The organism is Spirosoma humi (assembly GCF_054776575.1).
The window spans coordinates 345,766-403,436 of the sequence record NZ_BAAHBR010000002.1 but is presented as its reverse complement, the minus strand read 5'-3'; the positions used below and the strand labels follow the sequence as shown (position 1 = coordinate 403,436).

Annotated in this window: 42 protein-coding genes and 2 tRNA genes (2 of these 44 only partly in view); 15 read left to right on the top strand and 29 right to left on the bottom strand. The window is 50.6% G+C overall.

Annotation, left to right across the window (positions count from 1 at the left end):
- The 3 genes in view from ACYU8Y_RS03490 to ACYU8Y_RS03480 are tightly spaced (at most 3 nt apart) and all read right to left on the bottom strand, a layout consistent with a single transcriptional unit that may run on beyond the window.
- Nucleotides 1-54 carry the 5' end (the start) of a LytR/AlgR family response regulator transcription factor gene (locus ACYU8Y_RS03490; protein WP_460934243.1) on the bottom strand. Its footprint begins 639 nt before the window's first position, so only the first 54 of its 693 coding nucleotides appear in the window; its start codon is at nucleotides 52-54; the stop codon falls past the left edge of the window.
- A complete protein-coding gene (locus ACYU8Y_RS03485; RefSeq protein ID WP_460934241.1) occupies nucleotides 51-2,912 on the bottom strand; it encodes a PAS domain S-box protein in 2,862 nt (953 codons plus the stop codon). The genes ACYU8Y_RS03490 and ACYU8Y_RS03485 overlap by 4 nt, the downstream gene beginning before the upstream one ends.
- A 3-nt stretch (nucleotides 2,913-2,915) precedes the next feature.
- Entirely contained in the window at nucleotides 2,916-3,455 is a 540-nt protein-coding gene (locus tag ACYU8Y_RS03480; protein WP_460934239.1) for a heme NO-binding domain-containing protein, read from the bottom strand.
- A gap of 257 nt (nucleotides 3,456-3,712) precedes the next feature.
- Here ACYU8Y_RS03480 and ACYU8Y_RS03475 point away from each other — a divergent pair, with 257 nt between their 5' ends.
- Entirely contained in the window at nucleotides 3,713-4,261 is a 549-nt protein-coding gene (locus tag ACYU8Y_RS03475) for an RNA polymerase sigma factor (RefSeq protein WP_460934238.1), read from the top strand.
- Here the strand turns inward: ACYU8Y_RS03475 and ACYU8Y_RS03470 are convergent.
- The 5 genes from ACYU8Y_RS03470 to ACYU8Y_RS03450 all read right to left on the bottom strand — a co-directional run bounded on the left by ACYU8Y_RS03470 (nucleotide 4,258) and on the right by ACYU8Y_RS03450 (nucleotide 15,441).
- On the bottom strand, nucleotides 4,258-6,999 hold the full coding sequence (locus ACYU8Y_RS03470) for a YncE family protein (RefSeq protein WP_460934236.1): 2,742 nt from the start codon (nucleotides 6,997-6,999) through the stop codon (nucleotides 4,258-4,260). The two genes, ACYU8Y_RS03475 and ACYU8Y_RS03470, sit on opposite strands and share 4 nt — an antisense overlap.
- A gap of 398 nt (nucleotides 7,000-7,397) precedes the next feature.
- A complete protein-coding gene (locus ACYU8Y_RS03465; RefSeq protein ID WP_460934234.1) occupies nucleotides 7,398-10,826 on the bottom strand; it encodes a HEAT repeat domain-containing protein in 3,429 nt (1,142 codons plus the stop codon).
- 188 nt (nucleotides 10,827-11,014) lie between these two features.
- Nucleotides 11,015-12,883 (bottom strand): malto-oligosyltrehalose trehalohydrolase, encoded by a 1,869-nt coding sequence (gene treZ / locus ACYU8Y_RS03460; protein WP_460934232.1) that lies wholly within the window; start codon nucleotides 12,881-12,883, stop codon nucleotides 11,015-11,017.
- Between the two features lie 102 nt (nucleotides 12,884-12,985).
- Nucleotides 12,986-14,959, bottom strand: coding sequence for a sensor histidine kinase (locus tag ACYU8Y_RS03455; RefSeq protein ID WP_460934230.1), 1,974 nt, complete (start codon nucleotides 14,957-14,959; stop codon nucleotides 12,986-12,988).
- 185 nt (nucleotides 14,960-15,144) lie between these two features.
- Nucleotides 15,145-15,441 carry an SCP2 sterol-binding domain-containing protein gene (locus ACYU8Y_RS03450; protein ID WP_460934228.1) on the bottom strand — a complete coding sequence of 99 codons (297 nt, stop codon included), beginning with the start codon at nucleotides 15,439-15,441 and terminating at the stop codon, nucleotides 15,145-15,147.
- Nucleotides 15,442-15,566: 125 nt separating this feature from the next.
- On the opposite strand from ACYU8Y_RS03450, the gene ACYU8Y_RS03445 reads away from it, so the two are divergent.
- Nucleotides 15,567-16,019, top strand: a complete 453-nt coding sequence (locus ACYU8Y_RS03445) for a hypothetical protein (protein ID WP_460934226.1) — start codon at nucleotides 15,567-15,569, stop codon at nucleotides 16,017-16,019.
- 213 nt (nucleotides 16,020-16,232) lie between these two features.
- Nucleotides 16,233-16,688, top strand: a complete 456-nt coding sequence (locus tag ACYU8Y_RS03440) for a DUF2147 domain-containing protein (protein WP_460934224.1) — start codon at nucleotides 16,233-16,235, stop codon at nucleotides 16,686-16,688.
- Nucleotides 16,689-16,691: 3 nt separating this feature from the next.
- Here the strand turns inward: ACYU8Y_RS03440 and ACYU8Y_RS03435 are convergent, their stop codons facing one another.
- On the bottom strand, nucleotides 16,692-17,933 hold the full coding sequence (locus ACYU8Y_RS03435; RefSeq protein WP_460934222.1) for an alkaline phosphatase family protein: 1,242 nt from the start codon (nucleotides 17,931-17,933) through the stop codon (nucleotides 16,692-16,694).
- A gap of 385 nt (nucleotides 17,934-18,318) precedes the next feature.
- Between ACYU8Y_RS03435 and ACYU8Y_RS03430 the strand changes: the two genes are divergently transcribed.
- A complete protein-coding gene (locus ACYU8Y_RS03430; protein ID WP_460934220.1) occupies nucleotides 18,319-18,600 on the top strand; it encodes a hypothetical protein in 282 nt (93 codons plus the stop codon).
- A gap of 183 nt (nucleotides 18,601-18,783) precedes the next feature.
- Nucleotides 18,784-19,524, top strand: a complete 741-nt coding sequence (locus ACYU8Y_RS03425; protein ID WP_460934276.1) for an NADPH-dependent F420 reductase — start codon at nucleotides 18,784-18,786, stop codon at nucleotides 19,522-19,524.
- A 357-nt stretch (nucleotides 19,525-19,881) separates the two neighbouring features.
- Here ACYU8Y_RS03425 and ACYU8Y_RS03420 read toward each other — a convergent pair whose 3' ends face one another.
- The 7 genes from ACYU8Y_RS03420 to ACYU8Y_RS03390 all read right to left on the bottom strand — a co-directional run bounded on the left by ACYU8Y_RS03420 (nucleotide 19,882) and on the right by ACYU8Y_RS03390 (nucleotide 29,506).
- Nucleotides 19,882-20,667 (bottom strand): SDR family NAD(P)-dependent oxidoreductase, encoded by a 786-nt coding sequence (locus tag ACYU8Y_RS03420; protein ID WP_460934218.1) that lies wholly within the window; start codon nucleotides 20,665-20,667, stop codon nucleotides 19,882-19,884.
- Between the two features lie 16 nt (nucleotides 20,668-20,683).
- Complete coding sequence (locus ACYU8Y_RS03415; protein ID WP_460934216.1) at nucleotides 20,684-22,828, bottom strand: alpha-glucuronidase family glycosyl hydrolase; 2,145 nt, start codon at nucleotides 22,826-22,828, stop codon at nucleotides 20,684-20,686.
- Between the two features lie 27 nt (nucleotides 22,829-22,855).
- On the bottom strand, nucleotides 22,856-24,085 hold the full coding sequence (gene uxuA, locus ACYU8Y_RS03410; protein WP_460934214.1) for a mannonate dehydratase: 1,230 nt from the start codon (nucleotides 24,083-24,085) through the stop codon (nucleotides 22,856-22,858).
- Nucleotides 24,086-24,158: 73 nt separating this feature from the next.
- Nucleotides 24,159-25,595 carry an alpha/beta hydrolase family protein gene (locus ACYU8Y_RS03405; protein WP_460934212.1) on the bottom strand — a complete coding sequence of 479 codons (1,437 nt, stop codon included), beginning with the start codon at nucleotides 25,593-25,595 and terminating at the stop codon, nucleotides 24,159-24,161.
- 141 nt (nucleotides 25,596-25,736) lie between these two features.
- Complete coding sequence (locus ACYU8Y_RS03400) at nucleotides 25,737-27,065, bottom strand: MFS transporter (protein WP_460934210.1); 1,329 nt, start codon at nucleotides 27,063-27,065, stop codon at nucleotides 25,737-25,739.
- A 152-nt stretch (nucleotides 27,066-27,217) separates the two neighbouring features.
- Nucleotides 27,218-28,498, bottom strand: a complete 1,281-nt coding sequence (locus ACYU8Y_RS03395) for a mandelate racemase/muconate lactonizing enzyme family protein (protein WP_460934208.1) — start codon at nucleotides 28,496-28,498, stop codon at nucleotides 27,218-27,220.
- 63 nt (nucleotides 28,499-28,561) lie between these two features.
- A complete protein-coding gene (locus ACYU8Y_RS03390; RefSeq protein WP_460934206.1) occupies nucleotides 28,562-29,506 on the bottom strand; it encodes an RraA family protein in 945 nt (314 codons plus the stop codon).
- 200 nt (nucleotides 29,507-29,706) lie between these two features.
- Between ACYU8Y_RS03390 and ACYU8Y_RS03385 the strand changes: the two genes are divergently transcribed.
- The 5 genes from ACYU8Y_RS03385 to ACYU8Y_RS03365 all read left to right on the top strand — a co-directional run bounded on the left by ACYU8Y_RS03385 (nucleotide 29,707) and on the right by ACYU8Y_RS03365 (nucleotide 36,221).
- On the top strand, nucleotides 29,707-32,235 hold the full coding sequence (locus ACYU8Y_RS03385) for a glutaminase family protein (RefSeq protein ID WP_460934204.1): 2,529 nt from the start codon (nucleotides 29,707-29,709) through the stop codon (nucleotides 32,233-32,235).
- A gap of 152 nt (nucleotides 32,236-32,387) precedes the next feature.
- Entirely contained in the window at nucleotides 32,388-32,786 is a 399-nt protein-coding gene (locus ACYU8Y_RS03380) for a BlaI/MecI/CopY family transcriptional regulator (RefSeq protein ID WP_460934202.1), read from the top strand.
- Nucleotides 32,783-33,226: a hypothetical protein gene (locus ACYU8Y_RS03375; RefSeq protein WP_460934200.1), complete on the top strand. Its 444-nt coding sequence runs from the start codon at nucleotides 32,783-32,785 to the stop codon at nucleotides 33,224-33,226. The genes ACYU8Y_RS03380 and ACYU8Y_RS03375 overlap by 4 nt, the downstream gene beginning before the upstream one ends.
- Nucleotides 33,223-34,611: a M56 family metallopeptidase gene (locus ACYU8Y_RS03370; RefSeq protein ID WP_460934198.1), complete on the top strand. Its 1,389-nt coding sequence runs from the start codon at nucleotides 33,223-33,225 to the stop codon at nucleotides 34,609-34,611. Before ACYU8Y_RS03375 ends, ACYU8Y_RS03370 begins: the two co-directional genes overlap by 4 nt.
- Before the next feature lie 137 nt (nucleotides 34,612-34,748).
- Complete coding sequence (locus ACYU8Y_RS03365; protein ID WP_460934196.1) at nucleotides 34,749-36,221, top strand: DASH family cryptochrome; 1,473 nt, start codon at nucleotides 34,749-34,751, stop codon at nucleotides 36,219-36,221.
- Between the two features lie 131 nt (nucleotides 36,222-36,352).
- Here ACYU8Y_RS03365 and ACYU8Y_RS03360 read toward each other — a convergent pair whose 3' ends face one another.
- The 3 genes from ACYU8Y_RS03360 to ACYU8Y_RS03350 all read right to left on the bottom strand — a co-directional run bounded on the left by ACYU8Y_RS03360 (nucleotide 36,353) and on the right by ACYU8Y_RS03350 (nucleotide 39,713).
- Nucleotides 36,353-38,557, bottom strand: a complete 2,205-nt coding sequence (locus ACYU8Y_RS03360; RefSeq protein WP_460934194.1) for a S9 family peptidase — start codon at nucleotides 38,555-38,557, stop codon at nucleotides 36,353-36,355.
- An 83-nt stretch (nucleotides 38,558-38,640) separates the two neighbouring features.
- Complete coding sequence (locus ACYU8Y_RS03355; RefSeq protein WP_460934192.1) at nucleotides 38,641-39,225, bottom strand: YcxB family protein; 585 nt, start codon at nucleotides 39,223-39,225, stop codon at nucleotides 38,641-38,643.
- Between the two features lie 89 nt (nucleotides 39,226-39,314).
- A complete protein-coding gene (locus ACYU8Y_RS03350) occupies nucleotides 39,315-39,713 on the bottom strand; it encodes a DUF4783 domain-containing protein (protein ID WP_460934190.1) in 399 nt (132 codons plus the stop codon).
- Nucleotides 39,714-39,849: 136 nt separating this feature from the next.
- Between ACYU8Y_RS03350 and ACYU8Y_RS03345 the strand changes: the two genes are divergently transcribed.
- Nucleotides 39,850-40,362, top strand: a complete 513-nt coding sequence (locus ACYU8Y_RS03345; RefSeq protein WP_460934188.1) for a phosphoribosyltransferase family protein — start codon at nucleotides 39,850-39,852, stop codon at nucleotides 40,360-40,362.
- Nucleotides 40,363-40,458: 96 nt separating this feature from the next.
- Here the strand turns inward: ACYU8Y_RS03345 and ACYU8Y_RS03340 are convergent, their stop codons facing one another.
- The 7 genes from ACYU8Y_RS03340 to ACYU8Y_RS03310 all read right to left on the bottom strand — a co-directional run bounded on the left by ACYU8Y_RS03340 (nucleotide 40,459) and on the right by ACYU8Y_RS03310 (nucleotide 50,268).
- Nucleotides 40,459-40,635, bottom strand: coding sequence for a hypothetical protein (locus ACYU8Y_RS03340; protein WP_460934186.1), 177 nt, complete (start codon nucleotides 40,633-40,635; stop codon nucleotides 40,459-40,461).
- A 92-nt stretch (nucleotides 40,636-40,727) separates the two neighbouring features.
- Nucleotides 40,728-43,745, bottom strand: a complete 3,018-nt coding sequence (locus ACYU8Y_RS03335; protein WP_460934184.1) for a DEAD/DEAH box helicase — start codon at nucleotides 43,743-43,745, stop codon at nucleotides 40,728-40,730.
- Between the two features lie 474 nt (nucleotides 43,746-44,219).
- Nucleotides 44,220-46,175 (bottom strand): nuclease-related domain-containing protein, encoded by a 1,956-nt coding sequence (locus ACYU8Y_RS03330; protein WP_460934182.1) that lies wholly within the window; start codon nucleotides 46,173-46,175, stop codon nucleotides 44,220-44,222.
- A gap of 743 nt (nucleotides 46,176-46,918) precedes the next feature.
- Nucleotides 46,919-47,006, bottom strand: a tRNA-Leu gene (locus tag ACYU8Y_RS03325).
- 67 nt (nucleotides 47,007-47,073) lie between these two features.
- Nucleotides 47,074-47,146 (bottom strand) — tRNA-Gly (locus ACYU8Y_RS03320).
- 145 nt (nucleotides 47,147-47,291) lie between these two features.
- Entirely contained in the window at nucleotides 47,292-48,998 is a 1,707-nt protein-coding gene (locus tag ACYU8Y_RS03315; RefSeq protein ID WP_460934180.1) for a hypothetical protein, read from the bottom strand.
- Nucleotides 48,999-49,017: 19 nt separating this feature from the next.
- Nucleotides 49,018-50,268 carry a hypothetical protein gene (locus ACYU8Y_RS03310; RefSeq protein ID WP_460934178.1) on the bottom strand — a complete coding sequence of 417 codons (1,251 nt, stop codon included), beginning with the start codon at nucleotides 50,266-50,268 and terminating at the stop codon, nucleotides 49,018-49,020.
- A 274-nt stretch (nucleotides 50,269-50,542) separates the two neighbouring features.
- Here ACYU8Y_RS03310 and ACYU8Y_RS03305 point away from each other — a divergent pair, with 274 nt between their 5' ends.
- Both ACYU8Y_RS03305 and nfi read left to right on the top strand, forming a co-directional pair.
- Nucleotides 50,543-51,169: a hypothetical protein gene (locus ACYU8Y_RS03305; protein WP_460934176.1), complete on the top strand. Its 627-nt coding sequence runs from the start codon at nucleotides 50,543-50,545 to the stop codon at nucleotides 51,167-51,169.
- Between the two features lie 102 nt (nucleotides 51,170-51,271).
- Nucleotides 51,272-51,967 (top strand): deoxyribonuclease V, encoded by a 696-nt coding sequence (gene nfi / locus ACYU8Y_RS03300; protein ID WP_460934174.1) that lies wholly within the window; start codon nucleotides 51,272-51,274, stop codon nucleotides 51,965-51,967.
- Nucleotides 51,968-52,009: 42 nt separating this feature from the next.
- Here nfi and cydB read toward each other — a convergent pair whose 3' ends face one another.
- Complete coding sequence (cydB, locus tag ACYU8Y_RS03295; protein ID WP_460934172.1) at nucleotides 52,010-53,044, bottom strand: cytochrome d ubiquinol oxidase subunit II; 1,035 nt, start codon at nucleotides 53,042-53,044, stop codon at nucleotides 52,010-52,012.
- A gap of 96 nt (nucleotides 53,045-53,140) precedes the next feature.
- On the bottom strand, nucleotides 53,141-54,526 hold the full coding sequence (locus ACYU8Y_RS03290) for a cytochrome ubiquinol oxidase subunit I (protein WP_460934170.1): 1,386 nt from the start codon (nucleotides 54,524-54,526) through the stop codon (nucleotides 53,141-53,143).
- 269 nt (nucleotides 54,527-54,795) lie between these two features.
- Between ACYU8Y_RS03290 and ACYU8Y_RS03285 the strand changes: the two genes are divergently transcribed.
- Together ACYU8Y_RS03285 and ACYU8Y_RS03280 are read left to right on the top strand one after the other, a co-directional pair.
- Nucleotides 54,796-56,838, top strand: coding sequence for a hypothetical protein (locus ACYU8Y_RS03285; protein ID WP_460934169.1), 2,043 nt, complete (start codon nucleotides 54,796-54,798; stop codon nucleotides 56,836-56,838).
- 46 nt (nucleotides 56,839-56,884) lie between these two features.
- Nucleotides 56,885-57,229 (top strand): winged helix-turn-helix domain-containing protein, encoded by a 345-nt coding sequence (locus ACYU8Y_RS03280; protein WP_460934167.1) that lies wholly within the window; start codon nucleotides 56,885-56,887, stop codon nucleotides 57,227-57,229.
- Between the two features lie 31 nt (nucleotides 57,230-57,260).
- Here ACYU8Y_RS03280 and ACYU8Y_RS03275 read toward each other — a convergent pair whose 3' ends face one another.
- Nucleotides 57,261-57,671, bottom strand: the 3' portion of a protein-coding gene (locus ACYU8Y_RS03275) for a hypothetical protein (protein ID WP_460934165.1). The gene runs 99 nt beyond the window's last position; only the last 411 of its 510 coding nucleotides appear in the window; the start codon falls outside the window, past its right edge; it ends in the stop codon at nucleotides 57,261-57,263.

Here is a 57,671-nt window from a genome sequence, read left to right as displayed (position 1 = left end):
CAGCGATTTGCGAGACATGAGTTCATCTTCAACAATTATACAATTCAGACTCATACCTGCGAAAGCTTTTGTAATTCCGTTTGCAAAATGGGCAGCACCTTGTCCATCTCAATCATAAAATCATGGCAATATTCCTCGATCAAATCCATATCAGCATCCTGCCGGGCGCTGTTCTCTAACTGGCGCATCTTCTCTTCAAGATCCGACAGGCCGACCATGGCCAGCGTTGGCTTTAATTTGTGGGCAGCACTGGCCAGATTTGACAAATCTTTTGTTTCACAGATACTTGGCAACTTGCGTATATCCGGCACAATATCCGTCAGAAACATAGAAAACATTTCCGACGCGTAAGCCGCGTCGCCACCATACAATTCCGACAGTCGCTGGCGGTCGAGGGCCTCATCGAATAAGATACACCCCTCGTTGCTGATTTGCTCGACAGGTGCGAATCGTTGCAGGACAGACAATAGCTGGTTCGGCTCGAATGGCTTGGTCAGAAAATCGTCCATACCAGCCTCCATCGCTACGCTTTTGTGATCGAGCATAGCCGAAGCGGTGAGCGCAATAATGGCCGTGTGCTGGTTGGGATTCTGGGTACTCCGAATCGCGACCGTCGCTTCGTATCCATTCATGATGGGCATCTGGATATCCATCAGAATGATGTCGAATCGTTGACTTTTCGCCTGTTCAACACCCTGTTTGCCGTCCGATGCCATGGTGTAGGGTATGTCCCACTTGTTGAGCAGACTGCCGATGTACGTTTGGTTCATCAGGTTATCCTCCACAATCAGCACGTTACAGGTTTTCAGTTCCTCAACCAGGGTCAGTTGCCTATCGACGTTATGTTGTTCAGCAGGCACCAGCGATTTGACGTAGGGCACGACAAACGTGAACGAACTACCGACATCAACCTGACTGGTCACCGAAATAGTACCCCCCTGAATTTCAACCAATTCTTTCGTAATGGCGAGACCAAGACCGGTACCTTTGTGCTTGAAACCATTCGGGTTTACCTGCTTGAATTTCTGGAAGACCATATCCAGCTTTTCGGCCGGTATGCCAACGCCCGTGTCGGTTACGGTAAACTCAACCCACTGTCGATCCTGTTCTTCTTTACTGATGCGGGCAGTGATCTGAATCTTGCCCTGTTCCGTAAATTTCTCTGCATTTCCGACCAGGTTCATCAGGATCTGGTTCAGCATCACATCATCACCAATGAACTCATCGGTAATTCGGGCATCCAGCAACACATCCACCGAAATGGGGCGATTCTGGAGCTTCATCTGAAACACTTTCTGCGTACTCCGAAGCAAGCCTGCCAAATCGAACGGCCGGGCGTGAATCTCAATCCGACCGGCTTCAATTTTTGTCATATCCAGCAAATCCGAGATGAGGCTATGCAGGAAATCGGCCGATGTTTTCAGGATGTCGATGTATTCGCGCTGCTGCATTGTCGGCTGTGTATCGAAGAGCAGGTGCGACATGCCGATAATCGCGTTGAGTGGCGTGCGAATTTCATGGCTCATGTTCGCAAAAAACTGCTTTTCGGCCTGTTGGGCTTCTTCGGCAAAGCGTTTGGCTCGGGCCAGCTCGTGTTCCAGCTGCTTGCGTTCGGTCATATCGTAATGTATACCCATCGAACCGACAATTACCCCATTCTCATCGAGAATAGGAACACCACTCACCAGTACCCAGATACGGCTGCCGCCTTTCTTGATCAACTGCAATTCGTAGGAGCCCGCGTTGCCTTTTTTGCGTTCTTCCTGTTGCCGTTCAACAACGGATACGAATTCAGCGGGCACCAACAGCTCCGTGGCATTTTTACCGACCATCTCTTCTTCGGTGTAGCCCAGCATTTTACAACAGCGCTCATAAGACCGAACAATAATCTGGTCATTGTCGACTTCAAAAAGGCCCAGTTCCATGTTGTTCATGATGCCCCGGTACTTTTCTTCGCTCCGGCGGATGCGTTCCCGCGCCTGGTACTTTTCCGTTACATCGGTATATTTCCAGAGATGACCCATGTACTGGTTGTCATCCAGGAAGATTGGGATATAATCAAGTTCCAGAATATGGCCGTTGGCCATGCTTATTTCTTCGCCAACGCGGGCCTCCCGGGTTTCCAGTAGTTCATTCATCCGCTCCACAAAGGCATCCGGATGAACGAACAGCGGTTTTACCTGCTGACGCGCCAATGTACAGTTATAGCCGACCAGCTCACTGGCCGATAGCGGAATTTCGAACAGGTCGCAGAACAGCTGATTGGCCAGAAGAACCCGCCCTTTCTCATCCTCAACCATCACGCCCGACTGTAGGTTGGTGATGAGTGTTTCCAGCCGTGTCTGGGTAGTTTCCAGTTCAATTTCGGCCAGCTTACGATCCGATACATCGCGGGCCACGGCCACCAGTTCCAGTGCCTGACCGTCTTGTTCGATGAGCCTGACGGTTTGCCCGATCCAAACCACCCGCCCATCTTTAGCCACCACCGGAAACTCATTATAGGTGCTATCCTGCCGCTCGGTCATCATGGTCCGGTAAAACTCGATGAGTTTCATCCGATACCCAACCTGCACGAAATCCGTAAAGTGGCTTCCCAAAAATTCCGCTTCAGTATACCCTAACAGCTTTTCGACAACGGGACTCACAAAGGTGAAATAACCGGTGGGCGAAATTTTATAAATAATATCCTGAACGGACTCGATAAGCTGACGATAGCGCTGTTCGCTCTCCCGGAGTTCGGCTAGTTTATTACGAATCTGCTGCTCCAGATTTTCATTTAAATGCAACAACTGTTCGTTGGCGTTGTAAAGCGCCAGCGCCTTCTTCTCCAGAATAGCCTCTGCCTGCAACCGGGCTGTTTTTTCGCGGACCAGTCGCCGTTTGAGTAGATCAATGTCCTCCATCTCCATCATACGTTACTCTTTCACGATGTCAAATAGAACCTGACTTCCGTCTTCTACAAGAATGGTTTTGGTGATCGTTGCCGTTTCGCCAAACGTTGCCAGACAGCCTTCGATGAGCCCATGAGCGAAATCAGCCAGTCTCCGTTCCGATGTGTAATGCATACGAAGGTGGTTCTCGCTGGGCTGGTCAATGGCAAAATGAGGAAGTTCGGCGTCAGGATACAACTTTCGAACTTCTACATGGATATACTGCTGAACCGAACTAAGTAAACTAAAGGCCGAATCGGCCCGATCGACGAAGGGCCGGTAACTTCGGGTGAAGGCGGTAAACATATACTGCCCGTAGGCCCGCAGTAATTCTGAAACAGGTATTTTGGTTTGCTTACTCAAATTCGTCACCAGCACCACCATTTCGGCATGATCGTATGTGCCGATTGCGGTATAAATTCCACCAGATGAAAGACTACTATCCTGAAGCAAGTGATCCACCAGCTCGTACCCAAACTTCTCCTCGATCATCTCCAGCAACTCAGTAAAAACAATCCCCTTCATCTAAGTATAAATAGCTAAGTATAAACCTACACAGGAAATTTTTTTGGTAAGTGATTTTATAGTGCAATATAGTAACAATTTGATACAGTATCATGTATAAATTTAACTAACGATGACCAAAACTAGAGGATTCTTACCAAAAACCTGGCAAAATAGGCAGTTCATCGAAATCTCATCTCATGTATTATGATTTAAGGACAAGTTTGCAGTATTCAAAGTCAGTACTCCACCTTACCGAACTACTACCTATTCCTACTATGAACCCTAGTCTGAGTGATGAGGAGATGATCCGGCAGCACCTGAATGCAACGTTTAGCGGTTGTTTCGAAAACCTTTATAACCGGAATGTGGGCAAGGTTTATCAGCAGTGTTTTTCCATGACAAAAGATCCGGCAAAGGCGCAGGACTTCACCCACGACATTTTTATTCGAATTTTCGCTCATCTAGACCAATTTCAGGGAAGGTCCAGCTTTTCAACCTGGTTATACAGTATTTCTTATAACTATTGCCTCGATCAGCTTAAGCGTGCCAACCGGCTGGCCATAACCTACCTAAGTGACGATATGGATTACCCTTGTACAAGTACCGAGGAAGCGGAGAAGGTTGATTACGCCCTGTATCAGTTGGCACAGGTTATGAAGCGCATCCCTCCGCAGGAGGCTACCGTATTAAGGCTCAAGTACCAGGATGGCCTACCGCTTAGTCAGATTGGCCTTCAGCTGAATCTGAAAGAAAGTGCGGTAAAGATGAGGCTCAAACGTTCACGAACCAAGGTCAAGCAATTATACCGGACGATAACGGGTTAATCGTCATCATCGTCGTCCTCCTCGGAACCAGCCAACCAGGCGGGGTATCGTTTTTTGCCTTTGGCGGTAAACCATAAAATTCGATTCAGCAGGTCATCATGTCCGCGATCGATCTGGTGAAATCCATACCGGACGGACTGGTTGGTAAACCGCAACGATGCTCCTTTCAATCCGGTTGGCGATGGATTCATGTCGGTTAACGCAACTCGGTTGGGTAGCGCCTTGTAGGCAAAGGACAGATCAGGCTTTTCGCTGAAACAGTCGAACATAGGCAGGGCCGTCGCATCGATAACGTTCATAGGCGGCAGGCCCAGAATCTGCTCCATCGTTCGAACAACCGATGTCTGGTTGTAATTCGTATGAACCGTTTTCTTTAAACGCGAATAAGGACTAACAATATAACCCGTTGTCCGATAAGCCGATACATGGTCCCAACCCGCCTGCGAGTCATCTTCCGTAATGAAAATGACAGTCGAAGCAGCAAACCGGCTGTGAGTCACAGCGTCTACAATTCGACCAACGGCCAGATCGTTATCGGCTACCATAGCCCGTGGTATTGGGAAACCGGGGCTCATACCTGATGTATGGTCGTTGGGCAGCGACATAACCATCAGGTTCGGCAAGTCGGCGCTGGGGTCGGCCGCTGTTCTGTTCAGCTCGTTTATAAAGGCATCGGCGCGCATCTGATCGCTGATCGTTTCGTCATCGCACCCCGGAAAATCCATAGCCAGGATGGGTCTCACCCGCGAAATGGTTGTGGTGTTGGTAAACGAAAACGGTTTGCTCTCCTGCCGCAGCTGAAACAGTTTGCTCCAGTCGTACGCTTTTTTATCGTAGGCGCAGGAACAGGCTTCACCGTAGATACGTACGGTTTTGCCGTGATCGAGCACGTTGTTCCAGATCAGTCCTTTTTTGTCGTACACCATTGCATCGTACAGCACGTGCGGGTAGCTCCGAAACCAGGCCCGTACGCTTTTCTCAGTGTAATCGGTAACCATGGCCGCGCTGGCCCAGTGGTGCCCTTCTGCCGACGATTTGCCGGAAACATAGTAGTTGTCCATCAGCAGGTAATCTTTCGTAAGCTGGTGCTGATTGGGCGTAATGCTATCGCCAAATATGCACAGTTCGGGCAGGCCATCGCCCTGCGGCAAATCGCCCAGTACCTGATCGTAGGTCCGGTTTTCTTTGATAATGTACAGTACATGGGTAAATACCGACGGCTCTCCAATACGCTCAGGTACGGGCCTGGGAGGCATATTGGGGCGGGGAGCCTGCTCCGTCAAGGCCAGCCGAAATTGCAGACTGAGCTTTTTTACCTTTTCGGTATACGCGTCCAGCTGCTGTTGATCAGGAACCGGAATAAACGATATAGACGCCAGTTGCTTGTGCGAGTTATAAGCTTTCAGATTTCCTCCCGCAGGATTTTTCCCCTGTCCGCCCTGATCGACCGGGTTGGCAATACGCGCGCCAATGGCTTCCAGATTGGTCACGTACAACTCATTATTATGCAGCACCAGCCCCGCCGGATAAGCCTGGGTTGGGATATACCCTTTAACTATATTGTTTCCCTTACCTGCACTGGACGCTTTATTACCTAGCCCAACTACACAAAGGGCATTATCCAGTCCATTGGACACATACAGCGTGGTCCCGTCTGGACTGATCGCCAGCCCGTTGGGTGTACTCCCAATATAGCCGTTTCCCCGATTGTATAAACCCACGAAAACGGAGTCAATGACTTGTTGAGTCGGTACGTCGATAATCGACACATGATCGCTGTTGCCATTGGCAACATACAGAAACTTCTTATCGGGGCTGCTGACAATGGCGTTCGGGTGCAGCCCGACCGACAGTTCCCGCTCTACGTTCCCCTGCCTTACATCGATTACCGATACGGTACCACGGGCCATGGCACCCGTTTTTGGATCAACGTAAGCACTTCCCCAGGGAACACCGGCCGTTTCGAACCCATTGGTTGAATCGGGAACCGGCCCGGCCCAGTTGGTCACGTAGGCTTTTGTCCCAAGAATGGTCAGGCCGAAAGGGGCTACACCGGTGGGTGCCGTCCAGATTACTTTTTGGTCTTTCACCCGGAGTTTGACCAACTGGTTATTGCCGTTAAGAACGGTGTATAACATCAACTCACCCGCTTCTTCCTGAAGGACCACTTCATTGGGTAGTGCAATGGTGGCGGGCGCGATGGCCGCAAACGGAATGGCCCGAACCAGACGAGCACGCGAGCCGTTCCAAACGACTTGCATCACGTGTGAATTGGGTTTTCCCCGGCCACCGGCACCCCAGAAAATATAGGTTGAATCGTGATGAACGACGGCTTTAATTCCCGAAAAAGAACTCATGCTCCCTTTAAGATCGGAGCCTTTAGTATAGTCCCAGCGCGAAATGAGTTTACGCTGTTTTACATCAAAAAAAGCAATGCCGAAACGATCTTCCACCACCAGTGTCTTCTTGTCGGGCAGCAACACAGCATCCAGGCTATGGTTTTCAACGCTGGCATCGCCAAAACTAACGGACTGCCCTGCCCCGTCGATAATGCGGTTATAGGGCATCAGGAAGGGCGATGTATCGCCCAGAGGGCCGTCGTCAGTTGGTGTTTTATAAGCCGAGGAAGGCTTACCCAACTTCCCGCTGATGGGGCCGAAATGATGGCACCCAGCCAGTAAAAACAAGCTGACCAGCGTAGAAAGTCCAGAACTCACGAACGCAACGTTGATTTTCATAAGCGCAAAAAAAGCGGTTTGGCACGGTATCGAAAACCGATAATGACGACCAAGCTAAGGCCTATTTCACGTAAAAAAAAGGATTTCACGTACGCTTAACATGGAATTACGAATCAGTTATTTCGTTTTTGCGAAGCTGTATCTTTCCAGATTCGTGAGGAAACGAACCTGTATCGTTGGGGTGAAGTCCGTTTTAAGAAACGGACTCGACAGGTTTCTCAAAACCTACCACGCCAATTTAGTTAAGGCGGTTTTAAGAAACCGCTCATGTCAGTTTTAAGAGACTGAAACCACGTAACAGGTCACACGCGTGTCAGCGAATCGTCTGTTATAAAAAAAGCCCGCAGTTATAAACAACCGTTTATGACTGCGGGCAATAGATGTCACGGATCTCTCTCCTAATTCGTCTCTTTCAGAGTCGACAAAAAGCTAACGACATCCCGAATTTCCCGCTTCGTGAGCAGGTACTTCATTTCGGGCATGCTCGACGGGGAATTCACGCGTTTGGCAATCTGATCTTTCCGAACCGCCGTATCGGGCTGGTCGCCTACTTTGACCATCACCTCGGTATTGGTTTCGCCCTGTAGGATACCGCTGACGGTTTTCCCATTCTTGAGCGTCAAATTAACCGTTCCAAATCCGGGAGCCAGCCGAGCGCTGGGGTTGATGAGGGCTTCGAGCAACTGCTCGCGGGTGAGCCGACTGGCAACCCCGTTCAAACGAGGACCGGCATTACCACCCAGATCGTCGTACGAATGGCACCGAATACACTGTGCCGTTTGGTGACGGAAGAAAATCCGGCGACCTAAATCAGGCTCTCCACCCAGCAGACTACCCTTGTAGGAGGCCGCCAGCGCATCGGGCGACAACTTGGCTGTAATGGCTTTGTACCGGGCCGTTAACTGGGGCGAATGACTACTCTCGATCGCTTCTTCCAGCTCCAGCTGAAGTTCGGGCGAGAGCGTACCTGCCGACAGCTTGGCCAGCAACGGATCGAATACCTTTTGCGAATTGGCAACGGGCAGTTTACCGAGCGTTAGCAGAGCCGCCTGTTTCTCTTCCGTTGTGCGGTTGTTGATCACTTCCGAGAGCAGCGTCACCATGCGATCTTTCGGCATACTCGATTTGGCCACTAAGTCCAGTCCGGCCACCCGCACGCTCTTTTCGTTATCGGCCAGCGCCGTTTCAATGGCTTTGCTCAGTTGCTTGTCATTCAGCGAGGCCAGTGCCCGTAAGGCAGCTACCCGCACTACGGGTTCTTTATCGCCCGTTAACCGGCTGAATAACGGTTCCGAAGCTTCCGTTAGGTTCAACTTTGTAATCGCCTTGATGGCACTTAGCCGCAGGGCTAGTTCCTGATGTGTCAATAGTTTGGTGTAGAGGTCAGCCGTTTTGGTTTTAACCAAGGCCGGATCGCGTTCGATAACGCCCCGATAACGGCCATCGACACGGTCCAGAACCGATGGCTTGGCCCAGGTGCTGAGCGCTTCCAAGGCTTCGGCACGCATGGCTAAGGGAGCCCCTTCTTTCTGCGCATAGTCGATCAGGGTTTGCATCGCTTCGGGCGTACCTACCCGCAGATTCGCATTAATGGCCCGACGAATCAATGGTTCGTTGGTGAAACTCGTGTTCTGAATCACTTTCCCAAGGGCGGGCAGGGCCGCCGGAATGGATAAATCATCGTTGATACCCCGAGCGGCTTCGGTCACGACAAATTCGTCTTTATCGGCCAGGAAGCTGGCAATACCGGGGTCGTTCATCCGACGAAGGGCAACGACAGCCGCAATCCGAACAGCTTTTGATGGACTGCTCGACAACGCCACGACCGGAGCCGGTTTGCCGATACGGGCCAGCGCCAGACTACCCGCATGACGGATGTACGCATCTTCGTCATTATTGGCCTCCAATAGTTGAATGATGGGCTGGATAGCAGGTTCGTAGGCGATCCGTCCAAGAGCCTCGGCGGCAAAGAAGCGCGCACGGCTGTTGGCGTCTTTTAGGAGTGGAATCAGGGCGTCACCGGCTTCCTTGTACCGAATATCACCCAGCCACTTCGCTGCCTGCGCCCGAATTTCAGCGTCCTTGTCCTGCAACAAAGGCAACAACAGCCTGGCGTATTGTTTATCCTGACGAGCCAACTGACTGATTCCCCAGATACCATGAACGCGGGCCAGCTGGTTATCGGTTTGTTTTGTAGAAGCGGTCAGCATATCGGCTCCTTTCGCCCCCCGTTTGACCAGTTCGAACTGGGCTTTCTGCCGAACGCGCATATCCGGATTCTTCAGCAATTCAGCTAAGTCAGCTTCGGAACGGGAAGCGAATTTCTCGGCCAGCAACGCTTTGGTTCGCTGCCGATCAGCGGAGCCAGCCCCGGCTTTATCGTCCAGTTTCCAGATACGGCCATAATCTTTGGCATCCCAGCCATTGATCCAGTCGGCTACGTACAAGGCACCGTCGGGACCAAAATCAATCCCCGTAGCCAGCACATTCCCCAGCACTTTTTTCTGTTCGCCCAATTCGAACGAGGCCCCTTTGGGCTTTAGCTTAAAAGCGTGAATACCTGACTTGGCCGGATTCCCGACAAATTCAGCCACAAAAAACATGTTTTTGTAGGCCGGACTCAAGGCTGTACCGGGGTTATAACGCATCCCTGCCGGGCCACTCACGAAGTTGGTAATGGTTGGCGTGATGTAAGCCGCCTGCCCCTCGAAGCGCGGTTTATACATTTGCTCGTCCATCCAGACTTTGTACGTATTGTTGTTCGGATCGCGGTATTTGCCGTACTGCCAGTTACTGCGCCAGCCCGTGTCCGACCCGTTGACAATATACACCAACCGCTCTTTTTCGCCCGGATGATCGCCGTCGTTGTCCTCGCTTATGAGGTTGCCGTATTCGTCAAACACAAACTCGTGAGTATTCCGAACACCGTGGGCGAATACCTCAAAGTCGCTGCCGTCGGGATTCGACCGCACAATGACGCCACTGTTCGGATGTTCCCATTTCTTACCATCGGGTCCTTTGCCATTGAAGCCAATGTCGCCGATCTGCCAGTATATTTTGCCATCCGGCCCCATTTCAATCCCCGACATGCCGTGCCCACCGAAACCGACGTGCACACCGTATCCGTGTGAAATGGATGTTTTTGTTTCGGCAATTCCATCGCCGTCTTTGTCACGCATGCGCCACAGGTCAGGCGCAACGGCTACGTATAGATCGTCGCCATTGATCATCACGCCCCCGGCTACGTCGGTCACTTCATCATGAAAGTCGTTCACAACCAACTGCGTCTGATCAGCAACGCCATCGCCGTTGGTGTCTTCGATCCGGTACACGTTTTCCTTCTCAACAGTCATGTCGCGCCAATCGTGGGAGCCATCGCCGTTAAGGTCTTTGAGCCATTCATTTTTCTTACTATTCTCCGGCGATAGCACACGGTGAAAAAACGCCCGTTTGTCTTCGATACTTTGCAGCCGGTTCGATTCGATCTCCCAATCCTGGTGGCTGCGAATATCGAACTCGGTGTTTTTCTGTCGGTTCGTTCGGGTATAATAGATCCGTCCGTTTTCGTCAGTGTCGATGGCGATGGGATCGGCAACCAACGAGTCTACCCCCCATAAGCGAAGCGTAAGTCCTTCGGCTAGTTCGGGGGTTACCGTCGCTTCGATAGCCTTCGCGAGTGCGGCCGCTTTTTCGGGAGCCATCCGCTTGATGCGCCGGTCGATGGGGTCTTTTTCGTTCTGGTAGCCGAGCAGCCCCAGCATCGGGGCCAGCGCGCACAGCCAGATTACTTTTTTGTTTACCACTAAAAATGCCTTGCCTTTTTTCATTCTAAACAGCTGTTAACAGGTCGATCTAAGGAACGCCGATGCGTCAGGTTTGGTGTAGGCCGTATTTCACACCCATTCTAACGAACCCAAAATTGACGTTTCACCTTAGAAGTTCAAAGACGTTTTTCGGCTTACACTACTTTAGTTCAGGAATATGTTTTCACGAGTACGTATAGCTGATTTTTCGTTTAACGGCTGGCACTGGTGTAAATGAGAATGGCTTCGGGCTGGACAACGACCGATGCCTGTCCGTCCAGCAGTAACGGGGCCGCCACGGAGCCACGCCAGGCGGGTTCGGCGGAGTCGAGTAATTTATGCCACGGGCCATCGCTGGCTGGCAGCGTGAGCGGCTGGGGGCTCTGAGAGAAGTTCATCAAACAGACGACGGTTTCCTCAATAGCAAACGAACCGGCCTGTACTTCTTTTTTATGCTGCCGAAACAAGGTGAGCGTCTGCTTAAGATCGTCCACAACCACGGCTACCGACTCCCGGTCTGGGTGGCGCAGAGAGGACGTTTTTCGCAAACGCAGCAGCGTTTGGTAATACCGAAAAAGTGTTCGGTGCGGCTCCTGCGTGAGCCGGGCCCATTGAAGTCTGGAGCGGTCAAAGGTGCGCTCGTCCTGCGGATCGGGAGCCTCAAAATCCGACTGAAAATCAGCAAATTCTTTCTTTCGCCCCTGCCGGACGGCCTCCACCAGCGCAGGTTCTGAATGGCTCACAAAATACAGAAACGGATTCAACTCGCCCCACTCCTCGCCCATGAATAGCATAGGCAGGTAAGGGCTACTCATAACGGCACCAGCCATTAGTTTCTGCATCTCAAAACTAACCAGTTGGCTGGGTCGTTCGCCCAGCATCCGGTTGCCGATCTGGTCATGGTTCTGCGAGAAGACCACAAACTGCCGCCCGGCATGACCCGCCGTCGATTTCCCTACGATTCGGGCGCGCCGGGGCATGTAGGTGCCGTCGTACACATAAGCGTCCCGGTACGATTTTGCCAGGTCCTGCAGTCCATTGTAATCCGCATAATAGCCATTGCGTTCCCCGCCCGCCGTGACGCGCAGGGCATGATGGAATTCATCGTTCCACTGGGCATCCATGCCGTAGCCATCCGTGGCCAGCGGGTCGATGAACCGGGTTTCATTTTGATCTGATTCGATGATCAGGTAATGCTGCCGCCCGGTTTTCGCCATCAGCGCATCGACGTATTGTTTTATTTCGCGCAGGATGTGCGTTTCGCTCTCATCACAAATGGCATGAACGGCATCCAGCCGTAACGCATCGATGTGAAAATCCCGAAACCACATCAACACGTTTTCGATGAAAAACCGGCGGACACTATCGCTGTAATCATCATCGAAGTTGAGGCCATTCCCCCAGGGCGTTTGATGTTTGGCGGTAAAATAAGGGCCAAAGTCGCCCAGGTAATTGCCTTCCGGCCCGATGTGATTATACACGACATCGAGCACAACGGCAAGCCCCCGGCGGTGGCAGGCATCGACCAGTTTCTGCAGCCCCTCGACTCCACCGTACGAATGTTGAACGGCAAAAGGAAATACCCCGTCATACCCCCAGTTCCGATTGCCAGGAAACTGCGCAACGGGCATAATTTCGATGGCATTGATACCCAGTTCCACCAGGTAATCCAGCCGATTCTCGATCCCGGCGAACGTACCTTCGGGTGAGAATGTGCCCGTATGAAGTTCATAGAGCAAATAATCTTCCAGCGGCAAATTAGGCCAGTCGGCATCTGTCCAGTGGAACGCAGCCGTATCCACCGCCTGCGAAGGGCCATGTACGCCCCCAGGCTGCGCCATCGACGCCGGGTCGGGCCGTTCGAGGGTATCGTTCAGGATAAACGTGTATGTATCGCCGGGCTGTAGCTGGGCCGTAGTCAGCTGCCAGTAGGCACCATCCTTCAGCAGTGGAAGCGTCAGTTGGCGATCACCGTGATGGAGAGCGACACTCTGGGCGAAAGGAGCCCAGACCCGCGCCGTTGCGCCATCCTGCGTAAAGGTAACGCCAAGCAGTCGGCGGCTTAGTAGTGCCTGATTCATAGGATATGATCAATGGTTGAGTAAGTGGTTAGTCAAACAACACGCTGCAGCAGCCATGTGTTAGCAGGAAAATGGTTTTTAACGGCTTTGCAGCACTTGTTTTTACACCGCCACTTCGACGGTCGTGCCCTCTTCGATGAATACCCGGAATGTTCCGCCCAACTCCTGAGCTCGCGTTTCCATGTTGCGCAGGCCGTAGTGATGGCTGGCCACCGCGCCATTTGTCCAGCTGAACCCCTGCCCGTTATCGTGTATGCGCAGGTTGATGTGTCCATCAGCCTCGACGGACAATTTCACAATGGCCTCTGTGGCTCTGGCGTGCTTCACAACGTTGTTGAGGGCTTCCTGTACAATGCGAAACAGGTTCAGCACCTGCGATGAACTCAGCTTATAGGCCTGCGAACCCGACACCTGAACATCGACGTGAAGCCCGTTGGTTTCGTGCACATAGCGGTTGATATATTGGTTGAGCCGCTCGGCAAATTCTTCGACCGTAAAGCTTTCCTGATGAATGGCCCAGATCGTTTCGCGCAGCAGTTTTACCGCTTCGCGGGTATGCGTAACAATGGTCCTGAGTTGGCCAGACAACCGCTGTCCATCGGTTATGGGCGTCTTTTCGGCCTGATCACTAATATGGGTCAGGTTTGTCACCACGAAGGCCAGGTGGGCGCCTACGTTGTCGTGCAAATCGCGGGCAATGCGCTCCTTCTCGACCAGCAGGTTATTTTTCAGACCCAATGTCTGCACTTCAGATTCGTACACACGCTGCTGCTGCACCGTACGCTCTTTGATGAGTTTCTCGGTCTGGTCGCGATCCAGTTTATATCGGTACGCCAACCCGACCATGAGTACCAGCACTTCAAACAAAGCGGCTGGCGCATAGTAGGCAAAACAGGAGACGGGATAGAAGGTGGGCAACAAGCCAAAATTGGCAAAGACCAGCCCAAGGTTAAGTGTGTAGAAAGGTAAAATCGCGATCAGATAAAGCCAGGCCTCCTGCACATGATACCGACGGACGATGCTGATCGTGATGTACGCCACAATAACCGGCAGCGGTAGCCAGTAAAGAGCCGAAAACAGACGGACCATAATCAGCTCCATCGTGGGCGACAACGGGGTAAACCATTCGGCGGTCAGGGCAACCAGACAGAGAACACCGCACCAGAGCACGACCTTACCAACTTTGTGCCAGCGGTACGAAGGCGTATTCCGCAGATTTAAAAACTGCCGCACAAACGTTAGCTGCGAATAGAACAGGATGAGGGGAAACAGAAAGTAAACGTTCTGGCGGGGCATCCAGAACTGAACATCGAAACCAAACTGATTTAAAAAGCCGTCATTGATGACAAAGAAACCCACCAGGCCCAGCAAACAGAAAATATACCTCGAATAGATTTGATCGAACGTGGTCAGAAAGAAAATGAGGCTCATCATGGCCACGAACGTGAGGGTGAACAGCACCCCGCCCCAAAACAGATAACTCTGCTGAACGACCGTTTCATAGTCGGCGGCCCGAACCAGCTCGATCGGAAGTACCTGCGCCCCCCGGTGTTTGACGACTCGTAAATAAGCCGTTACGACCTGCCCGGCAGGAACCGTGAACGGAAACCAGAAATGGCGATTGTGTAGCATTCGCTGGGTAGCCCGTGTTTTCCAGCCAATAGTCGGTGACGTCAATAAAATGTTATTCCGGGCATCGACGATAAACAGCTGAAGCTCATCGAAGCACCAGAAGTCAATTTCGGCAAGCCATTTCTGTGGCGTATTCACCGGGTTGTTCAGCCGGAACCGGAGCCATAACGGGCTGGCGGCTTTCGTACCTGTAATGACGCCGAAGTTAGGTACGGGCGATGTTACGGGGAGAAAAGCGGCCGTATTGGCCAGTTGAATCACATCGGTGATTGTCCGTGTATGCGATGAGTCGCGCAGGAAAGCCAGCGCCCCCTTCAATACCGGTTGATCACCCCCGGCGGGTAGAACCACAATGGGCTGACTGCCTACGGGTTGTGCCGATACCCGTGGCCCTATCTGGCAACAAAGCAAAAACGACAGGACGAGTAGGCGCAGACGTATCATCAGTAGGCGAGGTAACCACTAATGTATAACGGCACTAATTAATAAACAAGTCATTACGTATAAGCCGTTGTCGAACTTAAACCGGCAGGCTCTTCCGTTTTTCTGCCATGAATGGGTAACATACGCGTGAGCGGGCAAACCGGTAGCACACGGCGTTTCCGATCAGCCCATTCACGCGCTTATCGTTAACCCATTATCTGGCCCATTTTCATGGCAATACCCATATCCCCTTTAATTTTTAGTTTTCCCGTCATAACGGCCATCATCGGATTCAGGTCGCCGGTACCCATTTTAACGAGGTTGTCGATGCTTACCTGCAAATCGCAATCAGCGGGCTTATCGTCGTTAGACACAACAGCGGGCGATTGATTGGCATCGATGTAGATCGGCCCCTGATCGGTCACTAGCTTGATCGTAGCATTAATAGAATCGGCATGCGTAACTTTGGTACGAATTTGCTCGGTTAGTTCTTGCAGAGTCATCTGATTTGGATTTCGTTGGTATAAACGTCTTATGAAAAGAAACTCAGCCGCGAAAATAAGGTTTCCAGGTAACGCGGACATTCTGCCCGCTTAAATTTCACGGCAGACGGTGGTCTGCGTTCTCTATGCGTTCTCAATTCTTAACTCTCCTCTGCATCCTTACGTTTCTCAGTTGCGCCTGGGGCCTGCTCGATGCCCTTGTCTCCTTCGTACAAACAGACGCCGTTTCTGAAACGGTTTACGTTGAGCAGAAACGCACAGACCCGAAGCAGGACAAACAGCAAAAACAATACTTCGAAGACCGTTCGTCGGACGATGTTCCTCTGCCGGGCAACCCCGAGCAAATTAAATTGCTGGCAGTAGCGCAGTTCATCTATTCACTGCTCACTCTCATTGGTGCCTTTCTGATGTTTCGATTACGCCGGATTGGCTTCTGGGTTTATGTGGCCGGAATAGCCGTTGGTTTGGTTTTGCCCGTTGCACTGGCTGGTTTTGGGGCGTTAAACACCTCATTTGGTGTGTTTTTCAGTATACTCTTTGCGGGGCTATACTGGGTTTCACTCAAGGAAATGAGTTAAGTGACCAGCAATGTACTCAAGTAATGACTTTTTTTTTCAGACAAGATTTTACTAAACCGCCTAAAGCGACTCTAACGACCAGACAGGTAATCGACGCATCTTCCGAACGAATGCGTTATTAGATATATCCTGTTTATTGTAAAACGAGTCGCATTGAAGGCCCTGAATAGACAAACACCCCGGCGATTCCGTTTATATACCAAAACACGTACTATGAATGCTTTTCGCTTAACGACACTACTCCTGCTCACCGGCTTTTGCTTATCCTCTTTCGCAGCCAGAGCCGACGATCCTGATGCGATCGTTGGTCGATGGCTTAGTTCGAAAAAGAGAAATCAGGTTCAGATTTACAAGCAGGGAAACCGGTATTTTGGCAAGCTGGTTTGGATGCTTGAACCAATCGATCCCGGCACGAACAAGCCAAAACTGGATAAAGAGAACGCCAACGAAAAGTTGCGTAGCCGCCCACTCATGCAGTTGGAGCTCGTAACGAATCTGGTTTATAAAGGCAACAACACCTGGGGTGATGGGGAAATTTATAACCCGGAAGATGGTAAAACGTACAGTTGCGAAGTGTTTCTCAAAGATGCAAATTCGATCGATTTGCGGGGCTACGTCATGGGAATTAGTTTTTTAGGCAAATCCAAAACCTGGACACGCGTGAAATAGCGGCTATTCGACAATCCAGCGCGAGAGGTGATTATACCGTGCTTCCAGGACAATTTTAAAAAAACCTTTCGGCAACGCCGATACATCAATCGTGGCGGTTTGCGCATTGACGGGCACTTCGGTCAGGAGCAGGTAATCGTCCCGTTTGCCCTCTTCAAAGTGATTTGTGGTAGACACCCAAACTTTAACGGTCCCCTCCGGCTCAACGGCTTTCCAGTTCAGGCTAATTTTACCTACTTCTTTTTTAACCGACGGCTCCGTAATCGATAATTTTCCCGTGAGCGGAATGCCATCCAGTTCAAACGCCTGTTCTTTGGGAATGGACAGTTGCAGGTGGCGGGCCATGGTTGGCATAATGTCTACAATACCTGGCGTATTTTTTTTGAACTGGCTGTTCAGGTCTTTTGCATTGGTCACAATCCAGGTAGCCCGCTCCCGGTCCGACTGTCCTCCGTGGTTCTTGCCCGTGTCGGCGCTTCGCCCGTGATCGGTGGTGATGAATAGTTGCCAGTCCTCACCGGTTGTTTTCTGCCGGTATTGAATGGAGGACCAGAGCCGCCCAATCTGATCATCCATAATCTTGACGGCTTTGTAAAATTGTTCGCTATCGCCGTATTTATGCCCCATGTCATCCGTATACTCCAGATAAACCCACGACAAATCCGGGCTTTCCCTCTGGATATACTGACTAGCTTCATCCACCACTTTCTCATCAATCTGATGAATGTATTCCGATTGCTTATCGTGGCGATAAAGCAGGGTATCCCGCTCTAATCCGTCAAATGAATAATCGATGCGCAGATGGCCCGTTTGTGGCAGATCTTCGCCAACGAGCTTAGTTCGGTTGTCGAGCCAGGTCGAGAAGACAGCCGTGCGTTTCTGTGGATACTGGCTCTCAAAAAAGCGGAAGATCGTCCAGTACTGATAATTGGGCGCTTTTATGCTGTTGTCCCAAACGTTGTGTTTGTTTACCCAGGTACCTGTGAGCAGACTGTTGTAGCCAACCGCCGAGATAGTTGGGGTCTGGGAGTACGTATTTTTCTGTCCACCAACATACGCTCTGGCGTAGCCGCCTACCTTGGCAATAGCATCCAGATTAGGCGTTGGCTGCTTCTCGATGACATCGGCAGGAATACCGTCAACAATTACAAATAAGGCTTTTCTAGGTTTGCTCTGCCCCCAACTATAAAAAGTTAAAAGCAGGCAGCAGCCAATGAACAACAGTATGGTCGATATGCGCTTCATATATCTTGTCGAAACGCTCAAAGTACGGATACGCCAGCCTATATGTAAAATGCTGATCTAAAATTTCACAACTTCATAATACGCTTTTTCGGTTTTACATTGGCTTGAGCAGGCGTATGAGGGACCCTCCAAAGTACGCCCGCTCGGAATAGGCCAGGTATTGTTAAAATCACCCCTCTAACACCTTTGTCCCCGGTGAGTCTGGCTGATAACCTTGCCCTAGTTTCCCCTACGCATTGGTTTTCCAACCCAATGCTTAGGTTTTTTATTTATACCAAATTCGCCACATAAGGAGCGATTAAAAGAACCTTTTTAGGCATTTTTTAAACGTTTTTACCCCTCTTTTTCGTTATATAGGTACAAAATATCCTTAAATAATAATACCATGATCATCGAGGCCCACAATCCCATTCCAGTCCTTACCCAAGGGGAAATTCAACAATATGTGGCTACGCATGAGTTTAACGAAATTGGTGAGCGGGAGTGGTTTCGGCTCATCCCTTACGGCGAGGATCTGTTTCGAACACCTAAGTACGATTTCGTATCCGGCACCCAACTGACCACGGGCGATGTGTTATGGATAGCGGTCGGGCTTAATAAAGGTTATCAGGCAAGACCCTATTCTGCTGACCCTACCTCAACTCCTGGCCTGGGCGCAATGCACTAACAAGTAACAGGTAGTCAGTGGATACTATATAAACAGGCCCGGTAAACTACCGGGCCTGTTGAGTAATAAATGCTCATGACCTAACTAATTAGCCTTACCTGTACCTGGCGATGACGAGCCAAAAACAATTTGCTGGCTAGTGGGTCTTAACAAGCAGAGCCAGGCGAATCAGCAGCTCATAATCTGTTAAGTATACCAACTATGAAAATAGGAATCATCGGGGCAGGCTTCATCGGCAGTGCCCTTGCCGGGCGGCTCACCAGCCTCGGCCATGCAGTGGTTATTGCTAATTCACGTGGCCCTGAAACCCTGAGTGAGGTGGCCAAAAAAACCGGCGCTACCCCTGGCACGGCCTACGAAGCGGCCCACTACGGTGAAATCATTGTGGTGACTATTCCGCTGAAAAACATTCCTGACCTGCCTAAAGACTTATTCGAAGGCGTGCCCGCTGACGTGACGGTCATTGACACCAGCAACTATTACCCCCTACTGCGCGATGGTCAAATACCCGAGTTGGAGAGCGGTGACCTGACCGAAAGCGAATGGGTGCAGCAGCACTTGGGCCGACCCGTGGTGAAGGTGTTCAACAATATCTTAGCTGCGGTCCTGGAAAAATCGGGGCAGCCCGTCGGCACACCCGGCCGCATTGGGCTACCCGTGGCTGGCGATGAAGCTGCCGCCAAGCAAAAAGTAATGGCCCTGGTCGAAGAACTGGGCTTTGATGCCGTAGATGGCGGTAGCCTGCACGAGTCATGGCGGCAGCAGCCCGGCACGCCGTGCTACTTGGCCGACATGCCCGCTGCTGAGTTAAGGCAGCAGTTGGCGAGCCTGGGCACGGAGCGTACGGAAACCCAACAGGCGCAGTTCCTGGCCAACCATGCTGAGCAGGAAAAGCAAATGATGGCCCAAGGCATTAAGCTGTAGCAGCCTATGCCCTGGCTTGTTTTAAGGCTGTTCGGTTAATTTAAAGCGGGCCACCGTGGCGCAGCTATTGGATAGCTGGTAGCAGCAACCGGCATCCACATTGGTAATTGTAATCAACAACGGGGTAAAAAAGACCTAAAAACGAGTTGTTCCTCTTTTTCAGGTCTTTTTTACCCCGTTGTTTTTAGATTTGCCTACGTTAAGAATTTCCTTTTTAAATACGCGTGGCATACTTCGGGATACTGTTCCTGACCAGTTCCCAAATTCGCAGGCACACGGCCCCGTCGCGCATCAGCCGATTAACCATCCGGACAGGTGGTCCCTGCGGACACGAACTACGGTAATGTTTCTGTACGCTTAAAACCCAATCGAGTTGCCACCATCAACGGGCAACGAAACACCCGTGATGTACTTGGCGGCATCGGAAGCCATGAATACAGCGGCCCAGCCAATGTCGTCGGGTTGACCAAATTTTCCCATGGGAGTCCGGCGCATGGCGCGGGCAAACCGGTCCGGATCGCCCCCCATAGCGGTTTTGCTCATGGCCGTTTCGATGAAGCCCGGCGCGATAGCATTGACCCGAACACCATTACCCGAAAACTCCGATGCCAGCACCTTCACCATGCCTTCGACCCCGGCTTTCGACGCGGCATAAGCCGCCACCCGGTCGATACCATAATAGGCGGCCATTGAGGAAATCATAATGATCGACCCTCGCTGACGCGCCATCATGCGCCGGGCGCAGGCCCGTGTCAAACTAAACACTGAGTTCAGGTTTGTGTGCACGATGCGATCAAAATCTTCATCCGTAACGTCCAGAGCCGGTTTTTTCATGTTGATACCGGCATTATTGACCAGAATGTCAATCGGCCCATGCGCGGCTTCAATCTGTTCGACTAGACCATCCAGTAGGGAGCGTTCGGTTACGTCATTGACCACATAATGCGCCTGATTACCCAGCGTGTCGGTGGCTTCCTGAAGGGGTTGCTCCCGTCGCCCCGTTAGAACAACCGTAGCCCCCGCCTGCACCATGCAGCGGGCAATATCGAAACCGATACCGCTGCCTCCGCCGGTAATAAGGGCCAGCTTGCCCGCGAGCGAAAAAACGGTCTGATTAGGTGTTAATTGCTGTTCTTCCTGCATGACTTGTATTCGGCCTCTAGCGTAATTTATAAATTTCAGATAATCGTTTTACATCGTCCAGCGTCCGGTCGGGTTTCTGAAACGGGGCCGGAATTGGTCTTCTCGAGTACGTCTGTAAGTACAGGACCCAGGAGTCCCGCCACCAGATCGCTTCCCTATGCTGGGTAGTCAGGCGACCCGTTACATCCGCAAATAGTTGCGGGTCGACCGCCGGTTTCACTTGGGCCCATTGCTTTTGCATCCAGCTTACCGAATCGGCACCGGTATAAAACTGAGTACAAAGTTCATCCCAGAGCGTTCGCCCGGTGGTCAGCTTTTTCGTCCAGGGTACATGATGAAACCACAGCAGGTAGGGTAGCGGACAGGCGTCTGGATCTTGCCAGATTTTTTGTACGTCCGGGCGATACTGAGCCAGGGCATTACTCCCCGTTGCCGTCCGGTCAAAGCCTAATCCGATGGAGTCGGCACGATGGTAATAGATGGCAGTCCAGTCAGGGCGAGGGCTTTTTTCCTGCCAGGGCTCGGGGGCAAAGTGAACGCCCGCCCACGGCCGCGAGAGGCCCAGCGGGGTATTGTAACTGACGTAAATGTCCCGTGACCGCATCATCAGATTCGTAATTGTCTTTACGGCCTTCGGCTCACTTGTCAGCGTCATCTTCACCCATTCGTCCGCAATTCCCTCCGACGACAGGGTATGATCCCAGGCCAGCCGCCCGTAGGCATACCAGTTTGCCTGCGCCATCGGATTTCCGGTCCAGTTCCGGTCAGATCCCGTGTTGGCCACACCCGCAATGGCCGTCATGGCGTACTGGTGTAAGCTGCCGTCGATCACGTTTGCCACGGTTGAAGCCGTTCCTTTATCCTTTATATGAGTATCTGAATCCAGACATTCCTTGAAGAGTGGTGCTTCATAGACCCAGTGAGTGGCGAAACCGAGGTATTCCTGCGTTATTTGAAACTCCATCGCCAGGGGCGTTCTGGGCATGTTGCCAAACAAGGGTGAGAACGGCTCGCGGGGCTGAAAATCAATCGGTCCGTTTTTCACCTGCACGATCACCTTTTTGTCGAACGTTCCGTCCAAAGGCGTAAACTCTTCGTAAGCAGCCTTGAAGCGGTCAGCATTAGGACCGTCCGGCGTTCCGCGGTCCGGCGTTCCGGTCGCCTTATACACGAAAGCCCGCCATAATACGATCCCGTCGTACGGTTTGAGGGCCTCAGCCAGCATATTGGCTCCTTCGGCATGGGTACGGTTGTAATCCTGCGGACCCGGTTCGCCTTCCGAGTTGGCTTTAACCAGAAAGCCGCCAAAATCGGGGATGGCGTTGTAAATTTCCTTGGTTTTATCGGCCCACCATTTCCGGACCTCCGGGTCGAGCGGGTCAGCGGTTTTCAGACCGCCGATGGTTTTGGGAGCGGGAAAATAGATGGATAAATAAATCCGGATGCCGTAGGGCCGAAACTCTTTAGCCAGAGCCGCTACTTTTTTGATGTACTCTTCCGTTAAAAAACGAGCGCTGGCATTGACGTTATTGACCACGGTTCCGTTGATACCCAGCGAGGCATTGGCACGGGCATAATCGCGGTAACGGGGGTCAACCGTTTCGGGCAATTCGTACCATTTCCAGAGCGACTCTCCCGCATACCCGCGTTCGATGGTGCCGTTGGTGTTGTCCCAATGATTGAGCAACCGATACTGGATGCTGGGATTGCTGGTTACGGAGAGATTGATAATGGATTGCCCCGTTTGCATTTGTCGCAGCAAGGCAAAAACGCCGTACAGCACACCCGCATCAGTCTTCCCGGAAATCGTCAGATTACCCGCCTTCCGGCTGGTTAGCTGGTAGCCATCGTTCAGTAATTTTTGAGCAGTAGCCGTCGGCGTCGCTGTGACACTTAAGACAATTCCTCCCGTTCGGTTGCCTGGACTGGTTATGATAGGAACGGATCGCCCCAACAAGCCCTGCAAGCCTGCCTGAAGCTCCTGCGCGGCCGACGTTAACACCGGGCTCTTACCCGTCAACCCGATGAACTGTGCCGAACGGGTATAGGCTTCCCGTTTAGGTGCGTCTTTAATCAGGTCATATTTGAGCCACAATCGGTAGCCATCGTCGGCAAACGAAAACGTACTGATGAGCAACAGGCAACAGACTAATCGTTTCATATTTTCGGAAATTTATGCGGTCGGCTCCTAAACATGCTGTGTCCCTAAGCTTCGTTCAATGCCCATTTCCAGGCCGCGCAATTCGGCCAGTCCCCGCAGTCGGCCAATGGCTGAATAGCCTGGGTAGGTTTTATTGTGCAAATCGTCGAGCATCTGGTGGCCATGATCGGGGCGCATCGGAATGGCTGTTTCGCCAACGCCCTGCTGCGCCCGCCGTTTCTGTTCCAGTATAATCGCTTTCACCACCGCATACATATCGACATCCCCCGCCAGATGATCCGCTTCATGGAAATTACTGGGCCGGGCCAACGTTTCGGTCGTCTCGCGCCTGGTTGTCCGCAGGTGAATGAAGTGAATCCGTTCGCCAAACCGCCGGATCATACCCGGCAAATCATTATCGGGCCGAATGCCTAACGAGCCCGTACAGAACGTAAGGCCATTGGCGGTTACGTCGCAGGCGTTTATTAGCTGAGCCAGGTCGGTTTCGGTGCTCACGACGCGGGGCAACCCCAGCAACGGATACGGGGGGTCGTCGGGATGAATGCACAGATTGACGCCAACTTCCTGCGCCACTGGAGCTACCTGCTGAATAAAATAATAGAGATTCTGGCGCAGTTCGGCATCGCCGATGGACGCGTACTCGTTCAACAGACCCTGGAACGTATCGAGGGTAAACGCTTCTTCGGAACCGGGTAAGCCCAGCAAAACAATGTTTGCTAAATCGGCAATCTGCTCGGGCGTCATTTGCCTGAACTTTTGATGAGCCGATTCACGAATGTCGGGCTCGTAGTCGATCTCGGCACCGGGTCGTTTTAGAATGCACAGGTCGAAGATGGCGAAATCTTCCCAAACAAACCGGAGCGCCCGCGAGCCGTCGGGCATCTCGTAACTCAGGTTCGTGCGCGACCAGTCCAGCACCGGCATGAAGTTATAACAAACGGTTTTGATGCCACAAGCCGCCAGGTTTCGGATCGACTGTTTGTAGGTTTCGATATAGTCCGCTCGGGACGGTCTCCCTTTCTTGATATCCTCGTGAACCGGCAAACTCTCCACCACGGCCCACTGCAAGGGAGAATACCGCTGATTATCAGCTTCAACGAGTTCGTTTCGCTCGATTATTGCGTCAACCGTCCACAACTGGCCCACCGGAATCTGGTGCAATGCCGTAACGACGCCTGCGCAACCCGCCTGCCGAATATCCATCAACGAAACCGGATCATTCGGCCCGAACCAGCGCATAGTTTGTAACATTCCCATTGTTATACGCTATTGCTTACTTTAGGTTGTATGAATGAGATGTCGGCTCCTACCCCAACAAAAACTAGTACGATTATTTCAGTTTAAACTCCCGTTTTGCAAATTCCAGAAAGACAGGCCAGTCGAGTATGTCGACATGGCCTCCTTCATGATTGCGAAAAGCCAGATCACCGTCGATAAGGGCGACATCGGGGGCGGGCATCGCGGTTGCCCCAACGCCCTTTTTGCCCAGTAACGCGTAAACCGGACTGGCCCCAACACAAGCCAGAAACTCTCCTTTCGAATCGGACCAGCTGTCTTTTGTACCACCCGTAATGAACAACGGTCGGGGTGCAATCAGCGCCATCAGGTCGTGGGCATCAACGGGCATCGCGGCCCAGTTGCCGCCATACTTCAGAAAATTCCCGGCCATCCAATGGTATTCACCGGAGCCCGCTACGTTGTCGATCGTCTCCCCATAATTGCGTTTTTCCAGCGAAGCGCCCATCGACCCGGAGCAACTGGAGAAAACGATGGCCCAGCGCGTATCCAGCGCACCGGCCAGCAGGGCCGTTTTCCCCCAACGCGAATGACCCTGAATGCCAATTTGTCTGGCGTTGATGCCGTTGTCTTTCTCAAAATGATCGAGCACCCGGCTAAGTCCCCAGCTCCAGGCCGCCAGCACACCCCAGTCGTCAGGTTTTCGGTCTTTTCCTCCGTTCATGAGGCCAATAATGCCCTCGTGCAAACCGGCTCCACTGTCCAGCTGAATGGCACCCGTATTTACGAGCGCAACGGCCCAGCCTGCATCGATCAGCTTTTCGATACTGAGCAACGGCTGCGGAAACGAACCCCACACAATGACCATCATCGGAATTTTCCCTTTAGCCTGAACAGGTCGGTAGTAGGTGACGGGAATACTGGGCGTTGCCGCCGGATACCGGGCGTTGTCAATACGGCCAAGCAGCAGTTTCCGAAGCGCCTTACCCGCCAAAACCGTACTATCGGTTCCCGTTGAACCAAACGTCACGTTGGGTGTGCTGGCGGGCGTTTTGCCGTAAATTTCCGTCAGATAATCCGTCAGTATTTCGGGTCGGCGCTGCTTCCACCAGCTAGCCGCGCTCGTCACAGGTTTGCCGTTTTTCAATACCAGCGGGTCGGGAAGTGTATAGGTATTAGCTATCGCTTCGTCGTAATTCGACCAGATGCCCCAACCCGACCGAACGTGCGTGTTACCTGCTTCATCGAACCAGTTGTTCGAGCCCTCTTTCGGTTTGAGATGCGTTGGCCGCCTGGGGTCTTCAGCGGGAGATGGGAGAGCGGGCAGTTTCAACTGGAGCTTGTCCATCATTTTCTGCCAGTCTTCCTGGCTGGCCGCCCGCATCTTATTCATATAGGCCGTCCGCTCCTCCGGCGTCATTTTCTGAAAATCAGGCGATTGAGCAAGGAGGCTACTCATTGTCAGGCCAATGATCACACAGGCATAAATCAGTGGTTGGCAGAACGAGTTGGCTGATGGACGATTTTTCATTTTTTGGTCATGTATCAGCAGGAATGGAGGCACGCATCTTACCACCCCCAACCGAAGCGTCGGCCCGGCCCCTCCTGTTTTAGGAGGGGGTTGGGGGTGGTACGTTTCTGGCTAACGGCACGAACATCTTCGTTCCCACCACTATGCACGAGTTTTCACCCGGCTGAAAACAAAGATATAGAGCATTGTCCAGGCAGCCAGATACGCCAGACCAGCAATGTAGAAAATGATGTAGTACCCTTCCGATAGGCTTCCCAATGCTTTATAATGATCCAGAATACGACCCACAATCAGGGGAAAGACGGCTCCGCCCAAGGTTCCGGCCATGGTACCCAGACCAACGACCCGGCTAATTACCTGCTTAGGAAACTGATCGGCGGCCACGGTAAAAATATTAGCCGACCACGCCTGGTGAGCGGCCACGGCCAGCGACAAAATAGCGATAACCGGCCACATACTGTTCATCTGGCTAATGAGCATCACGGGCATCACGCAAACGGCAAACAGGGCCATTGACCACTGCCGCGCCCGTGTTGGATGCCAGCCTTTGCGGATCAACATCGACGACAGCCAGCCGCCCCCCACACTACCAATCGTAGCGGCCAGATAAATGACGATCAGTGGAGCGCCCAGCTTCTTGAGGTCGAGGTGATAAATATTGGCCAAATAGGAGGGCAACCAGAACAGAAAAAACCACCAGATCGGATCGGTCAGCAGCTTGCCGCTCATGAACCCCCAGATCGCTTTGTTGGCAAAAATCGGGTATTTGACGGCAGCACCATCAATCGTATTGACCGTGGCCGCATCGCCGGCGGTGGCAAATTCGGCCGCCGTTTCCTGCGTGATGTGGGCCAGTTCAGCCGGATTAACGTGCTTATGTTTGCCCGGTACATCGTACAATAACCACCAGACCACGATCCAGATAAAACCAAGCGCACCCGTTACAATGAAGGCCATTTGCCAGCCTGCCATGAGTGCCAGCGCAGGAACGACAGCCGGTGCCGCTACCGCGCCGATATTGGCCCCGGCATTGAAAATACCAACGGCCAGCGCCCGTTCTTTCTTGGGAAACCATTCGGCCACCGTTTTAATTGACGCCGGGAAGTTTCCAGCCTCGCCGAAGCCCAGAAATGCCCGCGCAATCATGAATCCAAACGTGCTACCGGCCAGCGCGTGGCCCATAGCTGCCAGACTCCAGACCAGAATGGCCCCAACGTACCCAAGTTTGGTACCGATCCGGTCAATGATATAGCCCGCGAGCAACGTGCTGGCGCCGTAGAAAAAAGTAAAGACCGTTACAATATTGCCGTAGTCGGATTCTGTCCAGCTAAACTCTTTTTCCAGAATTGGCTTCAACAGGCTGATCACCTGCCGGTCGAGGTAGTTGATCGTTGTCGCAAAAAAGAGTAAGGCAACAATTACCCAACGATAATTACTTTTCTTCATCTGTTCGGTCGTTGCAGAACTCATGAAGTTGACTGGAGCGGGAGTGGATTTAGGCGTCAAGGCAACGATTGAAATTAGGATGAGTAATTGAATTTGTCAGGCAGACCTCCTTAAAACATGACTTCCTGCTTTAGCTACTGCTTAACCTAAGTTATTAAGCGAAATAGAAGCCGCCTTTACACAAAAAACGGTACGTCTTTGGGTGCATATTTTTTCATGCCTTCTTCGTTTATTTCGACACCAATTCCCGGCTTATTCGACAACGGAATAAATCCCTTTTCCACCATCGGGCCATCGAACGTAACGATTTCTTTGAACATGGGCTCCTCGTGAAAATAGATCTGCCACTCCAGTATCAGGAAGTTAGGCACCGATGCACACACGTGGCTTGAGGCCATAGCGCCCAGATACGACGCAACCATGTGCGGAGCAAACGGTACGTAATACAGGTTGGCCAGGTTGGCAATCCGCTGCGCTTCGCCCAGTCCGCCAGCCTTCTGCAAATCAGGCATAATGATGTCTACAGCGCCAATTTCGAGCAACTTCCGGAAACCATGACCCAGGTAATGGTTCTCACCCGCGCAAATGGGTGTGTTCGAAGCCTCGCGAATTTGCTTGTAGGCTTCCGGGTTTTCGGCCGGAATAGGTTCCTCCAGAAACAGCAGGTTCAGCGGCTCCATCATTTTGGCTACACGTCGGCCCGTTGGCAGGTCGTACTTCCCGTGCATATCGACGCAGATATCGATTTTAGGACCAACAGCTTTCCGGACACCGGCAATCTGGTTGTACATCCGCTCCAGTTCACCGGGGCTGGCCGTCCAGTTGTAGGCATCGTATTTATTGGGGTCATTGCGTTCGTCGATGTCATACTTCACGGCGGTGAACCCCATATCGACCGCTTTTTTGGCGCTCTTTCCAAAAGCCTCTCCACTCGTATCCGTTTCCCGGTAAGCACCGGTGTCGCAGTAAACCCGAATTTTATCCCGGAACTTACCACCCAGCAATTGATAAACGGGTAGCCCAAGCGCTTTGCCGGTCAAGTCCCAGAGTGCCGTTTCGATGGCCGACAGAACGGATATATACATACCCGCCTGAGCGCCTTCGAAAAAACCCGCTTTCCGCACATCTTCAAATAATCGATTGACGTTGAGTGGACTTTTGCCTTTGATGCGCTCGCCCATCATTTTCACCAGGTGATAGGTCCCGGGGGTTGCATCGACGCCCTCACCACAGCCCCAGATACCCTGATTGGTATGAATTTTAACAAACAGGCTATGCCCGTTCCGGATGTATCCGCACTTGATGTCGGTAATTTTCAGATCGGATGGCGCGGAGGAAAGCGGGGCGTTGTGAACGGCGGTTTCCAGCCCCTCCCCGAAGGTTGAGAACGTGGTTGCGGCCAAGGCACTGGCAATAGCGCCTTTGGTTAAGAAAGAACGGCGTGATGTACGGGTCATATTTTTCGAAGGGTTTGGGTTGAATTGGCCCAAACAACGGGAAGCTGTCCGGGATACGTATCCTTACCAGGTACGGGTTTTGAGGTATTCCTGAATCTGTTCTTTCGGTACGGGGAGTTCACTGACATGGGCGTTGAGCCACTGCGAAAAATCTTTCTCAATCGCATCCGACCAGCGCGAATCGATCTGACCGGGTGTGTATTTCTGTTCGCGCAGGCGCAAATGCCCGAACATATCCCGCAACCGGATTATCTCGGATGTTTTCACCACCTTCTCCGCCAAGTGGGGTGGAATAAACGCAACACCGCCATCACGGCCCAGCACAACGTCGCCGGGCATAACCATCACTTTGCCAATGCGCGTTGGGCGATTAATGCCGACCAGAGTGGTATTCAGGTTCCCCTCCGGGTTGTGGTGCGAGGGATGATAACTTCGGAAGTAAGATGTAAATCCCCCAATTTCTTTCAGGCCAGCCACATCCCGAACAGCCCCTTCGTAAACAATACCGTTGCCTGTTTTGGCATAAATCGAGTTGCCCAGATTGTCGCCAATGGTTGGCCCATCTTCGTGCATACCATACTGATCGACGACGTAGACATCGCCCTTCACCAGCATGTCAATTGGCCAGGCGTTCTGCGACTTCACGCGGCCATCTTTGGTATGTCCTTTTTCGTCCGTCACCCGATGCACATCTGGACGGCCAGGCATAAACGTTGCGGTCAGGGCACGCCCCACAAGCACACTATCGGGATTGATCGTCTGCCAGTCACCCGTGAACTGATACCGGTAATTTTCCCCTTTCATCACCGACCAGGCTTCCTCCTGCGTAACCAGTCGCATACGTTTCAGAATCGCATCGGGCACTTTAGGCCGGCCATCCGGGAAGCGTTCGCCTTTCCAGTCGGGGGTTAAAAAGATGAGTTCGTCGCGGGAGATTTGCTGGGCGAACGACATAGTTGCCTGACCGATCAGCGCCAGCAACGCCAGACAAAAGCGTACACGTTTCATAATAAACTTAGTAGTTATGACGATTTGAGGAATATGTATAAAATAAGTAACACATAGCCATATTCTACCTGCGCAAGCAAGCCTATTCCTGAAGAAGCCAGTTTCTATCGGGCAATTGGACGGCTGGATAAGTAAAGGTTGAGCGAGTTATGGTTTATATTTCGACGATTATTTTATTAGCTCGCTAACCCATGGTTTCAATGCAGAAAAACACGACTCTTTTCGCGTCGATTACTTTACTCACGTTTCTTATTTCCGGACAGCTGCATGCTCAGGACCTTCGCCCACCCGCCTATCCACTCATCACGCATGACCCCTACTTCAGCGTCTGGAGTACGACCGATAAACTAACCGATTCCCCCACCCGCCACTGGACCGGAAAACCTCAATCGCTGGAGGGTATTGTTCGGGTAGATGGTCAGGCGTACCAGTTTCTGGGTGCCGTCCCAACAAACTACGAAGCGATTGCCTCGACGGGCGAAACCCAGGCGTATCCAGCCAAATACACGTTTAAAAAACCCGATGCGGGCTGGGAAAAAGTAGACTATACGGCCACTGGCTGGACATCGGGTACGGGGCCTTTCGGAGATACACCAGAGGCTAAAACCAGGTGGACCAATAACGGCTCATCGAACGCATCGACGGATATCTATTACCGACGGGAATTCAACTACGATGGGAATGCCGATCTCTCCAAACTCGTCATGTCCATCAATCATGATGACGATGTCGTCGTTTACCTCAACGGCATCAAGATTCTGGATAAACCTGATTACCTCAACGAATATGTTTACCTGCCGCTATCGGCCGCTGGTCAGAAAGCCATTCGCAAAGGCAAGAATGTACTGGCCGTCCATTGCGTGAGTCCACGGGGGGGATCATTCATCGATGTGGGGATTTTGAACCCGATCAAGACCTCGGGGGTTACAGTCGCCACCCAAACGGGCGTGACCGTGTCGGCAACACAAACGAATTACACGTTTTCGGCCGGGCCGGTGAACCTGGCCGTAACGTTTATGTCGCCCCTGTTGCTGGACGAACTGGACATAGCGGCCCGCCCAATCACGTATGTCACCTGCGAAGTTCGTTCGCAGGACCGCAAGTCACATTTGGTGCAGGTATTTCTGAGCGAATCCGGTACCCTGGCAACCAACACCATCGGGCAGGAAGTAGTCATGAAGGCCGGCCAGGCACCCGGCCTTATTTACCAAACAGTGGGCACCGAAGCACAGCCTGTACTGGCCAAAAAAGGCGACAATGTACGCATCGACTGGGGGTATGCTTACCTGGCCGTTCCTCAGGAAAGCGGTAACCAAACCGGAAACGGGATGGCTCCTGGGCTGAAACAGGCCTTTTTGAAAACGGGGCAACTCCCCACCGACAACAAAGCATCTGTACCGGGAAACAAGCCACGGGCAGCCGCCGACGTAGCGCTGGCTACCGTACTCGACTTCGGTAACGTATCCAGGCCCGCCGAAAAGCACCTGATGCTGGCCTACGACGACTTGTATTCTGTCCAGTATTTTAAGCAGAATCTACGTCCCTGGTGGCGACGGGACGAGAAAACGACGATGCCCGCCCTACTGCAAACAGCCGAAAAAGACTACAGCCGACTTAAGGAGAAGTGCGCCAAATTTGACGACAGATTACGGTCCGATGCGAAGAAAGCGGGTGGCAAAGAATATGCTGATTTATGTGTGCTGGCATACCGACAGGCCATTGCCGCTCATAAAATTGTTGTGGGCCCGAAAGGGGAAACGTTGTTTCTATCGAAAGAGAACTTCTCCAATGGTTCCATTGGTACCGTGGATATCACCTATCCGTCGGCCCCGCTCTTTTTGTTGTACAACACAACACTGCTGAAAGGCATGATGGAGCCGATTTTCCAGTACTCGGAGAGCGGCCGGTGGAAAAAGCCTTTTGCGGCCCATGACGTAGGCACGTATCCGCTCGCCAACGGACAAACCTACGGCGAAGATATGCCCGTTGAGGAATCTGGCAACATGCTGCTGCTGGCAGGTGCCATTAGCCGAGCCGACCGCAACGCGGAATATGCCAAACAACATTGGAAGACACTGACGACCTGGGTCGAATACCTCAAAAAAGATGGTTTCGATCCATCCAACCAATTATGCACCGACGATTTCGCGGGGCATATTGCCCGAAACGCTAACCTCTCCGTCAAGGCGATTCTCGGTATTGCGGCTTATGGCCAGATGGCGGCTCAGTTGGGGGATAAAACAACGGCCGAGAGTTACCTGAAAACGGCGCGCGAGATGGCCGCAAAATGGCAGCAACTCGCCCTCGACAAAACAGTTGGTCAGAAAGAGCATTACGACCTGACCTTCGAAAATCAGGGCGATACCTGGAGCCAGAAATACAACCTGGTCTGGGATAAACTCCTGGGGCTGGATGTATTCCCGAAAGAAGTGACGGCTACTGAAATTAACTATTATCTTACCAAGCAGAAACCATACGGGCTTCCATTAGATAGCCGTAAAACGTATACCAAGTCGGACTGGATCATCTGGACGGCTACGCTGGCCAAATCTGACCGCGATTTCGAAGCTTTCGTAAAACCGGTTTGGCGGTACGTTAATGAAACGCCATCCCGCGTTCCCCTCTCCGACTGGCACGAAACGACGAATGCCAAGCAGGTTGGCTTCCAGGCCCGTTCGGTGATAGGCGGTTACTTTATCAAGATGCTGGAGGGAAAGCTGACTAAGTAGCAGTCTACCCGATTTTACGCATAAAAAAATAGCCCCATTCTGCTGAGAATGGGGCTATTTTTCCTTCAGCAAACAAATAACTAATATATTAGTTGTAAAACTAAATACTTAGTCATACCTTTCCATTGTCATAACTACTGCCACTAAAAATCATGCTAATTCGTGACCTTACCAAAGCTGAAGAAGAGATTATGCGCGTGCTTTGGCAGCTCAAAAAAGGCTTCGTGAAAGATGTACTGGCCGATTTGCCCGAGTCTGATCGGAGCGACGGACTGTCTCCCGCCAAGCCCGCCTATAATACCGTTTCGACCATCATCCGCATTCTGGAAAAGAAGGGATTGGTGGGGTATACGGCCTACGGAAAAACGCACGAATATTACCCGCTCATCTCGGAGGAGGAGTACCGCCGGTTTCAGACGGACCAGTTAATGGCCAACTACTTCGACAACTCACTCAAGAAGCTTGTGTCGTTTTTCGTACAGGACAAGAATATCAGCCTGAATGAAGCCGACGAGATTATCAAACTCCTAAATAAAAAGGCGGACCAATGAGCGCCCTTGACTATTTACTGAAAGCGAACCTATACGGTTTGCTGCTTGTCAGTTGCTACTGGATCTACTCCTTAAAAATGGAACCTATGGTCGTGCCGAAGGGGGTGTATGCTCAGTCAGATTCCACTAAGAAGCAACCGGTGAAGCTACGGGCAAAACCGGTTCAACCCGTGAAGCAAACGAGTGAAACGCGCTACTCGGCACCGGGTCATTACACCGTTACGGTACCAAGGGACAATACGCCCGGCGGAAAAGCCGATTTGATTCTGGTCAATGGCACAAAGCAAGTTGATCGGATTGGCGATGTCGATTCAAACACAATTGAGTCGATCGAACTGCTTAAAGATACCAAATCGATTGCCAGGTATAAACTTCTTTACGGCGAAAAAGCAGCCAAAGGCATCGTCATCATTCACCTCAAAGGAACGAATACGTTATGAACGCACTCCCCTATTTCCTGACGGCCAGTCTGTATCTGGCGCTTTTCTACGGTTGCTACCATCTGCTTCTTCGACGAAACACGTTTTTCGGACTGAACCGCGCTTATTTACTGGTATCGGTGATGCTGTCCCTCCTGCTTCCGTTGGTCGAATTACCGGGTGGAACAGGAAATTCACTGCCCGTCGGGGCCATTACCCTGCCGACATTTGTGGTTGGCAGTGCTTATCCTTCCTCAAGCGACGGTTTGACCACAGCACAGTGGATCTGGCTTTTTTACGGTCTCGGCGTCGTCGGTATGCTCATCCGGCTTGGGATGCATTTGCGCGCGGTGTTTGCCCTGATTAATCGGGGAATCATAGAAAAAAGGCTGGACTACACACTTGTACGATTGCCCGATGGCCTGCTGAGCCAGACGCCATCTTTCTCCTTCGGACGCTATCTAGTGCTCAATCATACCGATGCGCTTGCCCAACCGGAGGTATTGATGCGCCATGAGAAAGCTCACATTTGCCAGCGCCACACCGCCGACATACTTTTTGTGGAAGTGGTGCAGGCTGTGTTTTGGTTCAACCCGACCCTTTGGCTCTACAAACATGCCTTGCAGGAGGTTCATGAATTTCTGGCCGACCGCTCGGTTCTTCAAACACCCCAGCCTGATTATCCGCGCCAGTTGGTAGCCTACGCTCTCAGCATTCCGTCCGCTGCCTTAACTACCCCTTTTGTTTCTAAATCAACCCTTAAACAACGTATCGTTATGTTACAAAAACCGCAAACGCACCGCCGGGCTTTACTCAGCTATGCCCTCGTGTTGCCACTGGCTGCCATGCTGACTATGTGTACCCAATCGGAGCAGGACCAGGCTGCACCCACCACGGTCGAAGCCTCCGCCCGCAAACCTGTGGAGGGCGAAGTGTTTACAGTTGTTGAACAGTCGCCGGAGTTTCCGGGCGGAATGCAGGGTCTTAAAACCTATATGGAAAAGAACCTGAAATACCCTGAAGCCGCCGAAAAAGCGAATGTTCATGGACGGGTATTTGTTAGTTTCATTGTGACAAAAACCGGCGAAATTACCGATGTACAACTCCTGAAAGGTATAGGCTACGGTGCCGATGCCGAAGCGGTGCGGGTAGTACAGAATATGCCTAAATGGACACCGGCCCGGCAGAACGGCCAGCTTGTTAATGTGAAGTATCATCTGCCAATCAATTTCCAGGCGGATGAGGCATCGCCAGCCCCGAGCGAATCAGCATTTAAAGGGATATCGGTATTCAGGGTTGATGGAAAGCCCGTTACCGAAAAAGAATTTAAGGCTATTTCACCGGACAAAATTGCCCGAATGGATGTAGACACGCCCAACAAAACCGTTTCCATTACCACCAAATAATCTCTATTGACCCAGGTAGTTTTATTAGTACGTGCCCTGAAGCTTACTACTAAGCTTCAGGGCACGTACTTTTTGCCCCCAAATGAACCAGAACACTTAGTCATTCATTACTACTAGACAATTGTTCCCTGGCACTAATGAATCGCATCCTGTACTGGTTCCGTAACGACCTTCGTCTGCACGACAATGAGGGATTTGTTCGCGCCCTCGAAGACGCCGATCAGGTACTGCCCGTATTCGTGTTTGACCCACGCTGGTTTACACAATTCGCCCAACTTGGCTTTCCTAAAACAGCGGTTTTCAGGGCGAATTTCCTGATTGAAAGCGTTGCTGATCTTCGGCAGTCGCTTCAGGACAAAGGCGCCAACTTGATCATCCGAATGGGAAACCCTGCCGATGTTCTGGCCGAACTTGCCAGTGAGATCGGCGCATCGGCGGTCTACACGAGCAAGGAGGTTACGCAGGAAGAAACTGACGCAGAGTCGAAATTGAGTAACAAACTCAAACCCCTCAATATCGACATTAAATTCTTCTGGATGAGCACGCTTCACCATGTCCGGGACTTACCGTTTACGATCTCGCGGCTACCCGACGTGTTCACGCAGTATCGGCATCAGATCGAGAAAAGCACTAGGGTTCGTCCAGTGATTCAACCGCCGGAAGTTGTATCATTCGTCCCCGATGTGCCGCCGGGCGATATCCCGACACTGACAACCTTTGGTTTTGATCGCGCCACCCAGCAACAGGTCGAACAACCGGATGCACGCCGGGCAATAGCATTCAAGGGGGGCGAGCAGGTTGCGCTTGACCGGCTAAACCACTACCTATGGCAAACCGATCTGATTATTACGTACAAAGAAACCCGCAATAGGCTCCTCGGCGATGACTATTCGAGTAAGTTTTCGGCCTGGCTGGCCAACGGATGCCTGTCGCCCCGAATGATTTATGCCGAAGTAACGCGGTATGAAAACGAGCGGGTTAAGAATGAGTCGACGTACTGGCTGATTTTCGAGTTGATGTGGCGGGATTTTTTTCGCTTCATCGCTCTCCGGTTCGGCACCCGCATCTTCAAACGGAGTGGCATTAAACATGATCTCAACCGAAAATTCATCCAGGATGAAACGCTCTTTCAGCGCTGGGCAGAAGGCCGGACTGGTATCCCGTTTATCGACGCCAACATGCGCGAGTTGAATGCCACCGGCTTTATGAGTAACCGGGGCCGACAGAATGTAGCCAGCTTTCTGGTTAGCGACCTCGGCATTGACTGGACCTGGGGAGCGGCTTATTTTGAAAGTAAACTCATTGACTACGACCCATGCAGTAACTGGGGCAACTGGAACTATGTAGCCGGTGTGGGCAACGACCCACGCCAGTTCAGCAACGGGCAACCACGTTATTTCAACATCTATAGTCAGGCGACACGGTACGACGAGCAGGGTAGCTACGTCAAGCACTGGCTCCCGGAATTGGCTCAGGTACCCGCCGATCAGGTACATCTCGTTTCGAACCTGAGTGCTGCTCAGCAGGAAGCATACGGCGTGGTGCTGGGTATCGATTACCCGTTTCCGGTTGTGGATCCGACCAAGTGGGTAACTAAGCCCTCACCATAGCCGTCCGATTAGGCTGATTCCCATCTCCATGACTCGTGAGGACAAGAACTATGGAGATGGCTTCATTAAACGAGGTTTTGAGAAACCTCGCCTGCCAGTTTTAATAAACTGACAGCACGGACATATGCCTTTTATAAATTCTTCTCAATAAAATTGGTCATCATCTGGTAAAGATGCAGGCGCGTGTTGCCGCCATAAATACCGTGATTGCGGTTTGGGTAATAAAATGACTGAAACTGTTTGCCCGCGGTAATGAGCGCATCCTGGAAGGCAATAGAATTTTGAAAATGCACATTATCGTCACCGGTGCCGTGAATGAGCAGATACGGCCCGCGTAGTTTGGCCGCGTGCGTAACGGGTGAATTATCGTCATAGCCCGATGCGTTTTCCTGCGGCCGTTTGAGGTAACGTTCGGTGTAAATCGTGTCGTAGAAGCGCCAGTTCGTCACGGGCGCTACCGAGATACCCGCCTTGAACACATCCGCGCCCAACGTCATGCAGAGGGCGCTCATGTAGCCGCCATAACTCCAGCCCCAGATGCCAACCCGAGCCGGATCGACGAAGGGCAGCATCTTCAGGCCACGCGCAGCGGCAATCTGATCCTCGGTTTCAAGCTTGCCAAGTTGAGCGTAGGTAGCCGTACGAAAGGCAGCACCGCGCGCGCCCGTACCCCGCCCATCGACCGACACAATAATATAGCCTTTTTGCACCAATGTCTGGTACCAGAAAAAATCGCGGCTATCCCATTCATTTTTAACCGTTTGCGAGCCGGGTCCGCCATAGACAAACATCAGAACAGGGTACTTTCTGGTACCTGTACTGTCGAAATCTGTTGGTCGGATCATCCAGCCATTCAACGGCGTGCCATCGGCAGATTTGGTCTGAAAAAACCGTTTTGGCGCTAACGTGTAGGTTATCAAACGGGTTTTCAGGGCTTCATTCGACTCCAATACGCGCTGATCTTCAAGCGTTTGGGTGCTCCGCAGCCAAACCATTACAGGAGCATTGGCCGACGTGTGGTACAACAGATAGTACGAGAAATCAGGACTAAAATTAGCCGTATACGTACCGGCTTCGTTTGTAAGCCGCTGCTTATTCTGTCCATCCAGCCCGATACGGTACAAATGTCGGTCGAGTGGCGAAGCCTCCGTAGACGTAAAAAAAACGGTGCCCGTCTTCTCGTCGACGCCCGATACGGTAGCTACCTCAAAATTGCCCGATGTAATGGGCTGAATGAGTTTACCGCTCATGTCGTAGCGATACAGATGCTTGTAGCCACTGCGCTCACTGCTCCAGAGGAACGATTTACCGTCGTTCAGGTACAGCAGATCATCGGTAAACTCCAGGTCAACATACGTAGGGCTGGTTTCGGTTAAGACCGCTGTCGCCTGCCCGGTAGTCGCGCTAACGTGCAGTAAATCAAGCTTATTCTGTAGGCGATTCAGCCGCCGAACCGAGAGCAGCGCTGCGTTTTTTGTCCATTGAATCCGGGGCAGATAACTATCCATCTCGGTACCCGTTTGTGCCTGTACTTTTCTGCCCGTCAGTACATCGGCAATCCAAACCGTTACGACCGAATTGGCTTCACCCGCTTTAGGATATTTGAACCGGTACTCGACCGGATACAACGTGCCCCAGAGCTGCATATCGTACTCGGGAACACGGCTCTCATCGAATCGGATCCAGGCCAGACGCTTGCTGTCGGGCGACCATTCGAAGGCGCGTGCCATGCTGAATTCTTCTTCGTACACCCAGTCGGCCCCACCGTTGATGATCGCATTCTGTTTGCCATCGGTTGTCAGCTTCGTCTCTTTCTTCGTGCCAAGATCAACGACAAACAGATTGTTATCGCGCATGAACGCAACGCGTTTGCCATCGGGCGAGAAGGCCGCATGTTGTTGTTTTCCACCTTTACTCAAAGGTACCAACTGTTTCGTACCCAGGTCATAGACATAATATTCGGCTTTGCTCGACCGACGGTAAATAGGTTCTTCCTGCGTTGTAATGAGCAGTTTTCGCTCGTCCGCCGACAACTGGTATCCATCTACCGTAACGTTTTTATTACTTCCCGACACGGTTGCCTGCCGGGCGTCGAAAAGCGTTTCTACCGGTGCACCGGTGGTGATGGTGAACCTGGTAATTTTGCCATTATCAAGCGTAGTATAAAAACCGCCGGTTTTCATCCAGTTGACAGCTTCCACAGTCCGCTGGTTGAACACGCCCTGGTTGCGGCCCCAGATGTCATCGAGCGATACCGCTTTCGGAGTTTGACCGATGGCCGGAAACGCAATAACGAGCCAGAAGCTTATTCCAGTCAAGAAACGCCGGATTTTCATGGTTTTAGTTTTTAGTAAATAAAACGGTTCGCCATTGCAAGGACGAACCAACGCAACGGCGAACCGTTCTGTATAGATTGACTTTATTTTACTGTTTCGGCGGGAACGCTGCCGGGCAACAAACCCTTCCGTTTCAGCAGGGCGTCGGTGAAGCGCAGGTCGTTGTCGCTTGTAAAAATGGTAAAGGGCATATACAAAAACTGCGCTTTCGACAGGCCTTTCGTAACGGTTCTGGCAATCCAGTTAGCCTTTACATTGGCCATGGCTTCGGCATTGTCCAAAAACAGGATATACGCGTCTTTGTCTTTGATAACGCTATCGATCTGGCTCCACTTCAGAATGCCACCTTCCTTAGCGTTGATGCGCATTAAAATCTGACGACTATCAATTTCATAAACGTATTTTTGAAACAAGGCTTTGCTCTGTTCCATTTGCGCAATCCCCGTAATCTGAACGGCCCAGAAAAGTACGTACAGAATAGTGAGCAACACAATGACGATATAAATCCAATAATTAGGATATACGTTCGTCAGGTTCAGCACCACGTTCAGCACAATAAGTGCCAATGGCACAAAGGCCCATTTCCAGTTATCTTTTACCCACTGCCGAAGGGCGATATTGATATACGTTTTTTGGTCTAACGCGTATTTTTTAGTCTTAACAATCATAGTACCTCTACATGAAAGTGCAAAGATAAGCGAAAGATATAGGATGTACGATATAGGAGATAGTGCTGCGACACTCATCCTGCATCACTTTACTCTTTTCTGAAGTGTAGCGCATTGATTGTGTATTGGCGATCGGGCGTCTGGCGCATCAGAACGTAAACCGAGAAGACCTCTCCTCCTGTCTCATAGGTACCCGTGCTGTATCGAAGTTTATCCGACGCCCCGCGATAGACGAACTGGAAACGGTGGGGCGGGTACTTACGAAAAAAAGAACGCAGAATCAACTCGGCATGGGTGGCCTGCAGAGCCTGAAATTCAACGTTTTCGGCATCAATGATCAATTCTATCGTTTTTGCAAAACGCGCTGATAACCGACTGGCATCGCCATTTCGTAATGATGTACCCACCGTTTGGGTGATATCAGTTGCGGAGGAGACCTTTTCGGAAGACACGCAGACCAAAAGACTGAAAACAAAACTAAGGAGCATGTTCATAGAGGGCGAAAACCACACTGGCTTTCCTCCACTAATGGCGAAAATTGTGCCAACTAAATACCTACTGATAGTTCATTGGCTAATGGCTTTTTCTCCATCTTTGCACCGTCAAAAATTTCGTTGTTCACGCATGCATACTGTCCAGCCGACGCTTATCCTGAATGCAGAGCAGATCCGTCAGAAAATAAGACGGATCGCTTTCCAGATTTATGAGAATAACTTTGAAGAACCAGCTTTATTATTGGCGGGTGTTTCGGGTGAAGGATATGTGCTGGCACAGGCCCTGGCAAGAGAATTGCAGGCTATCGCTCCGTTTACAGTCAACCTGCTTAAACTTAACCTCGACAAGACACAACTGGCTCAGCCCATCGTGCAGGCCGACCAGCCCGCCACCGCGTATACCAATACGGTCGTGATCGTGATCGACGACGTTTTGTATACCGGCCGTACGCTGGCGTTCAGTTTACAGCCTTTCCTGACGGTGCCGGTTCACAAGCTGCAGGTTGCCGTTCTGGTAGACCGAAATCACCCCCGCTATCCTGTTTCTGCTGATTACAAAGGGTATGAGCTAAGTACAACCCTCACCGAACACGTTGATGTGGTTCTTAGCGATGAAAGCCGAATGGGCGTTTATTTAACCTAGCAGACCCAACAAGCAACAGGAGATAAACTACTGAAAATCAACAATTTTAATCGCCAGCCATTTATCTCCTGCACTGTAATTCGTCTGCAGCTTACATCACGCTCTTGTACTGCGAACGAGCCCTACGCCGGCAAAAAAGAAAATACCGCCCAGAATGACATACACGAATGAGGACTGAGAAACACCACCCTTTGTGAAGTCGATTCCGCCGTAGACAAGCCCGATCAAACCGACAAGTGTTAGAATGATGCCCAATATACTTTTAGCATTCATACGCCGAGTTTTTAGTGAGAATGATAGGTTACCGGTTGAATAACTATCGTCAGCCAAAATCCTCCCGGAAATTATCTTTTCCGGCGAACGCTTTACTCCAGAAGCACCATAATATCCTCCTTCGTCAGCGACTTCATAAAGTTTTCTTCGGTCGTAACCAGGCTCCCGGCAAGCTGCTGTTTAGCCCGTTGCAGCGACAGGATTTTTTCTTCGACTGTGTTTTTGGCAATGAATTTATAGGTGAACACCGTTTTTGACTGCCCAATTCGGTGCGCCCTGTCTACGGCCTGGGCTTCGATAGCCGGGTTCCACCAGGGGTCCAGAATAAACACATAGTCGGCAGCGGTCAGATTGTGGCCCAGACCACCGGCCTTCAGGGAAATCAAAAACAGCTTTATCGAATCGTCGGTCTGAAATAACGCCACCTGACTCTTGCGGTCAACCGTGGACCCATCCAGATACGCGTACTTGATATTTTTCTCTTTCAGATACTGCTGAACGACGTTCAGGTGTTTGATAAATTGACTAAATACCAGCACCTTATGATGTTCGGTCATGGCCGTTTCCAGTCGCATCAGCATATCATCCAGCTTACCCGAGTCGCCTTCGTAATCGGCATCGACCATGCGCGGGTGATTGGCAATTTGCCGAAGTTTGGTTAATCCCTGCAAGACGATCATCTGCGATTTGGCAATACCTTCTTCTTCGATCCGTTCCAGAATCAGGTTCCGGTAGTAGGATTTTGCTTCCTCATACTGGGCCGACTGATCGGGAGTCATATCGCAATACAAGACAGTCTCTACCTTGGCTGGCAGATCGGTGGCGACTTGTGCTTTGTTTCGCCGGAGCATAAACGGCTTGATCAGCGCGTATAATTTCCCGGTTTTCGCTTCGTCGTGCCGCTTCTCGATCGGAATCTGAAATTCATTCCGAAAGAATGACTGACTGCCCAGCAGACCGGGATTGATGAACGACATCTGCGACCAGAGGTCCATCGTGCTGTTTTCAAGTGGCGTACCGGTCAGAATAAGCCGGTGGCTCGTATTGAGCTGCATCACCGCCTTTGTGATGTGCGACGATGGGTTTTTGATCGCCTGCGACTCATCCAGAATAACGTAGTTGAAGCGGTAATCGCTCAACAGGTCAATATCAATACGGACAATACCATACGAGGTTAAAATCAAATCATACCCGTCGAACTGAGCCGTATTCTTTTCGCGGTACGTACCGGTATACACCATTACGCGCAGATCGGGCGTAAACTTCCGGGCTTCCAGTTCCCAGTTGTACAGTAGCGAGGTCGGCATAACCAGCAGGCTTGGTCGGGCCGCGTTCGGCTCCGTTGCGCCCGCTTCTTTCTGGCCCTGGAGCATGGCCAGCGTCATCACGGTTTTACCCAAACCCATATCATCGGCCAGGCAGCCACCAAACCGGTATTGCCGCAGGAAATTCATCCAGTCATATCCTGCCTGTTGATAAGGCCGCAAGCTTCCGTTGAAGCCTTTGGGTAACGGAAATGGCTCTATCTCTTCGAAGTTCCGTAATCGTTCGAGTTTTCGGCTGATGATGGTCGTCGCCAGATTTTCCCGCTCCAGTTCCTGTACCAATGCCAGATGGTATTTCTGCAACACCAGTCGGTCATCATTGTCGATACCGCCCGCCTGTTCCAGAAAACCAAACAGTTCAGAATATTTGGTAAACCAGGCATCGGGAATAACTGCTATTTCGCCATTGGGTAGTGTAAACTCATGTTTCTTGTTGAGAATAAGCGTTCGCAGCGTCAAAAACGGAATCTCAAACTCACCGAAACGAACATTGGCATAAATATCGAACCAGTCGCGCCCTTCTTCAATAGATACCTTGATGCTCGAGTAACCCAGGAAATACCGCTTTTGGTCCTGTGCATCCTGCCGAAGTAAAAAGCCGGCCTCCTGAAGTTGACTATTGTTGTTCGAAAGCCACGTGAAGGCTTCAGCCTTCGACACGGCCAGCCTGCCATGCCGTAAATCCAGGCCTGCCTCTTGTAGAAAGGAAAGCTTGTTGCGCTCCAGACGTTGGTCCCGGCGTATTTTGTGGAAAATGTAGTCGTCGTTTTTCTTCTCCAGCCGCACATTGGCCGACGCTCCTGACCCATCGAACCGGAACATGAAGTCGCCGTATTGAAACGACAGATCGAACACAATACGCTGGTTGGTTCCCTCCTCGCTATCGCCCGCATCCGGGCCACCCTGAAACATGGGAACTGCTATGGAACGACTCGACTGAACCATTTCCGAAACCGTCAGAACAGGCACCGGCTCGACGGCTTCGGTGCGAATATCAAACCCTTTAGCATATACGTCATACGAAGCGATCAGGGGCGTAACGAAGCGCTCGTAGTATTGCTGCTCAATGTTTCGGGGAATAACAATATGGTTTTTCGTAAAGAACGGCCGTAGTTTTTTACCATCTACGTTCTTACTAAAATGATAAAGCTTATTGCCGACCATCAGGTAAGCAGGTTCATCACAAATCATCAGGGCATCTTTAAACTGGAACTCGACCCGCTCGGTTTCGCTGGTCTGGCCATCTTTCGCTCCGCCCTCACGTGGAGTGACCGGATAGCGGATGATCGGGAAATAATGCGTCGACTCGGCATTGCGGACAAAGTGAAAATGCACACGGGCGGGTTCGGGCATCCAGACGATGGGCTCCCAGGCGGGATTACCATCATTGCCCATAATGTAAAAGGGCCTACCCGGCAGCAACGCCATTATTTTAGCCTTGACCGTTTCCAGGTGTCCGCCAATCGTTTCCTGAATAAGTTTGTCGCCCTTCTGCGGGTCATATATTTTCAGAAAGAAATCGACTGCAGGTAACTTCTTGCTGTTGAACTTCTTAACAATAAAATCCTGCTGAATGGTATCAATCAGTTTGACCAACTCGAAGTCCCGTTCATCCAGTCCCTTGGCAAACTCGCTAACGTTTTGAGCCGACAGGGTTTGATTCTGTAAAGTCAGCTCGCCCTTACTGTTGCGCTGCACCACAAAAGCCTCAATCAGATAACCCAGAAATTCGTGATCCAGTAACGAATACACGATTTGAAACGGCTGCAAAGGCGATACTTTCATGATAACAATATCGTTCAGGCCAGCCCCTTAGGGTTGGTCAGAACGTCGGGAATAGGTGAACAATTTCAGAAAAGAAACTGCGTGGATATGATGGCTGATAAGTGAAGAAAGACCAATCAAAGCTACTCATAATGAGCTACTTATGCATCATCTACATTTATCAAAGGTGTCAAATATACGAATCAAAACAAAATGTACAAGTGAGAATTTGACAAAATCAGTAAATGGGAAATTCCAGTAGCCGATCGGGTGAAACGACGTAAAATAGGACGAGAAAAGTAAAGCGATCAACGAGACCGCCACTTACTCATAAAGGCTTGATAGCTAGTACATATCTATGTTGAGAGCCTTGGGCAGGTATGGTCTGTATATATGACACCGAATTTAGATTCCCTAAACGAGAAAGGGCCGCCCAATAGCGGCCTTTTCTCGTCTTAGTGCGTCTTACAAATGAAAATAAGCTGATATTATTTGCTATTCAATCAAATCCCCTACAGCCTCTACTACCTCGGCATATATTGTTAAATTAAAATTATCTGGCGTTATCTGTTTAATATACTGTCGAAAACGATCCTTCAGCGACCAAACAACGGGGGGCCTACTCAAAAACTTTCTAATATTTTTAGAAAATTCTTCTTCATTACTATAATATCTTATTATTTTATTTTGTGATTGGATTACAAGTTCTCCCATACCAAAATAGTTGTTTAAAGCAACTATGTCTATTATGGGCACATCATCATATATTAACCCTGTGAAATTAGGAATATTAGTGATTACTATACTAAAAATATCTTTATCAGAGATTTCACCAAAACTATCCGCAAGTACGTTTATATTTTCGGTTATGAATTGAGTCTTTCTCTTTACTTGTTCAATACCTCTCTTTAACTGTTTTTTAGCATTAAAACTACTACGTGAATCAACTACGCTCGCTACGCATTTCACTTCAGCAATTATTACGGTATGCTTGGTTATAAGTACTAAATCAATTTCTTCTGTTTTATTTCTTGAAACTTTAAATTTTTTTTGTTTTAATATTTTATAAAAATATCCTTTTCCTTTCAATAATTCATTAATATTATCCTTTATAAAAACCTCCAAATCAGCTCCTCTATTTACCATTTTGATACTACCCATTTGTAAGATATAATCTGTCAAATATATCTTATTCTGTGAAGTTAAGGGCTCAGCTAGAAAAATATAATAATCCTCTTCACTCACTATTGGGGTACGCCAGTAATCAATTGTACTAGTACTTATTAAAGTGAAGTTATGCAAAAATGAATCAATTTGCGCAGCATTAAAAGGAGTTACTTTTATGAGTGAACTATGCAATCTCTCTTTCTTCACGCGAAATAAGTGCTTCTTTAAATCTGTTTCAATAGTTTCAACATTTGCATATTTTACAGAAGCAATCCCAATTGCTTCTGATAGTATGTGAGAGATTTCTGAAAGCAGTATTTGTACATCATTCAAAGTAAGACCAGCGAAATTGGACAACTTGGTATCAGTACTTTGTAAGAATGGATAGAAAGTAGCCATTGCAGCGATATAGCCTAAATAATTGTTAAATGGGCTATCTATACGCTCTTGTAACGGCTGTATTTTAGTAAATATTTCTCCATCAATAACATCTGTAACGGAAATATACTTACCATTTTTGATATTATGATAAATTTGATATAGGTTACTCCGTATCAAAACATCATCTCTAATTTGGGCGAGCTGTCCGGCCACAACTCTCTGCAATCTCAGTTCACCTATTCTTTTTAAATACTGAATCGTTGCATTGTAAAATCTTAGAGTTATAGAGTAATTTCTATTGTCATTCAATAAAAAACCTCCATCCCATACTGCTCCTTCATATACATCTTTAAGTATATATGCATAATTACCACTCTCAAAAACTTTGTGATAATATCCAAATACGTTATTCTCTTGCATAGAAGAATCTGGACAATATTCACATTTTGATATGATTCTTTGAGCTTGATTAATGCATTCAATGCTCTGAGAATGTAACGAGCTTAATTCAGCCTCACTATTAGAAGTTATAATCTTATACCCAGCCATATCCTCAAAATTTATTCTACTTCCTTTTGCATAACTTTCTTTAAAATACTTTAGTAGCTTATAATGGCTTACAACATTAGTCCTATTCGCAAAAGCAATCAAAAATTTTTGTACATCTACATATGACAATCCAGCTTTTCTTATTGAATCTTCAGTCTCTTTTATCAGTAATAAGTAAATATTATTTAAATATATAGTACTTCCAACTGTATTTATATTTTTCACATTAATATTACCATCATCCTTAATGTTTTTAAAAAATTCTAAAATTTTATCAGGAGAATAATTTTCATTAAAGGGATCAAATTCTTTGCTACCCATTAACCTTTCTAGTATTTTATCAACATTTACCATAATTAACACTTTTATGTAGTGTGAATAAAAAAATCTTATTGCATTATGTCAGTTATATCCTTTAGACTTCCCTGGTACGATGTCTATACATTCATATTTTTTCACAATACCAACTGAGGAACCAATAAGAATTTAAGCTGGTTTATAACAAGCTTACCCTCGTTAAAAGCTTTCGGGACAACCTACTTAAGTTGTTCGATGAGATCTTTGGTAATATTTAATGATTCGCCTGATATAGATTTGCCCTCTAATGAGGATGATTCATTCATTGGAAGATTTGAAACGGGGGGCATAAGGCAATTCTAATTATTGTTACGATCAACAATTGTTGACATCTGTACAACAAATGCTGTATTATTTGACGAATGTTAGTTAACACCAAGCTACTGATTTTCAGTAGATTTCGCAATAAATTACACTAATATTGACCTTCTCTCAACCATTTATTTATTATTTGACAAATTTTGGTTGAGAGAATATCGCATGTGGTTGTTAACGCCAATCTTACTTACTCTTCCCTCCTCAATCAGAGCGTCTATCTGTCGTTTTATTTTTCGTTCACTGCTCTCCTTACCTATACGCTTACGTATATCTCGGATGGGAGCGGGCTGGTATATATCTAGGGCGGACTAGTAAATGTATAACGAAACAACTAAATAGACATGAATCAGAAAAGCTATAAAACACAAAAACCGCTGACTATCAGCGGTTTTGTTTAATTCGTTGTCCCCCTTCATAAGAGGTGGTACCAGGAGCGGGAGTCGAACCCGCACGGGCTTGAGGCCCACAGGATTTTAAGTCCGGCGTGTCTACCAATTCCACCATCCCGGCATTCCGTGCTTCAATAGTGTGAAGCGGCATTTACAAAAAAAGCACCGGGGTCGGTGCCTTTTTGTTGAGCGAAAGACGGGGTTCGAACCCGCGACCTCGACCTTGGCAAGGTCGCGCTCTACCAGCTGAGCTACTTTCGCGATTCAATTTCGCCTGCCTATCGGCGAATTGTGGATGCAAAGGTAGCCTATTTCTGACGCTTGTCAAGCATTGGCCTCAAAAAATTTTTAACAAAAATCTCAAGTTTTTCTTCAAAAACTGATTCTGAACGAGTTAAGGGCTATTTTATAACAGGGGCTCATTAACTTGTGTATCGAACACACCCGTTAATACCTGACCCTTGCGCTTGACCTGCACCCAAATTCGGTAATGCCCCGCCCTGGGAAAGGCGTAGGGAAACTCGACCATGTTGTTCGTCTTCATCGGATGGCTCATTCCAGGCATGGCAGCCGCCAGCAACTTATTTTTTTCAGCCTCCGGCAGCGTTTTTAGCTTGGCAATGTAGGTGTCGATGCTATCGCGAAAGTGGACCGCATCCGGATAGTGAAACGTTCGGGCGGTATCAGCAATACGTCTGACCAACGACCCCTCAGCCGCCATCGAATACGTGCCAACGGGGTGAAGGTGAATGTAAACCGTACCGTCGGAGCGCAGCACAACGGCATGACCACCCATACCCAGATAAGGCTCCAATGGAGCTGCTTTTCCCTGTGCATCGGCCACCGCAAATTTTAGCGTATACAGTTTACCCGCTTCCAGAACTGGCGACTGCTTGTCCATCCAGAGCATCGTAGAGCCATCGGTAAGCTTGACACTGGCTCCGGGCTTTCCACAAACCACCATATCATTATCCAGATGAGGCACATTCTGAGCACCAGCTTTTACGCCCATCGGTTCGGCAACGAGCCAGCTATCGTCGATGTCAGTAGGCTTGGCGGTAGTGGCCACTTTCATACCGGCCCGTAAACCGGTGCTCTGCAGGACAGGGACGTCAACGGTATCGGTAAGGGTTTCGGCAAAACCACTTCGATAGACCACATCGGTATAAAGCAGGTATTTACCCCCCGGCAGTGCAGGCAACGTGGCTTCATACGTCAGCGTATCACGTCGGTTTGGGTGTAAATGGGCGAAGGCGTTTAGACCCGGCATTCGTACCAGAAAGGCATGCATCAGTTTACCATGATCGGGTAAGATGTAGCTCAGGGGCCGTCGTTTTTGTCCATCATTCCCAAACCCGGTTGTATCGAATTGGATAATAAGTTGCTGCTGGTCATCCCTACCCTTTACCGACGAACGGATGGGTGTTGGGCGGTACAACTGCACGTTCCGATAGTCTTCGGCGGTACTGTTCCACCAAGACCGCCAGCCAGCCAAAATCAGCACGATAGCAACCAGCCCGACACTCATTCCCACAAGCCGCCGGCGACCAATTTTAGCCGGAGGAGCCTGGCCGGGTGCTACAACGCCATCCGCATTACTGGCCCCAATAATGGTAATCAGCATGACAACGAGCAGCAGCCCCATGGCGGCCAAGCCAAAACCGGTTCCTTCGGGCATATCACGCAGAGCGGTAGCAACGGCCATAACGGGCACAACGACCTGTTGTTTTCCGTCGGGACCGTCTATACTCAATTCAATGCTCGATGAACCGGAATCCATCAGCCACAAATCACCCTCGTAGCGATTCGGGCCGGTAGGTGTCAGCAGATCATGTGTTGGCGCACCTTTATCGCCGGAACGAAAATAAATCGGGCGGGCACCCAGGCTGCCCACACGCCCCTGTTCCACAAATACCGTAACACTGGCGGTGCCGGGAACAACATCGGGGGGCTTGATGCTGATCAGGAGTTGATATTTTCCAGCCTGCTTCTGTACAATTACGCCTGCACTACCCACGTGAGCGGTGGCTCCTGGCGAATAAATAAAAGCCAGAAGGAATGAATAGAGAACCAGGATTCCCTTTGTCCAGGTATACTTTCTGTTATGAATCATGTTCGTTCGACTGTCTTTTCTACCGGGCGATTCGTTTCATCCAATTACCCCAGAGCAGGCCAACACGGGCTGAAAGAGTAGCATATAGCAGGGCTTTCCCGAAGCCAATCCAGAAGTCAGCGGCCGATTGTGTATTCCAGGGCGAGAAAGCAAACCGATACTGCCAGTCGGGTGGGCTGTCATAGGTCCAGGAGTACGACAGGAAAAAGCCATTCTGTGCATAAGGAGAGGTAAGCAAAAATTCGCCGAATGGCCACTGAACCGCCAGCAGAACAACCATGAAGGCAACTGCGTACAAGGCCGCTAGTAACCAGTCGTTCAATTTCTTTCTGCCCTCTGTAGCCGAATCGAAGCGATGCATCAGCCAGTCGAGAACGACGCCCGGTATGATCAGCAATAACGGAAACATAAATGGCTGATAGTGCGTAATCGGGTTTAAAACGGGACCAAGACGAGGAGTGGCGGGGAAATTTTGCAGTATCCAGCTCGGCACCAGCATACCCAGTGTATAAATTCCAGTGATGATAGTGATAGGCCAGCGCAGCATGGACCCCCGCCCGACGGCCAGTAAGTAGAATGGCAAAATGATAGCGGCCGTCACATAATACCCCGACTGGTGGGTTTCGCGCATACCCATCGATTCTGACATCAGCGTATAGAGCATAATCAGGAGCAACCCGGCTGCCAGCGCAAAAAGCCATTTTAAACGAGCCAATTGCTGTAAACTACCGCCCCTGGGCATAGTCGTCTGTGTACGGTACTGATTCTGGAGCGCCAGTACGCCAGCCATTGCTCCGAACTGCACGGTCATGATGCCAATTGCCAGAATGGTATGCGGAGGAGTCAGGATTTGAACGTCAAGACCATACGTATTGTGCCACCAGTCGTCGAATGGTGCCGATGTGAGCATAGCCAAAGCGCCCCAAACGCTGAACATGGCTCCCAGTGGTCCGTAGAAAACACCCCAGAACGGCACCGCATTGGCCCGTCCCGGATGCTGTTTGATCAATGTCAGGCTCAGAATCTGATAGGCAGAAAAAAGACCCGATACGATAGCTCCTACGTAGATGACAACGTGGGGAGGAGCCAGTAAGCCATCTCGCCCGATACTCATGTGCCACATAATGTCCCAAAGGAGGCCCATGATCACGCAAAACGACGAGAAAACGACCGCATAAATGTACGTTGGTATGCCCAGTCGCCAACTACCCGAACGGTCATCTGACTGCTCACGGCCGAAGTGAAATGAAGAAGGAAATGGTGATTCCATAAAAAGAGCGGAATAAAAACCAGTACGGTAAGTGGAAGTCCAAACTTACCTAAAAGTTGCACACGCCAGCTTAAAATAAGTGCATCCGGTAGCCAATTTTACCGAACACATCATACTGTTAGTCAATCCAGTAGATTTCGGCCCGGTACGTATCCGAAAAGCCTGTTTATCATTCGTTGAACGGTCTTAAACCCGTCAACTTGAGCCAATGGGACACCAATCAAGTGGTTTATGACGTTATTTGCACAACCATTCGTGCTCCGCCCCTGTCACCATGCTTCGTATAATCTCATCGGTACGCATTTTCCTGTTCTCGGCAAAGACACTTCTATTTCTGGGACTTGGCCTGTCCATGACCGCCTGTGTTCCTGACTTTTTATTGTCCGATCCCGACTGGGTGGTGATCGAAGCGGGGGAGCACGAACCTAACCCTAAACGCAAGGTAGGCATCATTATCAGTCCCAAAGAAGTATCGGCAACGGTCACCTTCGATAGCTCCTGTATTTACGACGTTGGCGCGGTTGATGCCGACGACTGGAACAAAGTGATTGGCCTGGGCTTTGTTGGTTCAAAGGATCAGGATATTACAACCGGCGTTCCTCCGCATCAGGTCGATGGCGCACGGGTAGGCTGGCGCTGGAATCCGCAACGCGGCCGCATCGACCTGGGCGCTTACATTTACGTGAGTGGTGTACGAACGGACTTCAAGGTTGCAGAAGCCGCGTTGAATACGCCGACCAAACTAACCATCAAAATCGACTACGACCGAAAAGTGTATCAGGTTTTGGGAGGTAAAACCGTGCCATTCACCCACAACAAGTCGTTTGCCTATAACACGGGCCTCTACTTCGGCGGCAATCAGGTAGCCCCGCACCGGATTCGGGTGAAGATTGTCGATTAGATCCGGTCAAAACGATTCGCTCGCCAAACGGTTAGTGCCCTTAGATTGGCTAAACCCTTAACTAGCCTCCATCGTTACGTAGTGGTCAATAGCAACAGTACAATGGCCAACTACCAACCCCTCCACGACTGGAGTGTATCGCCCGGCGAAGCCGTCGCCCTGCAGCAGCAATTACGCACGCAGATTCAGATTCAACCGCTGACCGAGCCGCCTAGAACCATTGCGGGCTGCGATATTTCGTTCAATAAGTTTGAGGAGACCGTGTATGCGGGGATTGTTGTTTTGCGGCTCGATACACTCGAAACCATTGAAGAAGCGGGCGTCGTGAGCACCGCGCCGTTTCCATACATTCCGGGTTTGCTATCGTTCCGGGAAATCCCGTCGTTGCTGCAAGCCTGGCAAAAGCTCACCATTGAGCCCGATGTAGTGATGTTCGACGGTCACGGCACTGCCCACCCGCGCCGGATTGGTATTGCTTCGCACGCGGGCCTGTTTCTGAACCGCCCCACGTTTGGCTGTGGCAAATCCGTCCTGGTGGGTAAGTACGACGAACCGGCACCGGAGCGCGGCAACTGGTCGCCCATGACGCATTACCGGGAGGTAATTGGCGCAGCACTGCGCACGAAGAATAAAGTTAACCCCGTTTATGTGTCGCCAGGGCATCTGATCGACCTCGAAACGGCTATCACACTCACCCTGGCCTGTGACGGGGGCTACCGAATTCCCGAACCTACCCGCCGGGCGCATAACCTGGTGAACGCACTGCGGAAAGGTGAGCGAGCGAATATAGGTGATTGACCGCATCGGCCATTCCACGCCGTTCACGCATAGAAGCCGGGCTCAATAGCTGTGTTCTTCCAGCTTCACTTTCCCACGAAAGGTCCAGAATATAAACAGGGTGTAGGTCGCCACCAAAGGCATGCCGATAGCCGCGAAAAGCAGCATTGTCCGCAGGGAACCATCCGACGAAGCAGCCTCGTAAATACTGATGTGCCCTTTGGGATCAATACTCGATAGCACGAGGTTCGGGTATAACCCCATAGCAAACAGGATCAGTAAGAGTGCGGTGGTAACGGACGACGAAATGAACCCGCGCCCATACTGGCGCTTTTCGATGCTTCGCCGGATATTCAGCACGATCAGCACGGCCGCAATGGGCAGGATGAATAGTTCTGGATACTGCTTGAAAATAGCCGTCATGTGCGGCACGTAAATAAGCGTTGCCAGCGAGGTCGCGATGAAGCACAGAATGAAAAACTTGCTGGTGTTGTTGGCCATGATCGTCAGGCGGGCGAAAATCCGGTCTTCGGTTTTCATGATCAGGTACATGGCCCCGTGCATCATAAAGAGCGACAGCACCGTCACGGCAATCAGCAGCGCATAAGGATTGAAAAAATCGCGCAGCCGACCCACGAACTCATGTTTTGCGTTCAGCGGAACACCCTGAATCAGATTGCCCAAAATCAGTCCCAGCAGCAGGGAAATGACAATACTGGATATGCAAAACGAAACGTCCCATAGTTTCCGCCACCACGTCATTGCTTCTTTACTCCGAAACTCGATTGAAATAGCCCGGAAAATAATGGCGACCAAAAACAGAATGAACGGCAGGTAGAATACCGAGAGAATAGTACCGTAGACGAGCGGAAAAGCCGCAAACAACGAGCCTGCTCCAATCACAAGCCAGACCTCGTTGCCATCCCAAACCGGCCCGATGGCGTTGAGCGCGATTCGCCGACTTTCTTCTTTGCGAAAAAACAGATGCAGCGCCCCGGCCCCCAGGTCGAAGCCATCCAAAATGCCGTAGCCGGTGATCAGCGCGCCAATCAGCAAAAACCACCAGGTAGGCAGATCAATACCAAGAACAGTATCCATATGTTTAATTTTGAATGATTGACTGTGTGATTGACAGAATGATTGAATAGTTTACTGGACATTATTCAATCATTCTATCAATCACACAGTCAATCATTAGTTTAATACTGGATTCATGCGCGATGACGGTTCACCAAGCTCATCCTTCACATCTGGCCCGTGCTGGATTTTCTTGTTCAGCAGGTACAGAAACAGGGCGAACAGCATCACGTAAATAAACGTAAACAGGATCAGTGAGGCCAGCACATGTTCGGCCTTGACAGCCTGCGACAGGGCATCAGACGTTCGCAGCAGGCCATACACCACCCAGGGCTGGCGACCAACCTCCGCCGTGTACCAACCAACCTGATTGGCTATCTGCGGAAGTAATACTGAGAAAACGAAAACGACCATCAACCAACGGGTTTCAAATAGCTTTTTCCGATAAAGCAGGTATAAGCTAAACAGCGTCAGGGCAATCAGCGCCATACCGATGGAGATCATCAGATGATAGGTCTGGAAGACGAAGTTGACGGCCGTGGGGCGGTTTTCGGGTTTAATGCTGTTCAGGCCAGGAATGGGTGCGTGTATATCCTGATGTACCAGCAGCGATAATCCGCCCGGAATCTTAAGGCCTGTTGTCTTTTGCTCTTTGGCATTGACCCAGCCTATTAGGTACATATCCGCGGGTGCGAGTTTATCGAAATGGCCTTCCATAGCCGCCAGTTTAGCCGGCTGGTATTTTGTGACAACCTCCGCCGATTTGCTCCCCGTAAATAACTGCGCCAGCGACGATACGGCGGCTATCCAGAGCGCAATCCGGAAAGCAGCTTTGGCATGGACCAGGTATTGTTTCTTCAGGATGTACCAGGCGCTGACACTCAGCACCAGAAACGAACCAGACAGCAGCGCGCCGATCAGTACGTGCGAGTAGCGTTCTATCGACGAGGGGTTAAAAACCATTGCCCAGAAATCGGTTACGATCGCACGCGCCTGCAAACCCGTACCTTCGATACGGTAACCTGATGGTGTTTGCTGCCAGGAATTAGCCACCACGATCCAGAGCGCCGAAAAAATAGAACCCAGCGCCACCAGCACGGTAGCCATGAAGTGTACCCGCGGACTAACCTTGTTCCAGCCAAACAGCAGAATGCCCAGAAAAGCCGATTCCAGCGCAAAGGCAAAGATACCTTCGGCCGCCAGCGCCGAGCCAAAAATATCACCAACATAGCGCGAATAGGTCGCCCAATTGGTGCCAAACTCAAATTCCATGACAATGCCCGTTGCCACGCCAATGCCAAAGATGAGGGCAAAAATCTTGACCCAAAACCGGGTCAGTTCTTCATAAATCTTGTTTCCTGTTTTTAAATACAGCCCTTCCATGACCACTAAGCATACACCCAGACCAATACTCAGGGGCGGATAGATGTAGTGAAAGGCAATTGTGAACGCAAACTGAATCCGGGAGAGGATTTCGACGTTGAAAGGTGTACTCGTGCCCATACCAGGGTGATAGTTGGGACAGATCGCCAAAGGCGCACATGAAGTAGAAATTCGGGACGCGGAGTCCGGGAAGTGGCGTCCGGAACGCGGAGTCCGAAGTAGATTGCCGGGGTGCACCTGGCGAAGAAACTATCGGCCGAAAGGTACAACCGGAATGAACACCGTGAACGTTATATGGTGGGTTTTTCGCCAGAATTTAACCGATGTTTTATTCGCCGGTAAGCCTCAAACGCGTATATTCAATTTATTGATGTATCAATCCTATTTCTGTGCAGCTCACTCCTGGTCAGTCCTTTTCTCAACGAATCAGAAACTACACCATCGCGTTTTATCAGACCCAGCGAAACGCCTTTGTTGTTATCATTACGCTGCTTCTGGCGCTCTACATTCTGACCGTCCCCGACCAGGCCGCTGACATGATCAACGCGGTCATGGATGGCGGTGTGTTCAATGGCCTTTTTCAGTACATTTTGCTCAGCACCTTTGTCTGGAGCTGGCTGGTTTATGGCAGTACGCGCATGATTCTGCATATTTCGCCCGTTGGGCTTCGGATCAACGAGGAATGTGATCGGTTGCTCCGGTGGCTGCCCAGGCTTGGCGGCATGATTCCAGCCCTCATTCTGGCCTACGCGTTCTGGAAACCCGACCGCCTGCAACCCTATCTGCTGCTGCTCCTGAGTGGCCTTATGCTGGCGCTGTTCCAGTTGGTCGAGCAATCGGTCCCTGTTTTTGCCCTGCCTGCTCACTGGCGTTTTTCGGATCGCTACACCAACTTCTCGCAGGATGTTCGCGGCTTATGGCGGCACCCGCTGGGCCGATTGGTTATCCAGTCGGGTGTACTGCTGACGCTATTTCTGATTACGCTGTTCAGCCTCCCCGTCGAATGGGGCATTGCACGCGGGCTGCGGCCCACAGCCGTCATTATTTTCGGCATCACGATGTATACCTTCTGGGGTAGCGTTCTGGTCTACTTCAACGACTACCGATACCGCCCGCTTGTGTTGCTAGCGGTGGGATACCTGGTCATCATCAGCGCGTTCAACGACAACACGAGCGTTCGGCAAGCTTTGGGCCGGTCGGTCACTCCCATAGAGCAGCGCCCAACGGTCGAGCGTCATTTTGCCCAGTGGGTAGACGCCCGCCGACAGGAAGATGGTGATACAATTCCGCTGGTGCTGGTAGCCGCCGAAGGTGGTGGCATCCGGGCGCTGAACTGGACGGCCGAAACGCTCATCCGGCTTGACTCCATTATTCCTGGTTTCAGCCGCCACGTGTATGCGCTCAGTGGTGTATCGGGCGGGGGCGTTGGCACGGTTTTTTACACGGCCTTTCTTCGGGATGTAGCTGAACTTGACCGCACAAACCGATTTGAACAGTTTCGAAACGTGATTCGTGACGATTATTTATCGGCCGTATCGTCCGCCCTGCTGTTTCCGGAATCCATTCAGCGGCTGGTGCCGGTTCCGTTGCCTGCTCTGGAACGGGCCAAATGGCTCGAAGACTCCTGGGCTGGCTCCTATCGAACCAATCTTGAACTATCGACGCTCGATTCGGCGCTTACCCAGTTGTATCAGACGCGGGCGGGCTATAATTACAATTTACCTTCGCTTCTGCTGAACGGAACCCTCGCCGAATCGGGCCAGAAAGCCATTACGTCTAACCTGCAACTCGATCCGCGCTACTTTAAAAATGTCGTCTCGACGCTGGATGTGCTCGGCACGGATGTACCGCTCAAAACGGCCGCGTCCCTGTGTAGTCGTTTTCCTATAGTGACGAATGGTGGTCTGATTCAAAAAGATACGCTTGTGGGTAACGGCCGCCTGCAACGATACGGCGGCCATGTGGTTGATGGTGGCTATTTCGACAATTCGGGTGTTGAAACCTGTATTCAGTTGCTGAACAACCTCGTCCCTTCCATCCGTCGGCTGGATACCACTGAACGGGTCACCATTATTCCGTATATCCTTTTCATTCAGAATAGTAATACCATTGGGCGGCTGCCCCAGAAGCGTTCCATTCTTCAGGAGATACAAATTCCTTTATTAGCGTTTTTCAACGCCTGGGATAACGGTTCAACGACCCGCGACAACATGTTCAACTCCTTTATGGATCGGTTCACCAACCCGAAGACCAATTACCTGACGCTTCGCCTGGCGTATAACGAAAAATATCCGCTTGGCTGGTTTATGTCCGACAGTGTGGCCCGCAACATCAGCCAGCAGGCCAAAGATTCGATCAGCCTGAAAAACCCGGCGCTGGTACGATTGAAAGGCGCGTTTGGGAAGATGAATGTGAAGCGGGTAGCGAATTAGTCTATTGGTTGTACTTTAGCGGCCTGAACAACGTCTCGTTTCCGGCATGAATCTGCGAATAAACGGCCGAATCTGGCTCGAAACCCTGTCCAACGATACGGCTGAACGATTTATGGGGATCGGCCGGCTGGAATTACTAGGTCATATCCAGCGCACCGGCTCCATCAATCAGGCCGCTAAAGCCATGAATATGTCGTATAAACGGGCCTGGGAGATGGTGCATTCCATGAACACCCAAGCCAATACGCCACTCGTAACAACCCAGACGGGGGGGGAAAAAGGCGGGGGAACGAGCATCACCGCCGAAGGGGATAAATACCTTACGTATTACCGCGGCTTGCAGGAACGATTCCAGCAATTTTTGGCCGACGAACTAGCCAATCTGCCTTAAGAAAGACAGGTAACGCAAAAAAAATGCATTCCTATGAATTGAGTGAGCTTATTTTTCTCTCCTGAACCAGTTTAAGCTGGTCCAGATAAGCCATATAATGTTGCTGCACAGATCTGTAATGCGAAAGTAACTGGGCTTGCAGCGGAGTGGCCTGGGCCATATTTTTCGCCCGTGCAATCAAAGCGTCTATTATACGCATATGCTGAAGGGTGGCGTCTATCTGCTGCTGATTGGCGATAATGGCCCGGTGTATACGCTCTTTCGTAACCTCATCGAGCTCCTTCTGCCTGATTACAGGCTTGGTCAACGCTTCCTGCCATTGCTGCTGTAAATCCCTGAAGGGTGACTCCATGAACGTTTCGCTCACTACTTCGATTAATGGTTCCCTATCCTTGTCGCTATCTGACGAGTACTTACCAATTACATTAAGTAAATTAATTAG

Excerpts from the sequence above, each read along its gene's own strand:
- ACYU8Y_RS03450 (WP_460934228.1), bottom strand. The coding sequence starts at position 15,441 with ATGACTCTGCAAGAACTAACCGAGCAAATTCGTACCAAAGTTACGCAT.
- ACYU8Y_RS03375 (WP_460934200.1), top strand. The coding sequence starts at position 32,783 with ATGAGCGCCCTTGACTATTTACTGAAAGCGAACCTATACGGTTTGCTG.
- ACYU8Y_RS03435 (WP_460934222.1), bottom strand. The coding sequence starts at position 17,933 with ATGAAGCGCATATCGACCATACTGTTGTTCATTGGCTGCTGCCTGCTT.
- ACYU8Y_RS03415 (WP_460934216.1), bottom strand. The coding sequence starts at position 22,828 with ATGAAACGATTAGTCTGTTGCCTGTTGCTCATCAGTACGTTTTCGTTT.
- ACYU8Y_RS03440 (WP_460934224.1), top strand. The coding sequence starts at position 16,233 with ATGAATGCTTTTCGCTTAACGACACTACTCCTGCTCACCGGCTTTTGC.
- ACYU8Y_RS03455 (WP_460934230.1), bottom strand. The coding sequence starts at position 14,959 with ATGATACGTCTGCGCCTACTCGTCCTGTCGTTTTTGCTTTGTTGCCAG.
- ACYU8Y_RS03400 (WP_460934210.1), bottom strand. The coding sequence starts at position 27,065 with ATGAGTTCTGCAACGACCGAACAGATGAAGAAAAGTAATTATCGTTGG.
- ACYU8Y_RS03310 (WP_460934178.1), bottom strand. The coding sequence starts at position 50,268 with ATGGAATCACCATTTCCTTCTTCATTTCACTTCGGCCGTGAGCAGTCA.
- ACYU8Y_RS03405 (WP_460934212.1), bottom strand. The coding sequence starts at position 25,595 with ATGAAAAATCGTCCATCAGCCAACTCGTTCTGCCAACCACTGATTTAT.
- ACYU8Y_RS03470 (WP_460934236.1), bottom strand. The coding sequence starts at position 6,999 with ATGAAAATCAACGTTGCGTTCGTGAGTTCTGGACTTTCTACGCTGGTC.
- ACYU8Y_RS03380 (WP_460934202.1), top strand. The coding sequence starts at position 32,388 with ATGCTAATTCGTGACCTTACCAAAGCTGAAGAAGAGATTATGCGCGTG.
- ACYU8Y_RS03365 (WP_460934196.1), top strand. The coding sequence starts at position 34,749 with ATGAATCGCATCCTGTACTGGTTCCGTAACGACCTTCGTCTGCACGAC.
- uxuA (WP_460934214.1), bottom strand. The coding sequence starts at position 24,085 with ATGGGAATGTTACAAACTATGCGCTGGTTCGGGCCGAATGATCCGGTT.
- ACYU8Y_RS03360 (WP_460934194.1), bottom strand. The coding sequence starts at position 38,557 with ATGAAAATCCGGCGTTTCTTGACTGGAATAAGCTTCTGGCTCGTTATT.
- ACYU8Y_RS03395 (WP_460934208.1), bottom strand. The coding sequence starts at position 28,498 with ATGACCCGTACATCACGCCGTTCTTTCTTAACCAAAGGCGCTATTGCC.
- ACYU8Y_RS03430 (WP_460934220.1), top strand. The coding sequence starts at position 18,319 with ATGATCATCGAGGCCCACAATCCCATTCCAGTCCTTACCCAAGGGGAA.
- ACYU8Y_RS03335 (WP_460934184.1), bottom strand. The coding sequence starts at position 43,745 with ATGAAAGTATCGCCTTTGCAGCCGTTTCAAATCGTGTATTCGTTACTG.
- ACYU8Y_RS03475 (WP_460934238.1), top strand. The coding sequence starts at position 3,713 with ATGAACCCTAGTCTGAGTGATGAGGAGATGATCCGGCAGCACCTGAAT.
- ACYU8Y_RS03480 (WP_460934239.1), bottom strand. The coding sequence starts at position 3,455 with ATGAAGGGGATTGTTTTTACTGAGTTGCTGGAGATGATCGAGGAGAAG.
- ACYU8Y_RS03280 (WP_460934167.1), top strand. The coding sequence starts at position 56,885 with ATGAATCTGCGAATAAACGGCCGAATCTGGCTCGAAACCCTGTCCAAC.
- nfi (WP_460934174.1), top strand. The coding sequence starts at position 51,272 with ATGGCCAACTACCAACCCCTCCACGACTGGAGTGTATCGCCCGGCGAA.
- ACYU8Y_RS03370 (WP_460934198.1), top strand. The coding sequence starts at position 33,223 with ATGAACGCACTCCCCTATTTCCTGACGGCCAGTCTGTATCTGGCGCTT.
- ACYU8Y_RS03445 (WP_460934226.1), top strand. The coding sequence starts at position 15,567 with ATGCGTTCTCAATTCTTAACTCTCCTCTGCATCCTTACGTTTCTCAGT.
- ACYU8Y_RS03420 (WP_460934218.1), bottom strand. The coding sequence starts at position 20,667 with ATGCAGGAAGAACAGCAATTAACACCTAATCAGACCGTTTTTTCGCTC.
- ACYU8Y_RS03355 (WP_460934192.1), bottom strand. The coding sequence starts at position 39,225 with ATGATTGTTAAGACTAAAAAATACGCGTTAGACCAAAAAACGTATATC.
- ACYU8Y_RS03465 (WP_460934234.1), bottom strand. The coding sequence starts at position 10,826 with ATGAAAAAAGGCAAGGCATTTTTAGTGGTAAACAAAAAAGTAATCTGG.
- ACYU8Y_RS03315 (WP_460934180.1), bottom strand. The coding sequence starts at position 48,998 with ATGATTCATAACAGAAAGTATACCTGGACAAAGGGAATCCTGGTTCTC.
- ACYU8Y_RS03485 (WP_460934241.1), bottom strand. The coding sequence starts at position 2,912 with ATGATGGAGATGGAGGACATTGATCTACTCAAACGGCGACTGGTCCGC.
- ACYU8Y_RS03385 (WP_460934204.1), top strand. The coding sequence starts at position 29,707 with ATGCAGAAAAACACGACTCTTTTCGCGTCGATTACTTTACTCACGTTT.
- ACYU8Y_RS03345 (WP_460934188.1), top strand. The coding sequence starts at position 39,850 with ATGCATACTGTCCAGCCGACGCTTATCCTGAATGCAGAGCAGATCCGT.
- ACYU8Y_RS03290 (WP_460934170.1), bottom strand. The coding sequence starts at position 54,526 with ATGGGCACGAGTACACCTTTCAACGTCGAAATCCTCTCCCGGATTCAG.
- ACYU8Y_RS03340 (WP_460934186.1), bottom strand. The coding sequence starts at position 40,635 with ATGAATGCTAAAAGTATATTGGGCATCATTCTAACACTTGTCGGTTTG.
- ACYU8Y_RS03330 (WP_460934182.1), bottom strand. The coding sequence starts at position 46,175 with ATGGTAAATGTTGATAAAATACTAGAAAGGTTAATGGGTAGCAAAGAA.
- ACYU8Y_RS03350 (WP_460934190.1), bottom strand. The coding sequence starts at position 39,713 with ATGCTCCTTAGTTTTGTTTTCAGTCTTTTGGTCTGCGTGTCTTCCGAA.
- treZ (WP_460934232.1), bottom strand. The coding sequence starts at position 12,883 with ATGAATCAGGCACTACTAAGCCGCCGACTGCTTGGCGTTACCTTTACG.
- cydB (WP_460934172.1), bottom strand. The coding sequence starts at position 53,044 with ATGGATACTGTTCTTGGTATTGATCTGCCTACCTGGTGGTTTTTGCTG.
- ACYU8Y_RS03305 (WP_460934176.1), top strand. The coding sequence starts at position 50,543 with ATGCTTCGTATAATCTCATCGGTACGCATTTTCCTGTTCTCGGCAAAG.
- ACYU8Y_RS03390 (WP_460934206.1), bottom strand. The coding sequence starts at position 29,506 with ATGAAACGTGTACGCTTTTGTCTGGCGTTGCTGGCGCTGATCGGTCAG.